Source organism: Streptomyces sp. YIM 121038, assembly GCF_006088715.1.
Classification (GTDB): domain Bacteria; phylum Actinomycetota; class Actinomycetes; order Streptomycetales; family Streptomycetaceae; genus Streptomyces.
The window spans coordinates 516,503-572,365 of record NZ_CP030771.1; the positions used below are offsets into that span (position 1 = coordinate 516,503).

A 55,863-nucleotide genomic window follows, 5' to 3' on the forward strand; every position below is an offset into this window, starting at 1 on the left:
CGGACGACGGCGCCTGGCGTCCCGGCGCCGGGCCGACGTTCGCCCAGTGGTGGCAGCGCGTGGACGCCCGCTTCCCCGGGCCCGACGCGTACGCGCCCCGCAGCCTCTACGGCCGCTATCTGCGCTTCGTCCTCGACGTCGTGGAGACGAACCTGCCGCCCGACGTGCGCCTGGTCCGCGTTCCCGGCCTGGTCAGCGGCATCGACGAGCGCGACGGACGGTTCGAACTGCGCGTCGGGGACCGGAGGATCGCCTGCGACCAGGTCGCCGTCTGCAGCGGCCATCCGCGCGAGCAGCCGGAGCGCCCGGCCCGCGCGGGGCGGGCCGCCGCGGAACGGCCGCAGCGCCGGGCGCCCGCGCGCTCCTTCGACGGCACCGGGCGCCTGGGGGTGCTGCCCGGCAGCGTGATCGGCATCCGCGGGCTCGGCCTCACCTTCCACGACGTCGTCGCCATGCTGACGGTCGGCCGCGGCGGCCGCTTCGCCGGGCAGGGCCGTGACTGCGTGTACGTACCGAGCGGGGACGAGCCCGACCTCATCGTGGCCGGTTCGCGCAGCGCGCTGCCCATCCCGACGCGCGGTGCCGCGCAGCGGCCGTTCGACTTCCGGTACGCGCCCCGCCTCTTCACGCCCGAGCTGATCGCCCGCCTCCGGGCGGCGGGACCGCTCGACTTCCGCACGGACGTGTCGCCCTGGCTCCTGGCCGAGGTGAACCTCGCCTTCTGGCAGCGGCGCCTCGCCCCGGACTCGTTCGCGGTCCTGGAGCGGCAGCTCGCGAGCCTTCCGTCCGCCGGTGTCGAGGTGATGCACAGGCTCCGGCGGACGGCGGCCGACCTCGGCTGCGCCGAGGTGCTGTCCCTGGAGGACCTCGCCCATCCGTTCCGGGGACGTGCCTTCGCCGACCAGGACGCGTTCCGCGGCGAGCTCGGACGGCTCCTCGCACGCGACGTGGACGAGGCGATGCGCGGCGAGGTCGACGGTGCCCTCAAGGCCGCCATGGAGGTGCTCCGGGACGTACGGCCGACGGTGCGGGCCGCCGTGGACTTCGGAGGTCTCACGGCCGCGTCCCACAAGGACTTCGTGGAGCGCGTCGGCCCGATGCTCGCCTTCCTGTCGACCGGTCCTTCCGCCGTACGGACCTGCCAGCTGATCGCACTGATGCGCAGCGGGCTGCTCGAAGTCCTCGGGCCCCAGGCCCGGTTCACGGCGCACGACGACGGCTTCGTCGGCCATTCGCCGCTGGTCGAGGGCTACAGCGTCTTCTGCTCGGACGTCATCGACGCCCGCATCCCGCAGCCCGACATCGAGAGGGACCCGGGGCCGCTGGCCGAGAAGCAGCGGGACGCGGGGGCCTGGCGCCCGCACGTGTGCGCCGGCGACCCGGCGTTCCGCACGGGCGGCGTCGACGTCACCACCGCGCCCTACCACCCCATCGCGGCCGACGGCTCGGTGGAGCGCCGGATGTACGTGCTCGGCATCCCGACGGAGTCCACGCGCTGGTTCATGCAGGTCGGCATCGGCCGGCCAGGGCCCTGGGGCGAGTTCTTCCGCGACGCGGACACGATCGCCCGCGCGGCCCTGGACACGGTCGAGCTGACCGGCCTGCCCGCCGAGGACGGCACGCCCCTCGGGCCGCGCGACATGGACTACTGCTTCGGCCCGCAACACCCGGACGGGGCCTCTCCTTCTGCCCGCTGAAACCCATGGAGGTGTGTCGTGGAAAGCAAGGTCCTCAACGACAAGGTGGCGGTGGTCACCGGCGCGGCCCGAGGCATCGGCCGGGCGATCGCGCGGCGGTACGTCGAGGAAGGCGCGCTCGTCGCCATCGCCGACGTCGACGCCGTGGCGGCCGAGAAGACCGCGGCGGACCTGGGCGAGCGGGCCTCGGCCTTCGCCTGGGACGTCGCGGACACGTCCGCCGCGCAGGCCATGGTGGAACGGGTGGCCACCCGCTTCGGCAGGATCGACATCCTCGTCAACAACGCGGGCGTCTTCGACATGCAGCCGCTCCTGGAGATCACCGAGGCCGAGTACGACCGGGTCTTCGACATCAATGTGAAGGGCCTGCTCTTCACCCTCCAGGCGGTCGCCAAGGACATGGTCGACCGCGGCGTACACGGCAAGATCATCAACATCGCGTCCCAGGCCGGGCGCAGGGGCGAGCCGCTCGTCGCGGTGTACTGCGCGAGCAAGGCCGCGGTCATCAGCCTCACGCAGTCCGCGGGCCTCGCCCTGATCCGGCACGGCATCAACGTCAACGGCATCTCGCCGGGCGTCGTCGACACCTCCTGGGACAACGTCGACGCGCTGTTCGCCAAGTACGAGAACAGGCCGCTCGGCGAGAAGAAGCGCCTGGTCGGCGAGGCCGTGCCGTTCGGGCGCATCGGCCAGGCCGACGACCTCGTGGGCGCCGGGGTGTTCCTGGCCTCGCACCACGCGGACTACGTCGTCGCCCAGACCCTCAACGTCGACGGCGGCAACTGGATGAGCTGACGGGCGGGAACGCCCGCAGGAGACGGAGGCGGTTATGGCGGTACCGGGGCACGACAGGAGCGGAGCGATCGGGGCACCGGCCGGAGGCGGCCCGGGGCACGGCGGCGCGGGGGAGGTGCCGGACGCCGCGCTCGTCGTCGTCTCCATCGACGGCCTGTCCTCGCTCAAGTGCGGCATCGGCTGTGTCGTCCACTGGTTCTTCGAGGCGATCGACGAGATCGTGGCGTCGACCCCGGAGCTGCGGCACGACAACTGGTCGCTGCACGCGCTGAGCCCGCGCCTCGACCCGGCGTCCGACGACTACGCGAGCGACATCGTGGCCGACGTCGCCACCGCCTGCGGCAGGTACCGCGGCGACTTCCGGTGGTTCGACGTGGCGGACAACTCCTCCCTCAAGAGCGTCTGGTCGCTCGACGACGTCGACCGCTGGCGCTCGATGTGCCACAACGCGGCCGCGGAGATCCGCCGGCTCGCCGAGGGCCGCAAGCAGGTGACCGTCCTCGCGCACGGCACGATGTTCGCCACGCTCAGGTCCCATCTGGCGGCCTGGCCCAACGTGCAGCTGATCTACATGACGCACACGCTCGGCCGGGTCTTCCTCGACGCCAACTCGCGCAACAGGACGTCGTACGAGGACGAGGGCTTCGCCCTGATGCGGACCGCGACCCGGGACAGGATCGGCTTCGTCGGCACCTACTACCGCGACGTGCTGCTCACCGAGTACGACCGGCGCGACAAGGACCTGGTCCCGTTCCAGAACGCGGTCTACGTCCGCTCGCGCCGGTTCGGCGAACTCACGGACCCCGCGACGGCGGCCGACCTGGGTCCGGTGCCGGGCGGCAAGCGGCTCGTCTTCTCCTGGGGCCGGTGCGTGCCGCAGAAGGGCTTCGACGTGGTCATCCCCGCGTTCGGCGCCTTCCTGAGCGAGCGCGACGACGCCGAGGACTGGCATCTGGTGCTGCTCGCGCCCCAGGAGGTCGCGGCCTCGGAGTACGTGGCGTCGCTGCACGAGCAGCTGCGCGAACTGCCGCCGGACAGCTACACCTTCGTCGAGCACTTCGAGCCGCTGCTGCCCTTCCGGATCCTGGCCAGCCCGGCCCTGGAGATCTGCGTGTTCGCCTCCCGCTTCGAGGCGGGGCCGCTCACGCTCATCGAGGCCCTCGCGTTCGGCCACGAGGACGTGAGCATCGCGTGGCACGACATCCCGCCGATGCGCCACCTCCTCAGGGACCAGCCCAAGACGTTCGGCTTCGCTCCGCTGCGGGCGCGGGAGATGGCGGGGGCCATGCTGCGGGCGGCGGACGACGGCGGCGGGATCGTCAAGGGCAGCGTCATCGACTTCGCGACGAGCATGTCGACCGGCCTCTCGGCCTCCTTGGGCTGGTGGGACACCTCCGAAGCGTGAAGGAGATCAGCATGATCCGCCTGTGCGCGGCCCTGTTCTGCGTGTTCGGCTTCACGCTCGGCAGCTGGCAGGCGTCGCTCCCCGACCTCGTGCGCGATCTGGACATGTCTCCCCTGGAACTGGGCCTGTGTCTGACCGTCGGGTTCGCCGGAGCGCTTCCCGCGATGTTCATGGGCGGCCGTCTCATCGCCAGGTTCGGCGCCAAGGGGCTGCTCATGGCGGGGGCGACCGGCATGGCGGCCGCGCTCGTGGGCGTGGGGTTCACGGGCTCGTACGTCGTGCTCGTCCCGCTGGTGCTCGTGCTGCTCGGCTGCCAGGGCTCCTTCGACGTCGCGATCAACGCGGTGGCGATCGCCATCGAGCAGCGCTCGGGCCGGCAGATCCTCGCCTTCGTGCACGGGGCGTTCAGCCTGTCCGCCGCGGCGGGGGCGCTGAGCTTCGGCGCCTACCGGTCGCTCGGCTTCCGCGTCGGCTACTTCGGGGTCGCGGTCGTCCTCGCCCTCTTCGTGTGGTGCATGACGCGCTGGCACGCCCTGCCCGAGGCCAGGTCGGCGCCCGCGCCCGCGTCCGCACCGCGGGAGCGCCGCGTCCTGCTGGGGGCCGACGTCCTCCTGGTCGCCGGGATCGTCGGCGTCTCCTTCCTCGGCTCGGGGGTCCTGGAGAACTGGTCCGCGATCTACGTCCGGGACACGGTCAGCGACCTGGCCGTCATCAGCTCCGTCGGCCTCGCGAGCTTCCACGGCGCGATGGGGCTCGGCCGTGTCCTGACGTCCGCGGTGCTGCGCCGCGTCGACCGGCTGACGACCATCGCCGCGTGCGGGCTCCTGATGGCGGTCGCCATGGTGTGGTCGCTGTGCGCGCCGGGCCCGGTGCAGGCGGTGGCGGCGCTCTTCCTCGTCGGGATCCTGCTGTCCGGCATCGCGCCGATCGGCTTCTCGGTCGCCGGGGACCTGCGGCCCGACCGGGTCGGCGAGGTGAGCTCCACCGTGGCGATCGCCGGGTACGCGAGCTTCCTCGTGGGGCCGGTCCTCGTCGGCGTCCTGGCGGACCTGCTCGGGCTGCGCGCCGCGCTGGGGTCGGTGGTCGTCGTCGGCGTGGTGATCAGCCTGCTGGCGCTGTTGCTCAAGGGCCAGTCGCAGCAGGCGGGCCCGGTGCACGATCCGGTCGCCGGTCCACTTGAGGGGGCGGAGCGATGAAGTTCGATCCCGGCCACACGTATCGCATGCCGGTGGCGTTCGGGCCGTTGCCCGGCCCGCGTCAGACGCTGCCGGGCTCGCCGTCCCGGGGCGGCGAGGCGTCCATCACCTCGTACGTGCTCCGCTTCCCGACCACGGCCGAGGCCCTCACCGAGCTGCTTCCGCCCGGCTTCGCGCCGCACGGCGAGCCCGTCGTCACCGTCGAGTACACCGAACTGACCGACGTGCCCTGGCTGGCCGGGCGCGGCTACGACACCTTCGCGGTCAAGCTCCCGGTCCGCTTCGAGGGCCGCGAGGACAGGGTGACGGGTTCCTTCGTCGCCGTCGTCTGGGAGAACATGGCCGACCCGATCATCACAGGCCGCGAAGAGCTCGGCTACGCCAAGCTCTTCGCCGATCTGACGTCCCGGCCCGAGGGGCGGGACGCGCACCGCTGTGCGGCGTCCTGGGACGGCCACACCTTCGCGGAGCTGGAGTTCGAGCGCATCACCGAGGTGCGGCCCGAGCCCGCCGCGTCAGCCTCCCAGGGGGGCGTGCTCAACTTCGCCTACGTCCCCGGTGTGGACGCCGGATCGCGGCCCGACCGCGCGGGCGCGGTGCTCACGCCCGCCGTCGACGGCGTGGCGGTCGACCGGCAGGCGACGGCGGTGGGCCGCGTGCGCTTCGTCAGGTCGTCGTGGGAGCAGCTGCCGACCTTCTACAACGTGGTCAACGCGCTGGAGCGGCTGCCGGTCCTCGGCCCCGGCGACTGCGTCGTGCGCCGGCTCCGGCGCAACATCGAGAACCGCGGCCAGAGGCGCCTCGTATGACGGCGCGGGGCAGGAAGGTCCTCGCCGTCGACCTCGACGAGGTGTCGGCCGACACGGTCGCCAAGCGGCTGCGGCGGTACGAGGCCGACCACGGCGAGGCGTTGTCCCGCGCGGCCATCCACGGCAGGCAGATCCGCGACGCCGTGCCTCCCGGGCGCAGGGTCCAGGTCGAGGCGTGCCTCGACGAGCCCGGGTTCTCGCGGGACGTTCCCGTGATGGCGGACGCCCGCCGGGTGCTCCGGGACCTGGCCGAACGCTTCGAGATCGTCTTCGCCACGTCGGCGATGGACCACCCCGTGTCCCTGCACGACCGGTATCTGTGGCTCCAGGAGTCCTTCCCCTTCGTACCGGACCGCGGCTATGTCTTCTGCGGCTCCAAGCAATTCGTCCACGCGGACTACCTGATCGACGACAACCCCCGCAACCTGGAGGTCTTCCCGGGGCGCGGCCTCCTCTTCGACGCGCACCACAACGTGGCCGAGGACCGCTTCCCCCGGCTCTCGTCGTGGCGGGACGTCCACCGGTACTTCGCCTGAAGAAGTCGCGCACGGTGTGGCTGACTCACCCCCTTCCGGGCAACTACGCTCCTGGGAGGGTTCGGCAGTGAGCCCGCCTACCGCTCCCCGCCCCGCGGGTCGGGGAGCGGGACACCTCGGTCGGCTGCCGCGGCCGACGCGACCGGGGCGGTCGGCCGGGGCACGTGCTCCTGGTGCCGCAGGCTCAACTGGCGTGCCAGTTCGCCGCGCAGGGCCGAGGGGAGTTCGGCGGTGTGCGCCCACGCCACGAGCTGTTCGGCCACCGCGCGGAGCTTCGTGTGGGTCCGCATGGAGACTTCCCGCAGCACGTCCCACGCCTCCTGCGGGCTCAGCCCTCCCACCGCGATGACGACGCCGATGGCCTGGTCGACCGGGGCGTGCGCGTGCGCCGCGTGCCGCAGCCGCTCCGCTTCCTCCTCCAGGGCCCGCACCTCGTCCGCACCCGAGGAGGGCGGCGGCTCGGACCCGCCACGGGACACGGCGAACGGCATGGGGGCCTCCGATCCGGGCAGGGCGTGCGTCCGCCTCCAGGCTCCTTGCCCCGGCACGGCTGTGCAACCCCCGTCCGACGTCGAGTGATCCTTGAGCGGCCGGTCAGCCCGCCTCGGGCTCGCGGATCCGCGTGTAGAGGGCGGCGAGGGCCTCCACCTGCGCGCACAGGGCCCAGGGGCTGATCGGTTTGATCAGGAATCCTGCCGCTCCCAGGTGGAAGGCGCGCTCGGCCAGCTCGTCGCTGCGCCCCACCCCGGTGATCAGGATCACGGGCAGCTGCCGGGTCTGGTCGAGGCGGCGCAGATAGCCGAGCACGTCCAGGCCGTCGAGGCCGGGCATCAGCAGGTCCAGGAGCACGACGGCGACGTTCTCGCGCAGCACCGTGCGCAGCGCCTGCTCCCCGCTGGTGGCGCGCAGGACGGGGCGTCCCAGGGGAACGAGCACCTGCTCCATGGCGAAGAGGTTGTCCGCGTGGTCGTCGACGACCAGCACGGCGTACGAGTCCCGCGGTGTGCTCCCCCTGTCGGAGGGCGAGCAACGATGCGGAGCAACGGGTTCCGTAACCGGGGTGCGGGGCACGGGCGGCAGCCTCATGAGCGATGTTCTCCAGATGGCGCGCGAGAGCACGAAGTGGCCGCTGCCTGACCATCTTCCAGGCCGACACCTTAGCGTCGCCCACCGCCCCCGCGCCTCGTTCCAGGGGTTCGTCTCACGATCGGAGGATGTGCCCGGACCGGCCCGTGACCGGCGCGGCCCTTCGCCACCGCAGCCACGTGGTGGCGAAGGGCCCCAGGGCTGTTGCCCCAACCCTGTCCTCCACGAGTCGCCAGCGGGCGTCCTCTCACACGGGTCTTTCGCGGGAATCCCGCGGCAGCGGATTCACGCGTCGAGCAGCGAGTCGTCCTCGGGCCGGGCGCCGGGCAGCCGGTGGCGGGCCGCGATGAGGGCGGCGTCGACGTCACGGGTGCCCGTGGACACGCACAGCGTGTAGGAGACGTCGTCCATGCGCCGGCGGACCTGCGGGCTGCCGTCCTCGGCGTGCAGGATCCGCAGCGTCTCGTACTGTTCCACGAGGTCACGCAGGATCGCGGGGTGGGCCATGAGCATGAGAACCTCCCTAGTCACCGGACTTCCCCGGGTCGCACAGCGACCCGTATGCCCAGGCTCGCGACCGCCATGCGCGAGCCGCCCCGCCGCGAAGGCGGGGCGGCCGTTCAGCGCGTGGTCAGCGGTCGTCGCGGTCCCGGAGGGAGTCGCGGACGCCCTGGGCCTTCTCGCGCGCCTCCTCGGCGGCCTCCCGCATCTTGGCCTTGGCCTGGTCGGTCTTGCCCTCGGCCTCCAGGCGGTCGTTTCCGGTGGCCTTGCCGACCATCTCCTTGGCCTTGCCCTTGGCCTTGTCCACGCCCACGGTCACTCCTCTGGTGGGGTTGGGGACGTCTGTCACGCTAGGGGCGATCCGGGAGGTGTGCATCCGGAGGCGGACCTCCGCCGCGCCCGCCCGCTCCGCGGCCAGGCCCGTCCTTCCTGGCCACGCGGGTCGTCGAGCAGGGTCCACTCCGTGTCGATGCGCATCGTGGCCCTGCGCTCGTCGTCGTACGGGTCCCAGCCCGGGTCGCCGGCCTCGGCGAAGCGGATCCACGTCGCGTGCACGCGGGAGGCGAGAGCCGCGGGGGCCCGGCCCGGACCGAGCAGGGCCGTGGGTCCGTGCAGTTGAGGGAGGTGGGCCAGGTCGAAGACGAAGGGCAGCTCGACCGCGTGGGCGGCGGTGGCGGCGGCCAGGGCCCGGCTGCCCGCGCCGAACAGCGCGTCGCCCATGAGGGCGGAGCGCAGCTCGCCGAAGGACGCCCCCGGGCGGGACGTGCGGTACGTCTCGACGAGACGCTCGGGGTGCGGGTGGGAGCGCGCCGCCACGTCCTCGACGTCCTTGGGCGTCGAGGGGGCGTACTGGTCCACGGGGACCAGGCGGTCGTCGGGGACCGCCGCGAAGGCGTCGGCGCGGGGTTCGATGCCCAGGGCCCCGGCCGCCGCCCGGGTGACGCGGGCGGCCTGCTCAGGGGTGAACGCCCCCAGGCCGCTGCCGCTTTGGGCGATCGCCCGGCCGAAGAGGCCCGCGGCCTCGGGGGCGGCGAGGACGCCCCCGACGAGGGTGGCCCCGGCCGACTGGCCGAAGAGGGTGACGCGCCGCGGGTCGCCGCCGAAGGCGGTGATGTTCTCCCGTACCCAGCGCAGCGCCGCGACGACGTCGAGGAGGCCGCGGTTGGCGGGCGCGCCCGGCACGTCGAGGAACCCGGCGATGCCGAGCCGGTAGTTGAGGGTGACGAGCACGACGCCGTCGCGGGCGAAGGCCGAGCCGTCGTACAGCGCGGACCGCGTCGATCCGGCGACGAAGCCGCGGCCGTGGACGAAGACCATGACGGGCAGGTCTCCGCCCTCGGCGGGCGCCCAGACGTTGACGGTGAGGTAGTCGTCCCCGCGGCTCCAACCGGTGCCGAAGTAGGGGGACATGTCCAGGCCGCCGAGCCCGCGCGCGGACTGCGGGGCGGTGGGCCCCGGCGCGGTGGCGTCGCGCACGCCGTGCCACGGCGCGTGCGGCCGCGGCGGCGCGAAGCGGGCGGCGCCGCGCGGCGGGGCCGCGTAGGGGATGGCGAGGAAGGCGGTGGTGCCGCCCCTGCGCAGGCCGCGCACGAGTCCCTGGGCGGTGGTCACGACGGGGTCGGGGTGTGGGTGGTGCACAGTGGCGCCTCTCCGTGGGGTTCAGGCCCGGTCGGTGTACGGGGCGAAGGGGGCCCAGCCCTTGATGGCGAACGCCTCTCCCTCGCGCGCCACTTCCGCGGCGCCGTGGCCGCCCAGGTGCGCGGGGATCACGAGGGCGTTGTGGTCGGCCGCCCAACCGAGGACCTTGCGGCGGGTGGCGCGGGCGCCCGCGGGGTCCTCGCAGAAGCAGCTGTTGGCGTCGGGTTCGAGGATCTGCACCGGGCTGTGCAGCAGGTCGCCGACGAACACCGCGCGGTCCGTACCGGAGGTGAGGGTCAGGACACAGGAGCCGGGCGTGTGTCCGGGAGCCGCGTCCAGGCGCAGGTCCGCGTCGATCCGGTGGCCGTGTTCCCACAGCAGCGTCTGACCCGCCCGGTGCACCGGGGCCACGCTGTCCTCGAAGACGTTCTGGTTGCCGCGGCCGAGCAGCGGCTGGTGCCCGTTCTCGGGGTTCCAGAAGTCGAAGTCGTCCTTCGGCATCAGATAGGTGGCGTTGGGGAAGGTCGGCACCCAGTCCCGACCTTCCAGGTAGGTGTTCCAGCCGACGTGGTCGACGTGGAGGTGCGTGTTGATGACGAGGTCCACGTCCGCCGGCGCGACACCCGCCCGCGCGAGACGGTCCAGGAAGTCGGTTTCCAGACGGCTCCAGACCGGGGCGCAGGGGCGCTCCTTGTGATTTCCCACGCCGGTGTCGACCAGGGTGGTCCTGCCTCCGCTGCGCAGCAGCCAGGTCTGGATCGCGGACTTCACGGTGCTGGTCCCGGCGTCCAGGAAGTGCGGGCTCAGCCAGGACGCCCCGCCGTCCCACACCTCCTTCGTGGTGCCGGGGAAGAAGGTGTGTGGAGGCCACCGTGCTGGCCTTCCAGGGGGACACGGCGGCGGCCCGTGCCCGCGCCGAGGAGGCGCTCTCTCTGGTCGACCCCCTGGAGAGCCGCTCGGTCCACGTCTACGCCCGTCGCGCGCTCGGTGCCGCGTCGGCGGTGGAAGGAGCGTACGAGGCCGCGTACGACCAACTCCGCAGGTGCTTCACGGCAGATGGCGCGCCGGTGCACTACCACGCCTCGTACCCGGCGCTCGCCGACCTGGCCGCCGCGGCGGTGCGCTGCGGCCGCCGCGAGGACGCCGGGGAGATCGTCGAGCGTGCCGCGCGCGTGCTCGCGGACGACGCGTCCCCTCGCCTGCGGGCGCTGATCGGCCGGGCGCGCGGCTTGCTGGCGGGGGCGGGCCCCGACACCGGAGATGCCGAGAGCGCCGGGGACGCCGGGGACGCCGAGGCGCACTTCCGGGCGGCCCTGGCGGACCCGGTCCTGGAGTACTGGCCCTTCGAGCGCGCGCAGACCTTGCTGGACCTGGCCGAACGGCTGCGGCGCCGCCGCCGCGTCGCGGAGGCGCGGGGTCCCCTCGCCGAAGCCCTGGAGACCTTCCGCCGTCTGGGCGCGCGCCCTTGGGTCGAGCGGGCCGGGTCCGAGTCGCGCGCCGCCGGGCTCGACGTCACGGACCCGGCCCCCGACGCGCTCGCCGAACTCTCCCCGCAGCAGCGGCAGATCATCGGGCTCGCCGCCCGCGGCCTGACCAACCGCGAGATCGGCGAGCGGCTCTTCCTGTCCCCGCGCACGGTCGGCTCGCACCTCTACCGCAGCTTCCCCAAGCTGGGCGTCACCGCCCGGTCGCAGTTGCGCGACCTGCTGGAGGGCAGGCCCTAGGCACACGGCGGGCGCTGCCGCAGTCCAGCGCCGTCACGGCCGCGCGGATCAGTTCTCGCGATCCGATTCCGAGCCGTATCCGGCCAGGACGTCGCCGTCCTTGGTGAGGGTCACATACGTCTGCTGGACGTGCTCGTCGATGAGGGCGAAGACGGCCGCCGCCCGCGCGGCGGGAAGGACGTCGACGCTGTCCTGGTACGCACTCACCGTCTTGTTGGCGAAGTGTTCGGAGTAGAACGCGCCGGGGCGCACCAGGTCCTGTCCGTCGGCGCCCTTGGGCGAGCCGTCCGGGTAGAGCTTGCTGAAGCAGGTGGCGCACGGCCGCTTCGTGCCGCCGAGGTGCTCGGGGGTGACGCCGCCGTTGTGCGCGAGGATGCGCAGCTCCGCGTGCAGCCCTTCGCCGCCTCCCCGCGCGACGACCACTGCGCCGCTGCCGGCCCCGCCGCCGCTGCCCTGTCCCGCGGTCTCCTCCTCGTGCAGGTGCTCCGCCGCCTCGAAGTGCGCGTTGACCCGCTCGCCCCTGTCCTTCTCGTCCTTCGGCGCGTCCGGCTTCGGCGCGGGGCGCTTCGCCGCGGCGATCATGTGGCCCAGCAGGTCCCGGACCCCGTTCTGCTGCAACCAGGCCAAGTGGGCGTTCGAGGAGATGTCGTTGGCCGCGATGACGAGCTTGCCCTCGCCGTCGATCGCCGCCTGCACCTCCACGGGGTTGAAGAAGGTGCGCGAGCCCGGGCTGCGCTCCTTCGTCACCAGGTACTGCTTGGTGACGGTGGCGATCCAGCGCAGCCGCCGGACCTCCGGCTGGTCCTCGAAGTCCCGCGGCGACGACTCTCCCTGTACGGCGGTCCGCGCCTGGAACTCGCCTCCTGACGCGGAGCGGACGACCCACTTGCCCGAGGCGAGGAACTGGGCGCGCAGCGCGGCCTTGAACTCCGCTCCCCGTTCTTGAGGCGTCATTCTCCTGATGCGTTCCAGCGGTGCGGTGTCCGTGAGGTGGGCCAGCTCCTCCAGGTCCGAACTGCCGAACTCCTCCGCGCTGTCGAGATCCATGGGGTCGCCCTGCGCGGCGCGCTGCACCGGGGCGGACGGGCCGGGGCCCGGCGCGTGCGGGTCCGCGCGGTCCGCTCCGTCCCGCACCGCCCGCTGGACGGTGACGGACGGGGCGGTCTCCAGGCCCGCGGCGAAGGCGTCGCCCTCGACGTCCGCCGTCCGCTCCGAGGACTGGTCGGGGTCGGTGACGGGGATCCCGGCGCCGTTGGCGCTGCCCGTCTCGGGCACACCCCTGAAGTTGTTGTTGAGGTGGCTGAACTCGTGCCCGATCAGCGACAGGTCCTGGGTCGCCCCCGGGGGCAGGAACACGTGGGGGCCGATCGTCATGGCCCGGGCGCCCATCGCCTCGATGGCGCGCTGTGCCACGGGGCCGTCGTGGAACCGGGCGCCGGAGAAGTCGTTCTGGTAGAACGTCTCGGCCCGGTCCATCAGCGGGCCGGGAATCGTGGTGGTCGGGGAGTCGATGGCCTCGGCGATCAGCGCCTGGTGATCGGCGGGGCCGCCCTCCTTCGCCCCGCCGTGACCGCATCCGGGCCCGTGGGCGTGCCGGTCCTCCGTCAGCAGGCGCGCGACCGCCTGGTTGCCCGCCAGGCGCTGGATCGTCATGACCTCCGAGGGGTCCATCGTCCCGCGCACCGGGCCCGAGGGGGCGGGCGCCGCCGAGTGGCGCGCCCGTCCCGCGCTCCCGGTCTTCGCCCCGGGGAGCTCTTCGTGTGCCCGCACGGGTCTCCTTCCTCCACGGCGTACTCCTCCGACCGTTGTAGCCACCGGGCGTCCGCACGGGCAGGGCCGTCGGGGCACCCCGTAGGGCAGACCGGGGGCCCCTCAGGTCACGGCGGCGCCCCGGCGGTCGCGGTGGCGCACGCGCCCACGGATCGGGCGTCCGATGGTCACCAGAACTTCACATACGTCGGCCGGTGCCCGGCGCCGCGACGGGCACCCGAAGGAGAGTCGCCTGCTGGGAGGGATCCACGTGGTGATCGCCGTCGCACTTCTGCTGCTACCGGTCCTGGCAGTGCTGCTGTACGCGATGGATCGCCTCGAGGGCCGCCTGTTCGACGACACGCCGAGGGCGCGCCACGCGCGGGGGCGGCACCTGCGCCTGGTGCACAGCTCCGGCGAACCTTCGGGGCGCCGTCGGCGCGCCGAGCGGCGCGCGCGCAGGGACGCCGCCTGAGCGGCCCCTTGCGGCACTTCGCCGGATCCCGGCAGGCAGCATCCGGCCGGTTCGGGGTACTCGCGTCCACGGGTGGCCGGGCGCCGCGGCGCGCCGGGCCGGAAGGTAGCTCACGACAGGAGGTGAACGCCGTGTCGCATACGCGACCCCAGGGCGGGCAGGCCCCGCACCCGTCGGCCGCGGAGCCGGTGGGCGAGCTGGTGCAGCGCGCGTCCCATCAGCTGACCGAGCTGGTGCGGGGCGAGATGCGTCTGGCGCAGGCGGAGATGAAGGAGAAGGGCAAGCGGTACGGCAAGGGCGGCGGCCTCTTCGGCGGCGCGGGCCTCGTCGGGTTCCTGATGCTGCAGGCCCTGGTGGCGACCGCGATCGCCGCCCTCGCGGTGCCGCTGCCGGTGTGGGCGGCGGCCCTCGTGGTGACCGCCGTGCTCGGCCTGGTCGCCGCGCTGATGGCGGTGACGGGGAAGAAGGAGGTCTCCCGGGCCGCGCCGCCCGTGCCGGAGGAGACGATCGAGAACGTGAAGGCCGACGTGGCCGAGATCAAGGAGAGTGCGCACCGATGACCCAACTGCCGCACGAGGACGAGTCCGCCGAGTCCCCGCGGGAACTGCGCGACCAGGTCGAGCGGACCCGCCACGAGCTCGCCGGGACGGTGGAGGCCCTCGCGGCCAAGGCCGATGTCAGGGCCCGGGCCCAGGAGAAGGCCACCGAGGTCAAGGACCAGACCGTCGCCAAGGCGGGCGAGCTCAAGGAGCAGGCCGTGGTCAAGGCGAGGGAACTCAAGGACAAGGCCGCCGACGCCGCAACGCGGGCGCAGGACAAGCTGCCCGACCTCCCGGCCCCCGTCAAGGACAAGGCCGTCCAGGCCCGCGCCCAGGCGGCCCGTACCGGACGCGTGTGGGAGGAGAAGGCGCCCGAGCCCCTGCGGGCCAGGACCGCCCAGGGCGCGCGGGCGGCCCGGAACAACCGCGCCGTGCTCCTTGCGGCGGGTGGCGCGGCCGCCCTGGTGTGGCTGGCGTACCGGCGGCGGAACGGATGAGCGGATGAAGGCCTCGAAGATCGCGTACAAGCCGGTCGGTCTCGCGCTCGGTGCGGTCAGCGGCATGGTCGCCGGGGCGCTCTTCCAGCAGGCCTGGAAGGTGATCGGCCGTGAGGAGGACGCCCCGGACGCCACCGACGAGGAGCGCGCCTGGAGCCAGGTGCTGCTCGCCGCCACCTTGCAGGGGGCGATCTTCGCCGCGTCCAAGGCGGCCGTGGACCGCGCGGGAGCCACCGCCGTGCGCCGTCTGACCGGTACCTGGCCCGGCTGACACGGGCGCCGGCGGCGGCAGGGCGGGCGGTCCGGCTAGCGCAGGGTGCGGGCCCGGGCGAGGACCTCGGCCGGGGCCTTGGCCACCGAGCCGCTGTCGAAGGGCGGCTGCGGGTCGTACTCGGTGTAGAGCTGGATCGCCTGCGCGGTCACCTCGTCGGTGAGCAGGGCGGCCAGCTGGACGGCCATGTCGATGCCGGAGGAGACCCCCGCCGAGGTGATCACCCGGTCGTGCCGGACGACCCGCTCGGGGGTGTACGTGGCGCCGTACGACTCCAGTTGGGCGGCCGCGTCCCAGTGGGTGGTGGCGGTCAGGCCGGTCAGGAGGCCCGCCGCGCCGAGCACCAGGGAGCCGGTGCAGACCGAGGTGGTGAAGCGCGTGTCCGTGTGGATCCGGCGCACCCAGTCGAGGAACTCGGGGCTCCGCGTCATGGCCCCGGCGCTGCCTCCGCCCGGGATCAGCAGGACGTCACAGTGTTCCACCTCGGTGTACCGGGTCGCGACGTGCACCGGCAGGGAGCCCAGGGTGTCCTGCACCGGGCCGGGTTCGGCGGCGACGAACCGCACGGTGGTGCCGGGCAGGTACGCGAGGATCTCGTACGGGCCGATCGCGTCGAGCGGCTCGAAGTCGTCGAAGAGCGGGATCACTATGTCCATGGGCCGCAGCATAACCAGCGGCCCCGCGGGTCCCGTCGGGGCCGGTCAGCTCGTCGCCCGTACCGCGTCGCCGATCAGCTCGGCGACCTGCCGGGGTGCGGACAGGGCGACGGCGTGCGAGGCGTCCGGGAGTTCGACGACGACGGCCCCGGCCCGCCGCGCGCAGAAGCGCTGCACCTCGGGGTGGATCGCCCGGTCGGCCCCCGCCACCAGGGCCCAGGACGGCTTCGTCAGCCAGGCCGCCGCGGAGGCCGTCTCGGCGAAGGCCGTGGCGGCGAGGGGGCGTTGGGCCGCCGCGAGCACCCTGGTGATCTCCTCGGCGACGTCCGCGGCGAAGACGGAGGGGAAGGCCGCCTCGTCGATGGTGACTTCGACGGCGCTGTCCCCGTCGAGGAGGGGGTAGGTCCACTCCTTCAGGCTGCCCGGCAGCAGCGAGTCGGGGAAGCGCCCCTGCAACTCCCCCAGGGTCTCGTCCTCGTGCGGCACGAACGCGGCCACGTACACGAGCCCGACGACGTTGTCCGCGGCACCGGCCACGGTGATCAGCGCCCCGCCGTAGGAGTGTCCGACCAGGACGACGGGCCCGTCGATCTGGGCGACGACGGAAGCGACGTAGGAGGCGTCGGACGCGAGGCCGCGCAGCGGGTTCGGTGGGGCGAGGACCGGGATGCCGTGGCTCCGCAGTTCCGAGATGACGCCGATCCAGGTCGCCGCGTCGGCGAAGGCACCGTGCACGAGGACGACGGTGGGCAGGGGGGTGGTCATGGGCAGCTCTCTTCTCGGTGTCGGGCCACGTGCGGGGCGTCACGCCGTGGTCCACGAAGGAGGTCCGTGCAGCTGGTCGCCCACGGTAGGGCGGGTGCGGCGGCGCCGCTGGCACGGCGGCGCACCGCCGCTGCCACGACAGCGCACGCCGGGCTCAGGCCGCCTTCGGGGCGAAGGCGGAGGTGGCGAGTGACTGCCATTCGCTGGGGGACATCCCGTACGCGCCCCGGAACGCGCGGCTGAAGTGCGAGGGGCTGCTGAAGCCCCAGCGGTGGGCCACCGCGGCCATGGTGAACCTCCGGTGGGACCGGCCCAACTCGATCCGGCAGGACTCCAGTCTGCGGCGGCGCACCCACTGGCTCACCGTGGTGCCGTCGTTCTGGAAGAGCTTGTGCAGATAGCGGACGGAGATGTGGTGGGCGCGCGCGATCGACTCCGGGGAGAGGTCGGGGTCCATCAGATGCTCCTCGATGAAGGCCCGGATCCGGGCCAGCGTCTCCTGTCCGCCCCGCGCACCGCGGGCGGCCCCCGCGGCCGTGTCCGTCTCCAGGAGCTCCACGACCAGGACGGAGAGCAGGTGCACGGCCGTGCGCGAGAGCCGGTCCCCGACGGTGGTCCGGCGCAGCTCCGCCTCGGCGGCGAGCGCCGACAGGAAGCCCGACACCAGTGCCCCCAGCCCTTCGCCGCCGCGCACGGGGACTCCCACCACCTGGTGGAGCTCGGCCTCCGAGACGCCCAGATAGCACTGGGGGATCCGGAAGAAGAGCATCTGGCAGTCGTCGCCGAACCGCAGCAGGTGGCGCCGGGCCGGGTCGCAGAAGACCAGGTCGTTCGGCTCCAAGAACGTCCTGGCTCCCGCGCGGACACTGCTCACCGGTCCGCGGACGTGCATGCCGAGGTAGAGGAACTTGCCCTCCTGCTCGCCGGGCATGTCGGAGAGCATCCGCACGAGCCACTCGGCGCCGGCGGCCGCGGGCCGCGTCGTCGCTTCGGGCACGGGTGACATCACTGGCTGTGTCATGGGGGACTCCAAGCCGTACGGTTCTTCGTGGTGGGGCGGGGCGCTCGCGCGGGCACCCGCGGATCGCGGCGGGCGGGTCAGGGCCGCGGCCCTGCCTCCTCGGCCAGGAACTCCTCCACCACGGCGTTGAAGGCCGCCGGGTTCTCCAGGAAGGGGAAGTGCGAGTTCGCCACGTCGGCGGCGAAGACGTGCAGCCGCGCGAAGGGAATCCGCTCGGCGACGAACCGCTGCGAGTCGGGGTGGACGTGGCTTCCCTCGCAGCCGATCACCAGGGTCGGCACGTCGACCCTGGGGAGCACGTCCCGCCAGTCCTGGGCGCAGTGGTCGAACAGCAGCGGCACACCGGCGTACGCGGGGGTCGCGGTGAGCTGCCCGGCGACGAAGGCGAGCAGCTCCGGGTCGGGCTCGCCGGAGAACATGCCGCGGACGAAGTCGGCCCGCACCTGGTCGCCTCCCGGCGCCGCGAGCGCGGCCCCCAGGTCGAGGAGTGCCGGTACGTCGAAGAGGGCGCCGCAGTCGCGCTGTTCCCGCTCGGTCATCCAGGGCACGGCGGCGACCGCCGCGGGCTGGTCGACGGCGACGAAGCGCCGCATCCGGCCGGTCCCGTACTGGTCGACGAAGCTCCACCAGACCGAGACGCCCATGGACCAGCCCAGCGCGTCGAAGCGCGGCAGCCGCAGGTGGTCGACGAGTTCGAGCACGTCACGGGCCAGGCGGGCGATGCGGTAGCCGTGCCGCGGCTTGCCGGAGAGGCCGTGGCCGCGCAGATCGACGGTGACGACGCGACGGCCGGGCGCCAGCTCCGCGAGCTGGTGGCGGAACATGGCCTGTGTCTGGCCCCAGCCGTGCAGCATGATCAGGGGGACTCCCCCGCCGCCGCTGTCCCGGTACGCGAGCCGTGCCCCGTCCGTCGTGATCAGTTCCTTCATGGCCTCTTCCCTGGTCACAGGCGGTTTACCGCTTGCCCGCCCCGTCCCGCTCATCTTCGGACGCGGCGCTCCGCCGCCACCACCGCGTGCTGTAGGAATCCGGCGGGCGATCATCCTCGTTTTGTCGAAGCACCGCTTCTCGGCCCTGCGGAGGCCGGGATCACGCCGGGGCACGCGGCCGTGTCGTCCCCCGTGGCGAGGAGTTCCTCGATCCGCAGCCCCAGGTGCAGGGTGAGGCGGTGGGCGCCGTCGTCCAGATCGAGCCCGGTGATCTCCTGGATCTGGCGCAGCCGGTAGTAGAGCGAGGTGCGGTGCAGGCGCAGCGCGTCCGCGGTCCGGGGGATGGACCCGGCGTGTTCGAGGAAGCTCCGCAGGGTGTCCCGCAGCCGCTCGCCGCCGTGGGCGTCGGTCAGGCTGCGCAGCGGCTTCGGCACGAGGGAGTCGTTCAGGGCGTGTTCGGGAAGCTGGAGGAGCACGGCGAACTCCCCCAGCCGGTCCCAGTCGCCCACGCCCTTGAGCGAGGGCAGCCGCCGCGCCGCGCGGGCCGCCACGAGCGCCTGCTCGTACGACGTCCAGGCGCCGTGCAGGCCCGGGTGTCTGCCGCCGACACCGATCACGGGTGTCGTGGACGGGTCGAGGAAGGTGGCGAGTTCCTCCAGGATGCGGGCGGACTGTGCGGCGATCTCGGTCGGCCGGGGCGGCCGGTCACACAGCTGGAGCAGGATCGCCCGCTCCTGGTCGATCGCGGTGATGCCCTGCGCCGAACGCGTCTGCCGGAAGCCCTCCAACGCCGCCCACAGGGCCGCTTCGGACTGCCGTACGGGCTCCGTGCCGCGGCTCAGCCGGACGACGGTGACGAGGACGTGCTCCGCCTCCCCGAGCAGGCCGCGCTCCAGCGCGCGCCGGCGGGCGGCGGTGCGCGTGGCGAGGTGGGAGTCGACCAGGTCCAGGACCAGGGTCCGCTCGTCGGTCTTCCAGGTGTCGGCGGCGAGGTGTTCCAGGTACATCTGGGCGGCCATCAGGTCGGCGGCCCAGGCGATGGCCTCGGTGTCGTGCTCGCCGAGCGTCCGGTCCGGCACGACCACCATCAGCAGGCCGAGGAGGTGCCCGCGCTCGCGCAGCGGCACGACGTAGCGCGGCAGCATGCCGAGGTCGTCGCGGCCGTCGATGAATCCGGGCCTCGACCACCGGGCGACGCCCTGGGCGAGCACGTGGCGGACGGCCGCGTTGTCGGCGCGGCCCTGGAGGAGCGTGCCGATCCGCACCGGGTCCTCGTCGCCGAAGTGGCGGCTCGTGCACACCATGCGGACCAGCGGATCGTCGACCGCGACGGACCGTCCCAGCTTCTCCGCGAGTTCGTCGACGAGTGCCTGGAGCTCCGCACTGCCAGGACGGGCTCGCTGGGGCCCTGGGGTCATGCGCTGTTCCTCTCTCGACCATCGGTTCCCCGCGGAGGGTGTCTCCCTTTCCGCAGCTCTTGATCATTCTGAGGAAGCGATGCTCTCGGCACATCGCACGAACCGTCCATGGACACGGCGCCGGTAGGGGATACGAAGGGGTTACTCTCCGCTGTCGCGGGTCCGCACGAGGCGGGTGAGCTCCGCGCGCGAGGTGAGGTCGAGCTTGGTGAAGGCGCGGCGCAGATGCGAACTCACCGTGTGCGGCGAGACGGAGAGCCGCTCGGCCACCTGTCGGTTCGTCAGTCCCTGGGCCACGAGCCGGGCCACGCCGAGCTCGGACGCGGTCAGTTCGGGCCACCGCGCGAGGTGTCCGGCCGGTGCGGGACGGCGGCGGACGCCCGCGGCCCGCAGGCGGCGGCGCACCCGGGCCACGTCCCGTTCGGCGCCCGCTCGCACGTAGAGGCCGAGTGCCTCGTCCAGATACGGCACCGCCTCCGCCCTGCGGGTGGCCGCCAGCTTGCGCCCGGTGTCCTCCAGGGCGGAGGCGCGGGCCAGCGGCCGGGAGGTGTCCTCGTACAGACGGACCGCGCGCACCAGGTGGTCGAGGTCGTTGTCGAGCAGCCCCCGCGCGTGTGCGGCGGTGGCGGCGAGGAGCGTGACGCCGGGGTTGAGCGCGGCGCGGCGTTCGGCCGCGCCGACCGCCCGCAAGGCCGCGTCGTGCGCACCCGCCCGCAGCGCGACGCGGACGAGGCCGGGGGCGTCGGCGGGGTCGAGCGGACCGCCCTGGGACGGCCGCTCCTCGTCGAGTGCGCTCACCACGTCGGCGAGTACGGCTGCGGCAGCGTCGGCGCGGCCTTCGAAGTCGGCCAGCGAGGCCAGTGTCCAGGCGCCGGCTCGGCGGACGAGGGGCGCGCCGTCGGCGCGCATCCGCAGCGCGGCGGCCGTGTATCGCCGTGCGGCCCGCTGGTCGTTCGTGTGGACGGCGACGCGGGTCAGCACGTAGAGGCGCGTGACGTCGGCGAGGTGGTCGGGGCCGGGGTCGTCGGGCGTCGCCGATGCGGCTTCCGCCTCGGCCCGGGCGTCCGTCAGCCGCCCGGTGTCCAGGAGGATCCGCGCGCGGTGCGTCCGCCACATGCGCGTGGCGGCCGTCCGGCCCTGTTCCCGTGCCTGCCGCAGCGCGGCGTCGGTGACGGCGAGCGCCTGGTCGGAGCGGCCTGCCGCGTTCAGTACGAAGCTCTGCCACAGCCCTTCCGGAACCCACAGGGAGTCGGCCGCGCCCAGGGCAGTGGCCGGCTCCGCCAGGCGGAGGGCCTCGCTCCAGTCCATCCGGCGGAACCGGACGGCCGAGGCGACGACCGTCAACGTGGCCCGGGCGGCGCGGTCCCCGGCCGCTTCGGCGGTCTCCCGCGCCTCGGGCAGGGCCTGTTCGGCCGCCTCGTTGTCGCCCGTCAGCGCGTGGCCGAGGCACAGCAGCGCGAGGAGCCGGGCCCGCAGGTCCGTCGGCAGACCGGGCAGCGCCGCTCCCGCGCGGGCCTGCCGGACAGCTTCGGAGAAGTCGTACTGGGTGGACAGGCGTGCCAGGCCGAGGCGTATCCGTGCCTCGTCCCGCGGCCCGAGGCCCCCCGTCGACAGGGCCGACGTCCCCAGCTCGCGTGCCCGGGCCGCCTGCCCGGTCTGCCAGAGCAGCGGGATCGCCTCGGCGATCACCCGTGGGCGTTCCGGGGCGTCGGCCGCGGTGAGTTCCAGTGCTCTGAGGGCGAGTTCGGCGGCGGGTCCGGGTGCGGTGGCCGCGATGTCGGCCGCGGCGGTGCGCAGCCGGTCGACGTCCGTCCTTTCGGCCTCGGTCCGGTCGTCGTCCGTCCTGTCGGCGCTGGCCCGGCCGTTGTCCCTGCTGTCGGCGCTGGCCCGGTCGTCGTCCGTCCTGTCGGCCTCGGTCCGGTAGTCGTCCGTCCGGTCTGCGCCGGTCCGGTCGTCGGCCCTGCTGTCGGCGCCGGTCCGGTCGTCGGCCCTGCTGTCGGCGCCGGTCCGGTCGTCGGGCCTGCTGTCGGCGCCGGTCCGGTCGTCGGGCTCCGGGGCGGCGGCCGGTGGCCCGGGGTGTGTGCTCACCGCTGCCTCGCTGTCCGGCAGCGCCCGCGCCGCCCTGCCGCGCAGGGACCGGCGTACGGGAAGGGGAAGTCCGGCCGCCACCGACGCGCGGACCAGGTCGTTGCGGAACTCCAGGCGGTCGCCGCTTTCGGCGAGCCACTCGGTGTCGAGGGCTTCGCGCAGCGGGGTGATCAGCGCCGCCGGTGTGCTGCCGAGCAGTTCGGCCAGCAGGCTCACGGTCACCGGACGGCCCACGGCGGCCGCGGTCTCCACGAGTTCGCGGGCCGCGTCGGACAGCAGGCCGATGCGGCGCCCGACCGAGGGCAGCGGCCGGGCGGGCAGGGGTGCGGCCGTGAGCCGGGCCGTGCCGTTCTCGATGGTCACCACCTCCTCGTCCCGCAGCACGTCGAGCAGTTCCCTCAGGAGCAGCGGCACGCCCTCGGCGCGGCGGGCGACGCGCAGCACGTCAGGGCCGGGGGCCGCGCCCAGGACGTCCTCCACGATCCGCGCGACCGCCCGCTCGTCCAGCGGCTCCAGGACCACTGCGCGGGCCCCGCCCCGGTGGATCCGGTCGAGGGTGGTGCGCACGCGCGGCGGCACGCTGTCGCCGCACACGGCCACCAGCCACAGGATCGGGTCCGGCGCGAGCCGGGCCGAGAGGGTGTGCAGGGTGAGGAGCGTCAGTTCGTCGCACCACTGGAGGTCGTCGAGGACGATCAGGAGCGGGCCCGTCCGAGCGGCCTCTCGCAGGCGGTCCCCCAGTTCCTGGAGCAGCCAGAACCGCTGTCCCGGCACCGTGGCGAGGTCGCGGAGCCGGGCGGCGTCCGAGAGCGGTGCCGCCCCGGTGAGCAGCCCGTCGAGGAGCGGGCCGAGCGGCACGAACTGCTCCTCGGGGTCCGCTCCCCCCTGGAACACCCGCGTCCCGCGCCGCCGCGCCGAGGCCGACGCCTCCCCGAGGACCCTGGACTTGCCGCTGCCCGCGGGGCCTTCGACGAGGACGACCCCGCCTTCCCCGCGGGCCAGCGCGTCGAGCCGCGCCTCGATGAACGCCAGCTCCGCCGCCCTGCCGCGGAGCGGGGGACCGCCGTCGTCGGCGTCCTCGGGAAAGGGCCATGTGGTCAATCCGGTTCACGCTCGTTCCGCGGGCAGGGCCGCACGGGATGAGGCTGTGATCCGCGTACGGTACGGCGGATCAGTATGAACGACGTCCGGCCTCAGTCGAAGCGCAGGTCGGCCACTTGCTGTTCGAGGGCGGTGACGTCGTCGTCGGCCCCGGCCGTGGCCGGGCGGGCGGCCATGAGCGCGGCGAGGTCGCCGCCCGCCCTGCGGATGCGGGCGGGCAGCCCTTCGGTGTAGGCGTCGCCGCCCGACCCCCAGTCCTCGGACGCCGCGTACACGGCGGTGGGGACGACGGTGGCCCGCAGATAGGCGAAGAGCGGGCGCATCGCGTGGTCGAGGACCAGGGAGTGGCGGGCGGTGCCGCCCGTCGCCGCGATCAGGACCGGTTTGTCCGCGAGGGCGGCCGGGTCGATCACGTCGAAGAAGGACTTGAAGAGGCCGCTGTAGGACGCCGTGAACACGGGTGTGACGGCGATCAGTCCGTCGGCTCCCGTGACCGCGTCGATCGCGGCGGCGAGGCGCGCCGGGGGAAAGCCCGTCACGAGGTGGTCGGCGATCGCACCGGCCAGCTCCCGCAACTCCACGACCTCGATGGATACGGTCTGGCCCCGGGCGGTGAGCTCCTCGCGGGCCGACTCGGTGAGCCGGTCCGCGAGCAGCCGGGTGGAGGAGGGCGTGCTCAGGCCCGCGGAAACGGCGGTCAGCTTCACGAGGCGGTCACTCCCCGAGCGGCATCGCCCTGCGCACCCACGTTCTTCACTCCATCGGCCTGCCCGGCATCGGCCCGAGCCGCTTCGACCCGCGCGGCGTGCGTCGGCGCGTCCGGCACGTCGGCCGGGCGGCCGTTCGCGAACTCCTTGCGCAGGACGGGCACGACCTCCTCGCCGAGGAGGTCGAGCTGTTCCAGGACGGTCTTCAGGGGCAGCCCCGCGTGGTCCATCAGGAAGAGCTGGCGCTGGTAGTCGCCGACCGTCTCGCGGAAGGACAGGGTGCGGTCGATGACCTGCTGGGGCGAGCCCACCGTCAGCGGGGTCTGCTCCGTGAAGTCCTCCAGGGACGGGCCGTGCCCGTACACGGGCGCGTTGTCGAAGTAGGGGCGGAACTCCCGCACGGCGTCCTGGGAGTTCTTGCGCATGAAGACCTGCCCGCCGAGGCCCACGATCGCGTCCTCGGGGCGGCCGTGCCCGTGGTGGGCGTAGCGGCGTCGGTACAGCTGGACCATGCGCCGGGTGTGGTCGGCGGGCCAGAAGATGTTGTTGTGGAAGAAGCCGTCGCCGTAGAAGGCGGCCTGCTCCGCGATCTCCGGGGACCTGATGGAGCCGTGCCAGACGAACGGCGCGACGCCGTCCAGGGGCCGGGGCGTCGCGGTGAAGGCCTGCAAGGGCGTGCGGAAGGTGCCCTCCCAGTCCACGACGTCCTCGCGCCACAGCCGGCGAAGGAGCGCGTAGTTCTCCTTGGCCAGGTTGATGCCCTGGCGGATGTCCTGCCCGAACCACGGGTAGACCGGCCCGGTGTTGCCGCGCCCCAGCATGAGGTCGACCCGGCCGTCGGCCAGGTGCTGGAGCATCGCGTAGTCCTCCGCGATCTTCACCGGGTCGTTGGTGGTGATCAGCGTCGTGGCCGTGGACAGGATCAGCTTCTCGGTGCGGGCGGCCACGTAGCCGAGCAGGGTGGTCGGGGACGACGGGACGAACGGCGGGTTGTGGTGCTCGCCGGTCGCGAAGACGTCGAGGCCGACCTCCTCGGCCTTGAGCGCGATGGCGATCATCGCCTTGATGCGCTCGTGCTCCGAGGGAGTACGGCCGTCGGTGGGGTCGGGGGTCACGTCCCCGACGGTGAAGATGCCGAACTGCATGGGGGTCTCTGCTCTCCTGAACCTGTCTGGATCGTGCGGTCGTGCACTGGGGGAAGCGGCGGGGGGCCGCCGGACATTCCCGGCGGCCCCCCCTGCGCGTCACTTCGCCAGGAAGGCGAGGAGCGCGGTGTTGACCTCCTCCGCGTGGGTCCACAGCAGGCCGTGCGGGGCACCCTCGATCTCGACGTAGTCGGCGGCGGGCAGCGCCCGGTGGAAGGGGCGCGCGGTGTTCTCCGCGGGCAGGATGCGGTCGGCCGTGCCGTGCAGGATCAGGGCGGGCACGTCGACGGCCGGGAGGTCGGCGCGGAAGTCGGTGTACCAGGTCGCCGGGGCGGCGGACGCGGCGAAGGCGCCGCCGCCCGCCGCGGTGTTCCAGCTGTTGCGGACCGCTTCCTCGCTGATGCGGCTGCCCAGGTTCTCGTCGAGGTTGTAGAAGTCGTTGAAGAAGGCCGTGTAGTAGGCGTAGCGGTCGGCCTTGACGGCGGCGACCACGCCGTCGAAGAACTCCTTGGGCGCGGCCCCCTCCGGGTTGTCGTCGCTCTTGAGGAGCCAGGGCTCCAGGGAGGCCAGGAAGGCGACCTTGGCGACGCGTCCTGAGCCGTACGCGGAGACGTAGCGGGCGACCTCGCCGGTGCCCATGGAGAAGCCGACCAGGACGGCGTCCCGCAGGTCGAGGGTCTCCATCACGGTGTTCAGGTCGGCGGCGAAGGTGTCGTAGTCGTAGCCGGTCGTCGGCTGGGACGACCGGCCGAAGCCGCGGCGGTCGTACGTGATCACACGGTGTCCGGCGGCGAGCAGGGCCGCGCTCTGGCGCTCCCAGGAGTGGCCGTCGAGCGGGAAGCCGTGGATGAGGACGACGGGCTGTCCGGTCCCGTGGTCCTCGTAGTACAGGTCGATGGCGGTGGAGTTCTCCTGGCCCACGGTGATGAACGGCATGGGTGGCTTCCTCAATTCGTGTCGGCGGGTCCGCGCTGTCGCGCGGCACTGAATGCCGTCACGCTATGGCCGGAGCCGGGCCGCCCGTTGTCCCCGGACGCACCGTGCCTTGCCCGTGGGCGCAGAGTTGGCCGGGATCAGCCGTCGGCGGTCGGGGCGTCGGCCTCCACCGGTACGCGCCGGGTCAGCTGGACCCGCGAGGTGACGGAGAGCTTGCGGAAGACCGCGGCCAGATGGGTGTTGACCGTGTGCGGGGACACGAAGAGGGCGGCGGCGGCCGACCGGTTGGTGTGCCCGGCGGCGATCAGACGGGCGACCTTGCGCTCCGACGCGGTGAGCGCCTCCCAGCCCTGGCTGGGCCGCGGCCGGGCCGCGGCGCGCCTGCCGGAGCGGGTCACGGCCCGGTCCAGATCGGCCCGGACCCGGTCGGCCTCGAACCCCGCCCCCGTCTCTACGAACGTCTCGTACGCCCTGGTCAGTGCGGGGACCGCGGCGGTGGTGCCGGTGGGCAGGAGGGCGCGCCCCAGGTCGGCGGAGGCCGCCGCGAGGTGCAGGGGGCGGGGCCCGGTCAGGAGGACGCGGACGGCTCGCTCCAGGAGCGCGGTGTCGCCGCCGGCCAGTCCGGCCGTGTGGGCGGCGATGCCCTGGGCGGTGGGCACGGCGGGGTTGCGCGCGGCGTGCGCGGCCGCCTGGGCCGCCAGGTCGTCGGCCAGGGCCCGGTCCCCGGCGCGCAGGGCGATCCGCACGGCGTCGACGCAGCGCGTGCGCAGGATCCGCCACCGGACGAAGGGGTGGTCGCGCTGGGCGGACCGGATGTGTTCGGCCGCGGCCGCGTGGTGTCCCGCGGCGTCGGCGAGGACGGCCTCCAGGTACTGGTGGGCCGCGTGGTTGCCCGTGTTCGGCCGCTCGGCCATGGCGGCCCTGACCGCTTCGAGGTGGTGCCGCGCGGCGTCGCGGTCACCGCGCAGCAGCGCGAGGCGGCCCCGGTTGACCCGGATGTTGACCAGGTTGCCGGGCACGCCGAGGTCCGCCTCGAGGCGTTCGGCGGTGACGAAGTCGGCCTCGGCGTCGTCGAGGCGGCCGAGGCCCAGGTGCAGGGTTCCCTGGGCCCACATCAGCATCGCGGGGCGCAGGGGCGCGTCGCCCGCCGTGCCGAGGAGCCGCCGGGCCATGACGAAGTCGTCCAGGTGGACGCGCGCGACGACCTCCTCGGGCAGGAAGGCCGCGTCGAACGCGCTCAGGGCGGTGTGGTGCGCGACGGCGGCGGCGCACTCGCCCGCGTTGAGGGCGATCTCGCCGAGGCCCCACAGCGCGGCGACGCGGGCCTCCCGGTCGTCCGCCCGCTCGGCCTCGGCCAGGGCCCGCTCGCCCGTGCTCCGCGCGGCGTCGAGGTCGCGCCCGCGGGACCGCGCGAGTGCCTGGCGCGCGGTCAGCCGGGCGGAGATCGCCGGGTCGGTGACGACGGCGAGGCCCGCCGTCGTGCGGCGGGTCAGCTCGTGGACGTCGTCGAGGTGCCACAGGGTGTCGCCGAGGACGGACTGCAGCCGGGCGAAGACGTCCAGGGGCGGCCTGCGGGCCAGCAGCGCGTCGCCGGTCTCCCGGGCGCGGGTGTACCGGCCCGCGCGGGTGAGCGCGGTGACGGCCCGCTCTCCCGCGACGAACGCCATGGGCTCGTGGGGCGGGATCAGTTCCAGGGCGCGCAGCGCCAGGTCGGCGGCGAGGTCCGGCATGACGGAGAGGACGTCCGTGGCGGCCCTGCCGAGCAGCCGGGCCGCCTCGTGGTCGCCGGGTTCGGCGCTCTTCAGCAGGTGCGGGACCGCGTCGACGGGGGTGCGGCCGACCGCGACGAGCCGCCGTGCCGCCTCCCGGTGCAGGGCCCGGCGGGCCGAGGGGGCGAGATCGGCGTACACGGCCTGGCGGAGCAGGTCGTGGCGGAAGACGAGGCGTTCGCCGTCGTCGTCGACGAGCCCCGCGGCGATCGCCTCGTCCAGCTCCGCGATGAGCGCGGTCGCGGGCCGCCCGCACAGGGCCGCGGCGTCGCCGAGGCGGAAGGCGCGCCCGAGGACCGAGCCGATCCGCAGGAGGTCCAGGGTGCCCGGGCGCAGCGCGGCCAGTCTGCCGCGGACGCCGAGCACGAGGCGCTCCGGCGGCTCGTGCCCCTGCGTCCCCGACGCCGCGATGCCCGTCAGGAGTTCGGTGGCGAGGAAGGGGTTGCCGCCCGATCCGTCGAGCAGCTCGGTGACCTTCCGCGGTACGTCGTCGCCGAGCGCGTCGCGGGCCAGCTCGGCGAGGGCCGCGTCGGTCAGCGGCCGCAGCGGCACGGTCGTCAGGCACGGCCCGTCGCGGCGCAGGTCCGGGTCCTCGCGGCCCGCGAGCAGCCACAGGACCGGGGAGGTGAACAGCCGGGCCGGCAGGACGTTGAGGGCGAACCGGCTCAGCGGGTCGGCCCACTGGACGTCGTCGATCGTGATGAGCGTGGGCGTGCCCGCCGAGCGCTCCTCGATCAGCTGGGCCAGTCTTTCGACGAGCCAGATGCGCTGGTCGTGGTGGCCCGCGAGGTGTGCGAAGTCCTCGGCTGACAGCAGCGGCGGGTCGCCGTGCAGCAGGCCCGAGGCCAGGGAGGCGAGCGGGGCCAGCTCGTGCAGCTCCTCGGCGTGGCCCTGGCTGACGACGAACCCCTGGGCCCGTGCGAACGCGACGGTCTCCTCCAGGAGGACGGTCTTGCCGATGCCCGGCTCCCCCAGGAGCAGCGCCATCGCCCCGCCCTCGCCGTCCCGCACGGCCTCGACCAGGGTGCGCAGCCGCGCCAGCTCGGCTTCCCTGCCGCGCAGCCCGGGCCTGCTCAGGCCCGGGCTCCCGGGCTCCGCCGCGGTCATCCCTTGACCGATCCCGCGAGCAGGCCCCGGGCGACGTACCGCTGGAGGACGAGGAACACCAGCAGCGGGACGGACGCCGAGACGAAGGCTCCCGCCGTGAGGCGCTGCCACTCGTCGCCCCGCGTCCCGGCCAGCGTCGCGAGGCGGACCGTCACCGGCGCGGTCTCGGCCGTGCCGCCCGCCAGGGTGAGCGCCACCAGGAGGTCGTTCCACACCCAGATGAACTGGATGATCGCGTAGGTGAGCAGGGCGGGCCGGGCCAGCGGCAGGACGACGCGGAGCAGCAGCGTCGCGTGCGAGGCGCCGTCGACCCGCGCGGCCTCGATCAGCTCGCGCGGCAGCCCGGCCAGGAAGTTGTGCAGCAGGAACACCGCGAAGGGCAGCGCGAAGGCGGTGTGGGCGAACCAGACGTGGCTGAACCCGGCCGGTCCCGTGGCGTCCCAGGCGGGCAGGAACAGCCATCCCTGGGAGAACAGCTTCAGCAGGGGGACCAGCGCCATCTGGAGCGGTACGACCTGGAGCGCGAAGACGCCGACGACGAGCGCGTCCCGCCCCCTGAAGTCGGTCCACGCCAGCGCGTACGCGGCGAAGAACGCCAGGACCAGTGGGAAGAGGACCGAGGGCAGGGCGATGACGAAGGAGTTGACCAGGTGGTCGGCGAGCCGTCCCGAGGCGTTGCCGCTGCCGAGCAGCACCTCGCGGTAGTTGTCGAGGGTGACGTGCGGCGCGCCGAACAGGGTCCACCAGCCCGTCGTCTTGATCTCGTCCTCGGGGCGCACGGAGGAGAGGAACAGGCCGAGGGTCGGTGTCGTCCACAGGACCGCGAGCACCAGGGCGGCCAGCGAGAAGGCACGGGAGGAGAGCCGCTCCCGTACGCCGTTCACCGCGCGCCCCGCTGGGCCCGCACCTTGTAGGCGACGACCGGGGTGACCAGGGCGAAGAGGAGCACGGCGAGGGCCGCGCCGCGGCCTGTCCGGCCGTAGCGGAAGGACTGGGCGTACATCTCGTGGGCGATGACACCGGTGTCGAACTGGCCGCCGGTCATGGTTCTGACGATGTCGAAGGCCTTGAAGGTGCCGATCGCCTCGGCGAGGGCCACGACGAGCAGTGTGGGTCTGATCAGCGGCACGGTGACGCGCCAGAAGACCTGCCGGGGCGACGCGCCGTCGAGGCGGGCGGCTTCGACCACGTCGTCGGGGACCGCCCTGATCGCGCCCGCGAGCAGCACGGCCGCGAAGCCGGTCTGGGCCCACACCATCGCCACGACGAGGAACAGCACGTTCCAGGGGGATTCCACGAGCCACTGCCGCGGCTCGCCGCCGAACGCCACGACGAGCTGGTTGAGCAGCCCGATCTGGTCCGCCTCCGCGGGCCGGTAGGCGTAGACGAACTTCCAGACGAGGCCCGCGCCGACGAACGAGAGCGCCATCGGCAGCAGCACGAGGGTCAGGGCGAGCGCCCGGTACCGCGACCGTACGACGGCCGCCGCGTACAGCAGGCCGGTGGTGGTCACCAGGAGGGGCACGAGCACCACCCAGGTCAGGGTGTTGCGCAGCACGGTCAGCGCCCCGGGGTCGGTGACCAGCCACACGTAGTTGTCGAGTCCGACCCACTGTTCCCCCGCGTCGTCCTTGAACGAGAGCAGCAAGGTGCGCAGGCCGGGCACGAGGAGGCCGACGGTGAGCAGCAGCAGGGCGGGAGCCAGCAGCAGGAAGGCCGCGCCGCGCCTCCGTACGGGCCCCCGGTGCAGCAGCACGAGGAGGAGGGCGACCACCGCCGCGAACGCGACGAGGCCTTGCAGGAGGTACAGGAGCTTGGGCTGCTGAGCGAGGAGATCGAACGTCATCAGGGGCTCGGCCAGGACCGTTCGACGGCGTCGGCGAAGGGCTCGGTGTCCTTGCCGCCGATCCAGTCGACGGCTTCCTTCCAGAACGTCCCCGCGCCCACCGAGGCGGGCATCAGGTCCGAACCGTCGAACCGGAACTGCGTCCTGGGGTTCTGGAGGAGCTGGATCGAGAGCCTGTCGACCGGGTTGGCGGCGTTGGCGAGGTCCACGCCCTTGTTGGCCGAGACGAACGGGCCCCTCTTCATCCGCGCGTTCGCGAAGTCCGCCGTCGCCAGGTACTCCTGGAAGGCCCGGACCTCGGGCCGGTCGGAGAAGGCGGCGGCGAACATGCCGCCGCCCAGGACCGGCCGGCTCGCCCGGTCCCGGGCCGGCAGGAGGAAGGCGAACACGTCCTTGTCCGGGCCGATCTCGGTGCCCTTCGGCCAGTGCTCGGCGTAGAACGAGGCCTGGCGGTGCATCGCGCAGTCGCCGGAGACGATCGGCGTGCCGCCCTCCTGGTAGGCGATCGAGGCCATCGAGCGGGCCGGGCCGTAGCCGCCGTTGGCGTACCGGTCGTTCTTGAGGAGGGATCCCACGGTGTCCATGGCCTTGATCACGCGCGGGTCGTTGAACGGGATCCTGTGGGTGACCCAGCGGTCGAAGACGTCGGGCCCGCTCTGGCGCAGCAGGACGTCCTCGATCCAGTCCGTCAGGGGCCAGCCGGTCGACTCGCCGGACTCGACGCCCGCGCACCAGGGTTTGACGCCCGTCGCCGCGACCTTCTCGGTCACGTCCATCAGCTCTTTCCAGGTGCGCGGCACGCTCAGTCCCCGGTCCCGGAAGAACCGCGGCGAGTACCAGACGTACGACTTCACGTTCGCGACCAACGGCGTGCCGTAGAGGGTGCCGTTCACGGTCGCGTAGCCGTTCCAGTCCTTCGACCAGCCCTGCTTCGCCAGGGAGGCGACCTCGGGGCTCGCGGGCTTGAGGTCCCCGGCGCGGGCGAAGCGCTCCAGCAGGCCGGGCTGCGGGAAGAACGCCACGTCGGGGGCGTTCCCGCCGTCGACCCTGACCTGGATCTGGGCCTCGAACTCGCCGTCGCCCTCGAACTGGACGTCGATGCCCGTGCAGGCCGCGAAGTCCGCCCAGGCCGCTTCGAACAGGTCCGCTTCCCGGTCCTGGTTCGACGCGTAGACGGAGACCTCGGTGCCGGGGTGGGTGCCGTACCGCGCGTAGGACGCACAGTCCCCGGCCCCGCGAGGCCGGGAACCGCCCTGCGGGGCACCGCAGGCGGTGACCGTGGCTACGAGGACGATGACGGCGAGCGCGAGCCTCGCGCCGAACCTCATGGGTGTGCTTCCTCCGATCGCACCCCGAGCGTTCCTGGGGGCGAGCAGAAGTTATCAGCGCACGGACGTCATCGACCAATCGTTCGACCCGCGGGGTCCACGCGGAGGTGCCGACCCCATACGGAGGTGGGGTCGGCACGCGGGTCCACGGCAGAGGCGCAGGTCAGCGGGCGGTGGACCGGATGGCTTCCTCCTCGGTGCGTGGGTGGGCTGCGTGGGGCGCGGTGGGCGCGTTCAGAGGGTGCGCCGCACGCCCGCGTGGCGTTCGAGGTTGCGGAGCTGGACGGTGAGGTCGCCGGTCACGGCGGCGCGGGCGGGGCCGCTGCGGCCGATGGGCAGGACCTCCTCGCCGCGCATGTCCTCCAGCATCAGGGCGAAGGCCGCGTACATCGCGACGAGCGCCACCAGGAGGCCGAGGGCGCCGGAGGTGCGCGTGAGCCACTCGGCGCCGGTCAGGCCCGACAGGCCGGTGGCCGCCCAGCGGGGCAGGGACGCCACCAGGACCAGCCACATCGCGCGCTTGGGCGGCGTCACGGCGGTCATCAGCGCCCCGAAGCAGAGGAACGCCAGGTTGAACACGCCGAGGACCCGCAGGCCCTCGGCCGCGCCGCTGAACATGACCAGGGCGTACGCCAGCCAGCTGCCCGCGAACGTGCCCATCAGCGTCGCCGCGATCACGTCACGGGCCCCGAAGGACAGCACGCTCACCAGGAACTGCAGCGCGAAGGCGGGCAGGACGCACAGGGCGACGGCGCCCCGGGCCTCGGGCGTGAACACGCCGAGCTGGAGGCATCCGGTCATCACCGAGGCGATCGCCACCGTGAAGAAGCCCAGCGGCATGGGTGAGGCGATGGGGCGCAGATTGATCCGGGTCATCGGCCGGAGGTCCGGCTCGAAGCGGCGCCCCGGCGGAGCGTTCGGCGGGCGTTCCGGCCCGTCGGCGGTCCCGTCGGCGGTCTCGTCGGCGGTCTCGTCGGCGGGGGTGGAGGAAGCGGTACTCATGGTGGCGATCTCTCGTTCAGTGCTCGAAGCAGGGGTCGAGGAACGACGGCGGCGCGTCGGGGGCGGAGCCGCGGGCCACCCGCCACCGGCGGTGCTCCTCGGAGTCGGCGGCGGCCTCGGCGACGAGCGCCGCCTGCCGGGCACCGGCCTGGTAGCCGCCGAAGCGGGCCACGGGGCTCCACTCGGGGCTGACCGGCGGGACGGCCTCGTCGAGTCCGTCGTACTCCGCGGTCGCGTAGACCACGCGGCCGCCGACGACGGTGAGCACGGCCTCGATGTCGGGGATGACGGCGTCGGGCACGGTGAGGTAGTCGTCGGACAGGATCGCCAGGTCGCCGTAGTAGCCCTCTCGCAGGATCCCCTTGACGTCCTGCTCACCGGTGAGGCGCGCGCCACCGCGGGTGTAGAGGCCGAGCGCGGTCTCCCGGTCGACCAGGTTCCCGGCCGGGTAGAGGGCGGTGCCGCCGACGGTGCGCCCGGTCACCAGCCAGTGGAGCGCCACCCACGGGTTGTACGAGGAGACGCGGGTGGCGTCCGTGCCCGCGGCGACGGTCAGGCCCCGGTCGAGCATGGCCCGGACGGGCGGGGTGTGGGCCGCGGCCGCGGCGCCGTAGCGCTCGCGGAAGGCGGTGCCCTGGAAGGACATGCGGTTCTGCACGGACAGGGCGCCGCCGAGGGCCGCGATCCGGTCCAGGCTGTCGGCCGAGACGGTCTCCGCGTGGTCGAAGAGCCAGCGGTTGTCGCCGGGGAAGAGGCCCTCGGCGGCGAGCTTCTCGAAGACCGCGAGGTCACGGCGGATCGTCTCGTCGTACGTGGCGTGCAGCCTGAAGCCCCAGCCGTTCTCCATCAGGAGCCGGACCGCGTGCTCGAACTCGGCCTCGTATCCCTCGGCGAGTGCGGGACGGGGTTCGGTGAAGTTCTCGAAGTCGGCGGCGGCCCAGGTCAGGTTCTCGCCCGCGCCGTTGAGGCGCAGCCACTCGTCCCCGTCGCCGGGCTTGACCGTCTCGGTCCAGCGCTTGAGGTCGGCGAGTTCCTGGCCGGCCGTCTGCGGGAACAGGTGGTAGGCGATCCGCAGGGACAGCTCACCCGACGCGGCGAGGTCCATGACCGTGGCGTAGTTGTCGGGGAAGTTCTGGAAGCCGCCCGCGGCGTCGACCGCGGAGGTGAGTCCGAAGCGGTTCAGCTCGCGCAGGAAGTGCCGCGTCGAGGTCTTCCGGTCGGCCTCGTCGAGGGCGGGCGCCTTGGCCAGGGTCGAGTAGAGGATGAGGGCGCTCGGCGCGGCGAGGAGGACGCCGTTGGGCTCGCCGTCGCGGCCCCTGACGATCTGTCCGCCCTGCGGGTCGGGGGTCGTGCGGGTGAATCCGGCGGCCTGTACGGCGGCCCGGTTCAGCAGCGCCGACTGGTAGAGGTGCAGGACGAACACCGGTGTGTCGGGAGCGGCGGCGTTCAGCTCGGCGACGGTCGGCATCCTGCGCTCGGCGAACTGTTCGGCGGTCCAGCCGCCGACGACCCGGATCCACTGCCCCTTGGGAGTGCGGCCGGCCTGCTCGCGCAGCATGGCGAGGGCGTGGCGGAGGCTGCGCACGCCGTCCCAGCGCAGTTCCAGGACGTAGTTCAGGCCGCCCCTGATGACGTGCAGGTGCGAGTCGTTCAGGCCGGGGATCACCCTGCGGCCGAGGGCGTCGACGACCTTGGTGCCCGGCCCGACGAGGGGGGCGAGGTCGTGGTCGTCGCCGAGGGCCGCGATCCGTCCGTCGCGGATCGCGACCGCGCGGGCCTCGGGGCGTCCGGGGTCGCCGGTGTACACCTTCGCGTTGCGCACGAGGAGGTCGGCCCGCGCGTGTTCCTGGTGCGGGGCGGCGGGTTCGGGGGTCGGCAGGTTCGGCATCGGGGGTTCTCCTTTGCGGATGTGCGGGGTGGGGTGCGGCCGCGCGGCGCGCTCCCGGGGGGGGCGCCTCAGAGGCCGTACGTCTCAAGCAGTCGCAGCCAGACCTCGCTCACGGTCGGGAAGGCGGGGACGGCGTGGCGCAGCCGCTCCAGGGGGACTTCCGCGACGACGGCGACGGTGGCGGTGTGGATGAGTTCGGTCGCCAGCGGCCCGGTGAGGGTGCAGCCGACGACGACTCCCCGGCCCTCGTCGACGACGAGCTTGGCGCGGCCGCGGTGGTCGTCGGCGTACAGCGCGGCGCCCGCGACGTCGCCGACGCGGTACTCCACCGCGCGGATCGCCAGGCCCGCGGCGCGGGCCGCGCGTTCCGTGAGGCCGACGCTCGCGACCTCGGGGCGGGTGAAGACGGCCTGCGGGACGGCGGCGTGGCCCGCCCGCGCGTCCCAGGCCTGCCAGGCCCCGGTGTCGGCGGGGCGGCCCGCGGCCCGTTCGGCGATCGCCGCGGCGCAGACGCGGGCCTGGTACTTGGCCATGTGGGTCAGCGGCGCACGGTGGTTGACGTCGCCGACGGCGTAGAGCCAGTCCCCGTCGACGGCGGTGACCCGGCAGGTGTCGTCGACCGGGAGCCAGTCACCGGCCGTGAGGCCGACGGTGTGCAGGCCGAGGTCCTCGGTGCGCGGGCGTCGGCCGACGGCAACCAGGACCTCGTCGCAGACCAGGGCGGCGCCGTCGTCGGTCTCGACCGTCACGGCGCGGGTGGCCGCGTCGCGGGTGACCCGGGTGGCCACGGCCTCGAAGCGCAGCGTCACACCCAGGGCGGTCAGGCCCCGGGCGACCTCTTCGCCCGCGCACGGCTCCCAGTCGCCCAGCAGGGACCGGCCACGGACGAGCAGGGTCACGGCGGAGCCGAGGGAGCGCCAGGCGGTGGCCAGTTCGCAGGCCACCACTCCGCCGCCGATGACGACGAGCCGCTCGGGGACCGCGTCGGACGTCGTGGCCTGCCGGTTGGTCCACACGCCGATCCGGTCGAGGCCTTCGACGGGCGGCAGGGCGGGATCCGTGCCGGGGCTGAGCACGACCGCGCGCCGGGCCCGCAGGGTGCGGACCGCGCCGTCGGCGCCGGTCACCTCCACCCGGCGCTCCCCGGCGAGCCGTCCGTGCCCGCGGACGAGGGGGATGCCCGCGCCGGCCAGCCAGTCGGCCTGGCCCGAGTCGTCGCCGCGGGCGGTGAAACGGTCCCGGCGGGCCAGGACGCGTGCCGGGTCGAGCGCCCCGGTGACCGCCTGCCGGGCCCCGTCGACCGACCGCGCGGCCGCCCGGGCGGCGCCGGGCCGCAGCAGGGCCTTGCTCGGCACGCACGCGCGGTAGGAGCACTCACCGCCGACCGCCCCGGACTCGACGACGGCGGCGCTCAGTCCCGCCCGGACCGCCCGGTCGGCGACGACCTCGCCGCCGGGGCCGCCGCCGACCACGACGACGTCGTACGTGTCCTCCACGGCGTACGCGTCCTCCATCAGCCGCGCACCAGCGGCGTGTCGACGAGGTGTTCGGCCAGGAACCACACCTGGGCCTCGCCGGTGCGGATGACGCCGGAGACGAGCAGGTCCGCGCCGCCCTCGTCGCCCTCGGCGGAGAGCCGGGCGGCGGCGTCCCGCGCGTCGATGAGGATCCGCTCGTGCGCGTCGAGGAGCCGCGACAGCATGACGGGGACCTTCTCCACGCCGTTCGGCGGCCGGGGGATCGTGGTCAGCTCCGCGACGTGGCGCGGGTCCCCGACCGCGACGCCGCCGAGGCTCTGGATCCGCTCGGCCAGCTCGTCCACGAGGGCCAGTTGGGCCGCGGCGTGCCGGTCGAGCATGAGGTGCAGCGAGTAGAAGGTCGCGCCGCGCATCAGCCAATGGTGCTTCTTGTAGAGGGAGTAGAGGATCTGGGTGTCGGCGAGTACGCGGTTCAGGCGCTGGCAGGCGTACCCGCGGGTGTCGTGGCCGAGGCCGATCGGCAGCTGCTTGAGCGTGCCGAAGGCCTGGGTCTCGGCGCCCTTCTGGTGCAGCAGCGGCTGGCCGCCGCCGTGCGGGGACGGGGTGGTCGCGGTGTCCATCGAGTGCTCCTGGTCGGGAAGGATCGAGTGCTCCTGGTCGGGGAGGAGGAAGGGCCCGGCCGTCCGGTCGGGGGTCGCGGAGCGGCCGGGCCCGGTCTGCGGGGTGTGCTCAGCCCTCGGCGCGGGCGGCGGCCTTCGGCGTCGCCGGGGCCGGGGCCGGGCGGTGCAGGACGAGCCGGGTGAGCAGCCCGCTGCCGAGACCGGCCGCGAGCGCGAGGGCCGCCCACCACAGCGGGTACGGCGTGAGGCCGAAGGCCGCGTCGAGGGAGTAGTCGCCGGGCCCGGTGGCGGCGAGCGCGGCGGCGGTGCCGATGAGGACGAGCGGGTACTCGTATCCGTCGTTCTGCACCCAGAGGCCGTTGTGCCACTTCACGGTGAGGGCGACCGTCATGACCCCGATGGCGCCGGTCGCGGCGAGCGGGGTCAGCAGGCCCGCGGCGAGCAGCAGACCCGATCCGATCTGGCCGCCGCCCGCCGCGAGGGCGGTGAGGACGCCGCCGCGGAAGCCGTCGGCACGGAACTCCTCCGTGCCGCCCTCAAGGCCCTTGCCGCCGAGGTGGGAGCTGATCTTCTGCACCCCGTGGCCCGCGACGAGCAGGCCCGCCAGGAGGCGCAGGAGCAGAATGCCCGTGTCCAAGGCGGTCAGCCCGCGGCGTGCGCGCCGAGGATGCTCTGCGCGTACACGACGCCCAGGCCGTAGGCGCCCGCGTGGGCCTTGACGATGTCCATGACCGCGCCGTAGGTGTCCTGGCGCGCCCAGTCGCGCTGGAGCTCCAGGAGGACCTGGACCCAGGTGACCGGGACCGCTCCGGCGGCCACCATCCGCTGCAGCGCGTGCTCGTGGGCGGCGGGGCTGACGCCGCCGGAGGCGTCGGAGACGACGTACACCTCGTAGCCCTGCTCCAGGGCGGAGAGCGCGGGCAGCACCAGGCAGACCTCGGTCCACAGGCCGGACAGGACGATCTTCTTGCGGCCGGTCGCCTTGACCGCGGCCACGAGCGCCTCGTCCTCCCAGGCGTTCATGGAGGTGCGGTCGACGACGTCGTGCCCGGGGAACACCTCGGCGAGCTGCGGCAGCAGGGGCCCGGAGAAGGACTCGGCGGCGACCGTGGTCAGAACGACCGGCACGTCGAACGCACGGGCCGCCTTGGCCAGGCCCACGGTGCTGTTGATGATCGAGGAGCGGTCGCCGCTCCCGGTGCCGAAGAACATCTGCGGCTGGTGGTCCACGAAGAGCATGACCGCGTTGTCGGGCGTGAGGAGGTCGGAGCTCGGGGCGGCCTGCACCTTGGTGACGTCGAACATGCGGGGTCCTTTCACAGGCGGTTCGGTAGGGCGCCGACCGCGTCCGCGGCTCGGCACACCAGGAAGCTACGACCGGCCGGGACGCCCGGCTTTTCGTCCCGCGCCCAGGAGTTGGCACGGCAGCGCACAACCCGCACGGCCCCGGGGCGTCGCAGGTCAGGGCGGCGGATCGACCGCGCGTGCGATGCTGTGGCCATGAACCTGGAGGACCTGGCGCGGCTGCGCCGCGCCAAGGACGTGATGGACCGCGACTACGCGCGGCCGCTGGACGTCCCGGCGCTCGCGAAGGTCGCCCTCATGTCGTCCGGCCACTTCTCGCGCAGCTTCCGTGCCGCCTATGGGGAGACGCCGTACAACTACCTGATGACCCGCCGCGTCGAGCGGGCGAAGGCGCTGCTGCGGCGCGGCGACATGAGCGTCACCGAGGTGTGCTTCGCGGTCGGCTGTACGTCGCTCGGGTCGTTCAGCTCGCGCTTCACCGAGCTGGTCGGCGAGTCCCCGAGTGCGTACCGGGCGCGGGACCACGGGGCGGGCGCCGGGATCCCGGCGTGCGTCGCCAAGATCCACACGCGGCCGGTCAGGAAGGGAGAACCGGCCCTGGCGCCGGAGCGGTCCGGGGAGCGGACCGACGGCCGGGGAGCGGACGGGAACGGCTCCTCGCGGGCCGCCGGGAAACCGGTCACGATCGGAGAAGCGGATTCGGCCGGCGCCTCGTAGCGTCGAGGCATGGACATCAAGCTCTCGCAGTGCTTCATCGCCGTCGACGACCACGACCGGGCGCTCGCCTTCTACCGCGACGTCCTCGGTCTGGAGGTCCGCAACGACGTCGCCTTCGAGGGGATGCGCTGGGTGACCGTCGGGTCGCCCGCGCAGGACGTGGAGATCGTCCTGGAGCCGCCGCTCGCCGACCCCAACGCCGCTCCGGCCGACCGGCGGGCGATGGCGGAACTGCTCGCCAAGGGCCTGCTGCGCGGCGTGATCTTCACGGCGGACGACGTCGACGCTGCCTTCGAGCGCGTGCGGGCATCGGGCGCCGAGGTGCTCCAGGAACCCATGGACCAGCCCTACGGCGTGCGCGACTGCGCCTTCCGCGACCCGGCGGGCAACATGGTCCGCTTCAACCAACCCCGCAAGCAGTAAGCAGGACCTCGTCGAAGCCCCCTGCGATAGGGTCCCGGCCCAGTGCCGCGGAGGGCTCCGCCGATCGGATCAGGCCGGGCGACACCGGCGGAGGCCGCGCGGGCGGCCCGCACACACAGGGAGACACGATGAGCAAGGCCACCGGGACGCACGCGCAGTCGCCCGCACCGCACGTCGCCGACAGCCACGACCTGATCCGCGTGCACGGGGCGCGCGAGAACAACCTCAAGGACGTCAGCGTCGAGCTGCCGAAGCGGCGGCTCACGGTGTTCACCGGGGTCTCCGGCTCCGGCAAGAGCTCGCTGGTGTTCGACACGATCGCCGCCGAGTCGCAGCGGATGATCAACGAGACCTACAGCGCCTTCGTGCAGGGCTTCATGCCGGCCCTGGCCCGGCCCGAGGTCGACGTGCTCGACGGCCTGACCACCGCGATCATCGTCGACCAGCAGCGGATGGGCTCCGACCCGCGCTCCACGGTCGGCACGGTCACCGACGCCCACGCGATGCTGCGGATCCTCTTCAGCAGACTGGGTGAGCCCCACATCGGCCCGCCCAGCGCGTACTCCTTCAACACCGCGTCGATCCGCAGCAGCGGCGCGATCGCCATCGGCAACAAGAAGGCGGTCAAGGCGACCTACAACCGCACCGGCGGCATGTGCACGCGCTGCGAGGGCCGCGGCTCCGTCTCCGACATCGACCTCACCCAGCTCTACGACGACTCCAAGTCGATCGCCGAGGGCGCGTTCACCATCCCCGGCTGGAAGTCGGACAACGTGTGGACCGTGGGGCTCTACGCCCAGTCGGGCTTCCTGGACCCGGACAAGCCGATCCGCAGGTTCACCAAGAAGGAGATGCGGGACTTCCTCTACGGCGAGCCGACGAAGGTCAAGGTCAACGGCGTCAACCTCACGTACGAGGGGCTGATCCCGAAGATCCAGAAGTCGTTCCTGGCCAAGGACAAGGAGTCGATGCAGCCCCACATCCGCGCCTTCGTGGAGCGGGCGGTCGCCTTCACCACCTGCCCGGAGTGCGCGGGCACCCGGCTGAGCGAGGGCGCGAGGTCGTCGAAGATCAAGGAGATCTCCATCGCCGACGCGTGTGCGATGGAGATCCGCGACCTGGCCACCTGGGTCCGCGGCCTCGACGAGCCGTCCGTGGCGCCGCTGCTGACGGCGCTCCGGCAGTCCCTGGACTCGTTCGTGGAGATCGGTCTCGGCTACTTGGCGCTCGACCGGCCCTCGGGCACGCTCTCGGGCGGCGAGGCGCAGCGCGTCAAGATGATCCGCCACCTCGGCTCCTCGCTCACCGACACCACGTACGTCTTCGACGAGCCCACCATCGGTCTGCACCCGCACGACATCGAGCGGATGAACCAGCTGCTCCTGCGGCTGCGGGACAAGGGCAACACGGTGCTCGTCGTCGAGCACAAGCCGGAGACCATCGCGATCGCCGACCACGTCGTCGACCTCGGCCCGGGCGCCGGCGCGGAGGGCGGCACCGTCTGCTTCGAGGGCACCGTCGACGGCCTGCGCGCCGGCGGCACCGTCACCGGGCGCCATCTCGACGACCGGGCCGCCGTCAAGAAGACGGTGCGCGAGGCCACCGGGGCGCTGGAGATCCGCGGCGCGAACGCGCACAACCTCCAGGACGTCGACGTCGACATCCCGCTCGGAGTGCTCACCGTCGTCACGGGCGTCGCCGGGTCCGGCAAGAGCTCGCTGGTGCACGGATCGATCCCCGCGGGTGCGGGCGTGGTGTCGGTCGACCAGAGCCCGATCCGGGGCTCGCGGCGCAGCAACCCGGCGACGTACACCGGCCTTCTCGACCCGATCCGCAAGGCGTTCGCCAAGGCCAACGGCGTGAAGCCGGCGCTCTTCAGCGCCAACTCCGAGGGCGCCTGCCCGCACTGCAACGGCGCCGGAGTGATCTACACCGACCTGGCGATGATGGCCGGTGTCTCCACGACCTGCGAGGAGTGCGAGGGCAGGCGGTTCGACGCCTCGGTCCTGGAGTACCGCTTCGGCGGCCGCGACATCAGCGAGGTGCTCGCGATGTCGGTGACCGAGGCCGAGGAGTTCTTCGGCGCCGGTGAGGCCCGTACTCCGGCCGCGCACAAGGTCCTTCAGCGGCTCCTCGACGTCGGGCTCGGCTACATCAGCCTCGGCCAGCCGCTGACCACGCTCTCGGGCGGCGAGCGGCAGCGGCTCAAGCTGGCCGCGCACCTGGCCGACAAGGGCGGCGACGGCGTGATCTGCGTGCTCGACGAGCCGACCGCTGGCCTGCACCTCGCCGACGTCCAGCAGTTGCTCGGCCTCCTCGACCGGCTCGTCGACTCCGGCAGGACCGTCATCGTCGTCGAGCACCACCAGGCGGTCATGGCGCACGCCGACTGGATCATCGACCTGGGCCCCGGCGCCGGGCACGACGGCGGCCGGGTCGTCTTCGAGGGCACGCCCGCCGATCTCGTCGCCGCCCGCTCCACGCTCACCGGTGAGCACCTGGCGGCGTACGTCGGTGCCTGACCTCGGTCAACCGCGCGCGGACGGCGGGGACTCGGGCGGGGCGTAGGGCGGCACGCGCGCCTCGCCCGCCGCTGTCCGCAGGACGTCGCGGAGCATGTCCGGGGTCAGCCGACCGGTGAACGTGTTGCGCTGGCTGACGTGGAAGCAGCCGTACAGGGTGACCGGGCCGGGGCCGTCCGCGAGCGGTGCGGCGCGCTCCAGGGTGACGCGGGCGCCGTGCGCGAAGCGCGGGCGCGGCCTCGGCAGCTGCCAGCCCGCCGCCGCGAACGCGGGCAGGGCCGCCTGCCAGCCGAACGCCCCGAGGACCACCGCCGCCCGCAGCCGGGGCGCGAGCAGCTCCAGCTCCCGCACGAGCCAGGGCCGGCAGGTGTCCCGCTCCCCCGGCGTCGGCTTGTTGTCCGGCGGCGCGCAGTGCACCGGTGAGGTCACCCGTACGCCGCGCAGCGTCAGCCCGTCGTCCAGGGACACCGCCAGTGGGCTGGACGCGAGGCCCAGGTCGTACAGCGCCCGGTACAGGACGTCGCCGGAGCGGTCGCCGGTGAACATCCGGCCCGTCCGGTTGCCGCCGTGCGCGGCGGGCGCGAGCCCGATGACGAGCAGCGAGGCGTCCGGCGGCCCGAAGCCGGGCACCGGCCGGGCCCAGTACGTCCAGTCCTGGAACGCGGCGCGCTTCACCCGCCCGACCTCCTCGCGCCACGCGACGAGGCGCGGGCAGGCCGCGCACTCCGTGACGCGGGCGTCCAGCTCAGCCAGAGGGTCCATGCCGTGCACCGATCGAGGGAGGGCGGGGCTTCCACGGTAGCCCCGCCCCGGGCGGCTCCGGGCGGCTCCCCCGTCAGGCGAGCCCCTCCAGGAACGGGACGACCGCATCGATGAAGTGATCGTTCCGGTCGCCCACCACCATGTGCCCCGCGCCCGCCACGTCGACGCTCCGCGCGAGCGGGACCCCGGCGCGGAACTCCTCGGCGATGTCCTCGCGCACCACGTCGCTGACGCCGCCGCGTACGAGCAGGATCGGCACCTCGGCACGGCGCGCGGCGGCGAGGACCCGCTCCGCCCTGCCGGGCGGGTCCGTGCGGCCCTCGAAGCTGTCGAGGATCCGGGGATCCCAGTGCCAGACCCAGCGGTCGCCGTGGCGCCGCAGGTTCTTGAGCAGCCCGTCGGGGTCGTCGGGGCGGGGGCGGTGCGGCAGATGGGCGGACACCGCATCGGCCGCCTCCCGGACGCTGGCGAACCCGTCCGGTCGGGCGCGCACGAACTCCATGATCCGGCGTACTCCTCGGTGATCGGGCCGGTGGGCGACGTCGACGAGCACCAGCGCGCGCACCGCGGCCACGGGCGCCTCTCCGGCGGCGAGCAGCGCGCTCAGGCCGCCGAGCGAGGCGCCGACGACCACCGGCCGCTCGTCGGGCCCGGCGAGCTCGGCGACGAGCGCCCGTACGTCGTCGGCGAACAGGTCGAGGTCGTAGTCACCGTCGGGCGACCACCCGCTGGTGCCGTGCCCGCGCAGGTCGGGTGCGACGACCCGCCAGCCCAGCGCGGCGAGGCGGGGTCCCGTCCGGTCCCAGGCGTGCCGTGTCTGGCCGCCGCCGTGCAGCAGCAGGAGGGGCGGCGCGGACGCCTCGCCCCACACGTCGGCGGCGAGCCGGATCCCGTCACGGCCCACGAACCGCCGGGGCAGGGCACCGGCCGTCATCGCGCGCCCCCGGCCCGCAGCGGCGACAGGAGTGCGTCGCGGTGGGGGTCAGCGGCCGCCGCGGCGAGCACGACGTCCAGAGCGAACAGGGCCCGTGCGAGGAACCGGTCGTCGTCGATCAGGGCGGCGACCCACTGGTGGAGCGCGCCCACGCACGAGGTGCCGACGGCGGCGGCCAGCGCGTCCGTGTCCACGTCGGCGCGCAGCACGCCCCGCGCCCGGGCGTCCGCCAGCGCCCGGCGGAGCTGGACGAGCGGGCTGCGGGCGAACACGAGGCCGCTCGCCTCCCAGGCGCGCACCATGCGCCGCGACACCACCGGGTCGTCCACGAACAGCTCGACGGTCGACCGGACGACCTCCCTCGGACCGCCGTCCTCCGCCGCCGCCAGGCGGTGCTCCAGTTCGTCCATGAAGCCCTCGGCGAGCGCCTCCCAGATCCTCTCGCGCGGGCCGATCAGGTTGTACACGGTGGCCGGGGCGACCTCCGCCCGCTCGGCGATCCGCTCGGTACTGATGACGGACTCCTGGCCTTCCCGGAGGAGTTCGCGCGTCGCTTCGAGGATCCGGCTCCGCCGCCGGGCCTTGTGCCGCTCACGCAGTCCCCCTTCGACCGGCAGCATCCGCGCACGCCCCTTCCAGAGAGTTGGAGAATGGCCTAAATTTAGAGACCTCTCTAAGAGGGGTCAAGCATCACGCGGGATCATGGTGCTGACCAGGTATGGAGTCCCGGCCGGAGCGACCGGTTCCGGCAAACATGGCGTCGCGAAAAGGGGAACGCGCCCTCCCCTTCCACCGTCCTCTCAGCCATGACCACTGCAACCCGTCGGGCGGCGCACCTCACGGCCGCCTCCGCCGCCTTCGCCCTGACGCTCACCTGCGGCACCGCCGCCGCCCGGGCAGCGGCCCCCGGCGACCCCGCGTCCGCGCGGCCGACCGCCACCGCCGGGAGCACCGGCAACGCGGCGAGCCTGACCAGCTACCGCCTCGCCCCCGGGCTCCTCAAGATCACCGGCGGCAGGACGGCGGGCAATCCGTCCCAGGTCCACGGCGTGCTCGGGATGCCCAAGGGCAAGGGACCCCACCCGGTCGTCGTCGTCCTGCACGGCACGCACCACAACTGCGTGACCACGAAGGACGCGTCCGACGTCGTCGCCCGCAACCCCGTCAAGGCCCACTGGCCGCTGGTCTGCGCCAAGCCCGGCAAGCCGGAGCGCGGCCTCGGACCGGACTACTTGCGCCAGAACGCGGGCCTGTCGCACGTCGTGCAGGCGCTCACGCGCAAGGGCTTCGTCGCCGTGTCCATCGACGTCGTGTCCCCCGAGATCTGGTGGGGCGGCGAGACCGACCCCACCAAGGGCTACACCGATCTGATCAGCGCCCATCTGCGGCTCCTCTCCGACCTCAACAAGGGCGTCGACCACGGCCTGAAGCTCCCCGGGGTCAAGGGGCGCGTCGACACCTCCCGCGTCGGCCTCGTCGGGCACAGCCGGGGCGGCGGTTACGTCCTGTCCCCCAAGGCGGCCCAGCGCGCCGGGCTCTTCGGCGCCGTGGCCATCGAGCCCGCCGAGAACGCCGAACCCGCGCCGCACAAGGTCCCCGTCCTCAACATCCGGGGCGCCTGCGACGAGGACGTCGACCCGCAGGCGGGGCGCTCGACGATGAAGGCGCTCGCGAAGTCGCGCTCGACGAAGGTCGCGGCGGACGTGCTGCTCGCGGGGACCGGCCACCGGATGATCAACACCAATCTCGCCGCCACCGACAAGGGCGGCGGGATCGGCCCCTGCAAGGCCTCCAAGGTCGCCTCCCCGGCCGCCGCCCGCGCCCAGGCCGCGCAGCTCACCGCCGCGTTCCTGGAGCAGGCCCTGCGCAAGGCCCCCTCCTACCGCCTCCCCGCCCTCGACGGGCCCGCGCCCCAGGGCGGCAACCTGCGCAAGAACGGTCCGGCCCTCACCTTCCGCCCCGCGCGCCAGGAGACGTTCACCGATCCCCGCACCCTCCGCGAGGTGGCGTCGAAGCAGCGGCTGCTGCCCGCCATCCCCAAGAGCTTGAAGATCAACAAGCGCCCTGACGACGGGATCTGACGCACACGGGGCCGCGGCGCCCGCTCCCGGGAGACCCCGAGCGGCGCCGCGGCACGCGCGGCACCACCCGCGGCACACCGTCGCTCACCCATCGAACGACCGTAAGGCCGTTCGAAGGCAGTTCAGTCACGCGTCCGCTCGCCCCCTTCACTTGCGCCTTTCCGGTACGTCTGCGCCAAGGAAATGCTCGGGCCCGGTGGGTATCACTACCGTATGCATGGTCTTTGACCGGCACCGCCGTGTATCTCCGGAAGGCACCACCATGGCCGCCGCCTCTCCCTCGTCCCTGCGCGTGGACATCGTTTCGGGGTTCGACCCCGCTTTGGTACGCGTACACGGAGATCTGGACATCGCCAGCGCGCCCTCCCTGCGGGCGGCCCTGGCACCCCTGCTGCACCGCCGCGTGGAGCTGGACCTGACCGACGTCGCCTTCATCGACTCGTCGGGGATCAACGCCCTGGCCGCGCACCACCGGCACTGCCGCGACGCGGGCGGCCGCATCACCGTGATCGAGGCTTCGAAGCCGGTCCGCCGGGTGCTCCACATCACGGGGGTCGACGAGGTCCTGGTCCACCGCCGCGACCCGGAGGGCCCGGGCGGGGGCCGGCGCGAGGACCCGCCGAACACGCCCTGAGGCACGAGCGGAGCACGTACGGGCCGCCGCCGCCCGGGCCATGACCGCCCGCGCCGCCGCCGTGCGGACCATCGCCGCCCAGGCCGTCGCCGTGCAGCGTCCGCCGGGGCGGCGTCCCGTCAACTCGCCGGGCCCCAAAAGGATCTGACGGTACGGCATACAACCATTACCACACCCCTTCCAACACACTCGAACACGCCCTACCGTAATCCCACACTGCCGCCAGGCAGCTGACGTCACTCCACGTTCGCCGGGCCAGAGACTTCTCCTCACCCCCTGGAGCGCCCCATGGATCGACGCGACTTCCTGATCATCAGCGCCCTCACCCCGCTCGCCGCCACCTGGGGCACCGAGGGCCACGCGGCCGCCAGGAGCCCCCTGGCCGCCGCGGACCACACGTTCGGATTCTCCGCGGACGGCAGCCAGTTCCTGCTCGACAAGGAGCCCTTCCAGATCCGCAGCGGAGAACTGCATCCGTGCCGCATCCCCGTGCGGTACTGGCGCCACCGCATCCAGATGGCCAAGGCGATGGGCCTGAACACCATCGGCGTGTACCTCATGTGGAACTACCTGGAGGAGCGCCCCGGCGTCTTCGACCTGACCACGGACCGGCGCGACTTCGCCGCGTTCGTCCGGCTGTGCCAGGCCGAGGGCATGTGGGTGCTGCTGCGCCCCGGGCCCTATGTGTGCGCCGAGTGGGACCTCGGCGGTGTGCCCGCCTGGCTGCTCAGGGACCCGGCGGCCAAGATCCGCGTACGGGCGGCGGCCGACCCGCACTACATGGCGGCCGTCCGCCGCTACATCGGCAAGATCGCGCCGGTGGTCGAGCCCCTCCTCGTCGCCAACGGCGGCCCCGTCCTCATGGTGCAGATCGAGAACGAGTACGGCTCGTTCGGCGACGACGCCACGTACGTCGACGAGATCCGCCGGGCGTGGCTGGACGCGGGCGTGCCCGGCCCGTTCTACACCCAGGACGGCCTGGCCCAGGTCAAGGCCAACCGCACCAACGTGCCCGGCGGGGCGATTGGCCTGTCCGACGGGGACGCCGCCGCCATCGCCGACTGCCGCCGCGCCTTCCCCGCGGTGCCCGCGTTCATCGGCGAGTCCTGGGCCGGATGGTTCACGGCGTGGGGCGACAGCGGATTCGGCGGCATCGGCAAGGACAAGTCCCCGGTCCTGCACGGCCTCATGCGGTCCAAGCTGTCGTTCAACATCTACATGATTCACGGGGGCACGAGCTTCGGCTACTGGGCCGGAGCCAACTCCGCGGACGACGGCAGTGGTTACACACCCGACATCACCAGCTACGACTACAGCGCGGCGATCACCGAGCAGGGCCGCCCGACCGCGAGCTACACCGCGTACCGCTCCCTCATCGACAGCTATGTGGACGAACCGCTGCCCCCGCTTCCCGCGGCCATCCCCACCATCACCCCGAGCCCGGTGACACCCGAGGCGTACGCCTCGCTGTGGGACAACCTCCCCCCGGCGCTGCCCGCGTCCCGGACGGTCACCGCCCAGCCCATGGAGACCTACGGCCAGAACTCGGGCTTCGTCCTCTACCGCCGCCCCCTGTCCGGCTACGGCGGCGCGACCCTGCACGTCACCGGCGTGCACGACTACGCCACGGTGTTCCTCGACGGCGCCTACCAGGGCGGCTTCAGCCGGGTCGCGATCTGGCCCTCGTACGCCGGACCGCTGAAGGTCACCACCGGCAGCAGCCTCGCCCTCGGCGACGCGGACGCGAGCCCGACGCTCGACATCCTGGTGGAGGGTCTGGGCCGGGTGAACTTCGGGCACTACGTCGACCGCAAGGGCATCACCGGGCAGGTGTCACTGTCCGACGCCGGCGCGCTCGACGGCCCGCTCACCCGGTGGCAGACCCATGCGCTGCCCGTCGACGAGAAGTTCGTGGCCTCACTGCGCCCGGCCATCAGCGACCGCGACAGAGGCGGCCTCTTCTTCCGCGCCGCCCTCAGCCTCGACAGGACCGGCGACACCTACCTGGACATGTCCGCCTGGACCAAGGGCGTGGTCTTCGTCAACGGCCACCACCTCGGGCGCTACTGGTCCGTCGGCCCGCAGCAGCGCCTGTACTGCCCCGCGCCCTGGCTGCGGACCGGGCGCAACGAGATCGTCGTCTTCGACCTGCACCAGACGACGCCGAAGCCCATCGGCTTCGCCGCCGCCCTGCAGAGCACCTACGTCCTCACCAACCGGCGCAGCGGCAAGGCCCTCGACGTACCCGACGAGTCGACCGCCCAGGGCGTGCAGCTCATCCAGTGGCCCCGCCACGGCAAGGCCAATCAGCAGTGGCGCCGCACCACCCTGTCCCACGGGCTCACCACGTTCGCCAACTCCCTTTCGGGGCACCACATCGACGTCCACAGCGAGTCCACGACCTCCGGCGCCCCCGTCATCCAGTGGCCCGCCACCCGTGGCGCGAACCAGCAGTGGCGCCTGACCGACACCGGTGGCGGCTACGTGAAACTCGTCAACGTCCACAGCGGCAAGGTCCTCGGCGTCGCGGCCGGCTCCACCGCGGACGGCGCGAAGATCGTCCAACAGGACGACACCGGCGACACCAGCCAGCACTGGCGCCTCGACGAGCTGTAGTCGCCGGGTCAGCGGGCGGGGATACCGGTCGCGGCGAGGATCTCCGTGGCCGACGCGCTGTTGCCGTCCTGTACGGCCAGGGTCATGGCGGCGTGGGCGGCCCGCTCGTCGGCGTACCACGGGAGCATCAGGAAGGAGAAGATGTCCTGGTGGCCGCGGGTGACGAGCATGGTGTGGTCGTCGACCTCGGACCAGTCGATACGGACCAGGTGGCCATCGACGGCCACCGAGTGGAGGTGCGCGTCCCACGCCCCCGCGTCCAGGCCGATCCGGGCGACCGCACCGAGCTTGTCGGTCAACGCGCGGATCAGGCCGGGCAGTTGCGCGCCGAGGTTCCGCGACCTGGGCCACCACGCTCCGTCGAAGGTGCCGTCACGCCGCGACGTCGTCGCCATCCTGAGCAGGGTCGCGCCGGGAAACGCCTGATGGGCTCCGGATGCCGTCGGAAGAACGACAGGACCGGCCGGATCGTCACTCATGGCACACCTCCCAGGTGCAGTGACCACCACGGTCGAGCACGTACGCGTGGGGCCGCTGAGTGGCGAGGACACCTCAGTTCTTCCAGCCTACTCTTGGCCGCCGCGCGTACGGAGCGTGACCCGTACGGCCGGTCCGTACACGCAATCGTGGTGGGGCGGGCCACAGGAGTAGGCTCATAGCCACTGGGAGCGTTTCTCGACCGCCTTCCCTGCCGGTCGCCCTCTCGGTCCGAAGCACCGGGCTCAGCACCTACGGGTTCGGGGACAGGTCGACACCATGCCGGTGATCACCGCACGAACTCCGTATCCCGCACCGGGCACCGGCGGTGACGCACGCCCCATGGCCGACGGCAGCGTCCAGGTCCGCATCGTCGCGGACGACCCCGAAGCGGCCTGGCAGGTGACACAGGTCCTGCGCGAGCGCCTTCTCTGTGACGAGCCCCGCAGCTACCCCACCGGCAGCGAGGGCGACGGCGTCCGGCTGCACCTGACGGTCAACACCCTGCGGACCCGCCCGACGACACCGGCCCCGCACACCTGGCTGATCGACAGCGGGTCGCAGGCGCGCCGCACCCATGCCGACGAGACAGCACACCCCTGACCCTGCCGCCCCACCGCGCCCGGCCCGGCCCGAAGCACGTCACCGCCGCCTGCCGCAGCCCGCCGCGCATGCCCGCACAGCACCCCGCCTCGCCGTACTCCCAGGGAGATCAACATGACCGCACCCCTCGTCGCCCCCCACCCCCTCACCCGGCTGCGCCTGGCACCCGCCGGAGGCGGTCCCCGCAGCATCGACGGCGTCTGGTGGCCCCGCACCGACGACCTCGTCACCGAGCTTCCGCGCCTGCTGCGCGAGCTGCCGCACACCTGGACGCAGATCGTCCACGTCACCGTGCGCACCGCCACCTGGTCCGCCTTCCCCGGCCGGATGCTCTGCGCGGGCCAGGTGCTCCACCTGCACGGAAACTCCGCCGTGCACGCCCCCACCACGGTCTGTCTGCTCGCGCCCGGCGCCGGGCGCTGGGACCTGCTGGTCGTACCGCACCTGACCGACGACAGGGAGGGACCGCGTCTGATGACCGCCGCTCTCACGGAAGAGTGACGGCCCCGACGGCGCCGCCCCGTGTCCCAGTACGCTCACCACACGGTCGCCCCAGACCCGGCCCTCTCCGTGGATCCCGCCCAGCGCAACAGAGGCTCTGCGCAACGCGAAGCAGCAACCTTCCTGAGGAGATGGGACGGATGAGCCCTCATCCCGACCCCTCGAAGTCGTCCGACCGGCCCGCTCTTCCCCTACTGTTCGACGACTGCCGTCTCGTCCGCGCCCGGGGCGAGCTGGATCTGACCACCGTGGCGCCGCTGGAGCACGACCTGCGCCTCGCCCGTGCCGGTGCCGGACGACTCTGTCTCATCGTGGATCTCACCGAGGTGACCTTCATGGACGGAAGCGTCCTCAGGCCGCTGAACGAGACCTGGGCCGACTGCCGGGCCCGGCACGGCTGGGTCCGGCTCGTCTACACGCGCCCTGCGACCCGGCTGGTCTTCCGGGCCGGCGGTCTCATCGACCGGTTCCCCGGATACCCGAGTGCCCAGGACGCCTGGCAAGGCACGGCCGCCCTCCCCGGGCCGAGTCGGCGGGCCGCTCACAACGGTGACGCGTGATGTACGGTCAGTGTCGGCAGGAGTTCCGCACGGGGAGGCCCCGGCCTCGGTGGAACGGAAACCGGTGACCAGCGACGGCATGGCCGAGGCGCTGCGATCGTTGCGCCCCGGAAGCAACGGCGATCCCGCCGAGACCAGTGTGCGCGCGCTCGGGGTCGCGGGCGTCACTGTGTCCGTCTTCCCCAAGTCCTCGGCAACCCTCAACGGCACCCGCACGCCGGAGCCGCTCTGGTCCTTCCCCGAGCTGAGCCTCCAGTTCGAGGAACTGCAGTTCACGCTCGGCGAGGGACCGGGCCCTGACGCCGCACACGCCGGAGCGCCCGTACTGGAACCGGTCCTGAGCCAGGTGCGCCCCGACCGCTGGCCCGCGCTGCTGCCCGCGGCACAGCGGCTCGGAGTACGTGGAGTGTGCTGCTTCCCCCTCGGCCTGGGCGCCGCACGGCTCGGGATACTGACCCTGCTGTGCGACGGGGAGCACGGCCTCAGCAACCAGCAACTCCTGGACGCGAACACGCTGTCCGCGGCCCTGACGGCAGCCCTGATGAACGGGAACGGTCCCACGCATGGCGGTAATACGGGTGACGACGGGCAGTTGTGGCCGATCGACGGTCTGCACCGAGCCGTCGTCCACCAGGCGACCGGAATGATCAGCGTCCAACTCGGTGTCTCGATGGTGGAAGCCCTGGTGCGGCTGCGCGCCTTCGCCTTCGGCAGTGAGCGCCCTGTCGGTGACGTAGCAGACGATGTCGTGGCCCGACGGCTGCGATTCGACGACGATAGGAACGGGCCTCATTCGCCCGACGGTGGAGAGGGATGATCGGCATGGCCCGGGAACAGCGGCTCGCGAGGGTGTTCGTCGAGATCGCGGACTCACTCATCGACGACTTCGACGTCCTCGACCTGCTGCAGCGGCTTTCGACACGCTGTGTGGAACTCCTGGACGTAGCCGCCGCGGGGATCCTGCTCGCCGACGCCCGCGGTGAACTTCAGGTCATCGCCGCCTCGGACGAGCACACCCGCCTCCTCGAACTGTTCGCCCGGCAGCACGACCAGGGCCCCTGCGTGGAGTCCTTCCGCGCGGGCGAGCCCCGCACGAACATCGACCTCAGGCGTCCCGAGGCGGCCATCGCCTGGCCCCACTTCACGCCACGGGCCCGCGAGATCGGGTTCGTGGCCACACACGCCATCCCCCTGCGGCTGCGTGACCGGGTGGTGGGCGCCCTCAATCTGTTCCACACCTCCGTGCACCCACTCGGTGACGACGACATCGCTCTGGCCCAGGCGCTCGCCGACGTGGCCACCATCACGATCCTGCAGCAGCGCACGCTGGAGCAGTCGCACGTGGAGAACGCCCAGCTGAACTCCGCGCTCACCAGCCGAATCCTGGTGGAGCAGGTCAAGGGGGTGCTCGCCGAGCGCTGGGACACCTCGGTCGACGAGGCCTTCATCGCGTTCCGGTCGTACGCCCGCTCGCACCACCTACACCTGACGGACTTCGCCCGGCGCATCGTCGACGGCACGTTCGACACCTCCGTCATCCCGGCTCCCGAGGCCCGCGTGTGACGGCAGGGCGTGGCGGAGCACGCGGCCCCACATCGACGCGTACTGGCGCCACAACGGCCCGGTGACGTACGGCAGTCCGTAGCGGCCGCAGATCTCGCGCACGCGCGGGGCGAGCCGGGCGTAGCGGTTGCTGGGCAGGTCGGGGTAGAGGTGGTGTTCGATCTGGTGGCTGAGGTTGCCGGTGAGGACGTGCAGGAGCGGGCCGCCCTCGATGTTCGCCGAGCCCTGGATCTGCCGCACGTACCACTCGCCGCGGGTCTCGTCGGCGAGCCGCTCCTCGGTGAAGGTCTGCACCTCGCCGGGGAAGTGGCCGCAGAAGATGACCGTGTGCGCCCAGATGTTGCGGGCGGTGTTGGCGGTGAGGGCGCCCACGAGGCAGGGCAGCGCGGAAGGGCCCGCGAGGAGCGGGAACAGGACGTAGTCCTTGGCCGCCTGGCGCACGGCCTTGCGCGCCAGGCCCGACGCGTCGCGGAGGAAGGCTCGCACGCTCTTGCGTCCCTGCGTCACGGCGTCGGCCTCCAGGTCGTACAGGGCGATCCCCCACTCGAAGACGGGCGCGAGCAGCGCGGCGTAGACGGGCTGGAGCGCGTGGTACGGCCGCCAGGGCTGGTGCGGGCTCATGCGCAGGATCGTGTAGCCGAGATCGCGGTCGCGGCCGACGACGTTGGTGTACGTGTGGTGCAGGTGGTTGTGGGTGCGCTTCCAGGCGTCGGCGGGGCTGGCGAAGTCCCACTCCCAGGTGGTGGAGTGGATCGCCGGGTCGGCCAGCCAGTCCCACTGACCGTGCAGGACGTTGTGGCCCAGCTCCATGTTCTCCAGTGTCTTCGCGATGGCGAGCAGGGCGGTGCCCGCCATCCAGGCGGGTGGGAAGAGGGACACGGCGAGGGCGGCCCGGCCGCCCGCCTCACAGCCGCGCTGCACGGCGATCACCGTACGGATGTACCGGGCGTCGTCCGCGCCGCGCGCCGCGACGACCTCGGCGCGGAGCCGGTCGAGTTCGCGGCCCAGCTGTTCGGTGCGGTCGGCGTCCGGCGCCGCCGGTGCGGGATCGCTGAGGGGGGCGACGGTCGTGGGCATGGTGTCTCCATGGGGTGTGGTGCGGTCCGGCGGGACCGCTCGTCGGCCGGATCCCCTCGGGGAACCGGTCGTGTCACAGATCGAGGGCGAGGGGGCCTGCGGCCGCGTTGACGCAGGTCTGGATCAACTCACCTGGTTCAGCGTGCACTTCACCGGTCCGCAGATCCCGCACCCGCCCCGCGGCGAGCGGCGCGAGACAGCCGAAACAGATGCCGCGACGGCACCCGTACGGCATCGTCACGCCCGCCGCCTCGCCGACCTCCAACAGGGGCACGGCAGGCCCCGCGTCCGTTTCCACACCGCTGCGAGCGAACCGGACCGGCGCGCTGACGGCGTCGCCTCCCCGGGGCGGCAGGGGCGCGAGCCGGAAGCGCTCCACGCGCAGCCGCTTCCGTACGCCCTGGGCCGTCCAGCTCCTCTCGGCCGCGTCGAGCAGCCCGGAGGGACCGCACACCCAGGCATCCCGTCGGCGCCAGTCCGGGCAGAGCTCCGCGATGCGGTCCGGGGTGAGCCGACCGTCCGTACGCGTGTACGTCAGATGGACGGTCAGCCAGGACACCTGCGTCTCCAGGAGCGCGAGTCCGGCCCGGAAGAGGCACTCCTCCGGCCACGGCGCGCTGTGCAGGAGCACGGTGTGGGGTACGGGGCCGGGACGGCCGGCCAGGGTGCGCAGCATCCCCATGACAGGGGTGATGCCACTGCCCGCCGTCACGAACAGCAGCCGCTCCGGCAGCGGCTGCGGCAGCACGAACTCGCCCTGTGCCGGGCCGAGTCGGAGCACGGTGCCCGACCCGGTCCGGTGGACCAGGTGCGGGGAGACCCGGCCGCCCCGCTGCGCCTTCACGGTGATGGCGACCGCTTCGGCGGGCGGTGAGGTGATCGAGTACGTGCGCCAGTGCCGTACGCCGTCGATCTCGACGCCGACCGGCAGGTACTGCCCGGCCAGGTGCCCGCGCCACCCCCGGCCCGGCCGGATCACCAGGGTGGCCGCCGCCGGTCCTTCCGGGAGCACGGCGGTGACCCGGCCCGCGGGGTGCCGCGCCGACCACAGCGGATCGAGCAGGCCGAGGTAGTCGTCCGGCGAGAGTGGGCTGGTCAGCCAGGACGCGGCTGCCAGGACGCGGCGCCCGGACCGTCCGTCGGCCCACGCGGTCAGCCGGGAGGCGACGACGGGCGGCAGGGACAACGGCGACGAGCGGGGGTCCACGGACACGGCGGTACCCCTCCCCTGGGGGTCTGCGATCCGGTCGGGCCCGCACCTCGACAGCCGGACCCGTACCTCGACGACCCGCCGTCGTCGCCGGGCCGCCGGAGCCGAGCGAAGCACACCCCGCGGCGACCCACACCGCCGCCGGGGAGTTTTGCGCCATCCGTCGCACCGCCCCTGCCAGCGGGGACGCACCGGCGTCCAGGGTGCCGCGCGGCGGGCCGGCCGGAGGATGGCCAGATGGTGACGCCGCTCAAGACCGGCCACGGCCCGACCACGGACCAACCACGCGCCGGCCACGGCCCCTCACGGGTCGAGAAGCAGTATGCGGCACGGGCCGAACAGGGGTCCGCCGTAGGGAGCGGCCGCGACGTCCCGCCAGCCCCAGGACCGCAGCGCGTCCAGGGTCCGCAGGTCGGACCGGGAGGCCACGGTGATGCCGGTGACGCCTCCATGGTCACCGAGCAGGCGGCGTTGCAGCCGCCGGGCCAGGTTCCAGTCGCGCTCCGGGGACAGTTCGCGCACCCGTGGCCGTACGACGATCTCCCGTATCGCGAAGAGCCCCGCGCTGAGGGGGAACCCGTAGGCACACGCCGTCGTAGCCGAATTCTCCGCGATCAGCAGGGAGAATCCGGGACGCCGCATGTCGAGGCGCAGACGCCATAGGAAGGCCCGGCGCAGCTGGTCCCATTCCCAGGGGGCGGTGCCGGAGTTGGCGGCGTACAGGACGCCGAGCTCCGGAAGGTGGTCGGTGACCTGGCACCGGGTCAACGGGCGGACCCGCTCCGCCTCCCAGGGAGAGGGGCCTTGCTGCCGTCTCAGTGGATGGGGCCGCTCACAGACCAGCCTGAGCGCATGCTTCGTCATCGGGCGCACCCTGTCCCAGGCGCCGTAGCGGCGGACCCGGCGTCGTTGATCGCCGAGAACGGCAGGGGCACCGAAGCCGATGCCTGGGAACCCTCGGTTCCTTCACCATACTCCTGGCCGGGACGGCATCGCCGGGGCAGGACCGGTCCATGATCCCGGCACGAACGCAGGCCTCGGCCCTGGGGCGCGGACCGCAATTCAGGGGATGCGGGCCCGCGCGGAGTACCGTGGAGGAGCCGGGAGTTCACCGCGTGCCGCCCCGCCGACACCACTCCCGCGGTACGAAGATGCC

General features: G+C 73.2%; 53 protein-coding genes and 2 pseudogenes (1 of these 55 running past the window's edge). 22 read left to right on the forward strand and 33 right to left on the reverse strand.

What is annotated here, in order from left to right; genetic code table 11:
* The 6 genes in view from C9F11_RS02165 to C9F11_RS02190 are tightly spaced (at most 34 nt apart) and all read left to right on the forward strand, a layout consistent with a single transcriptional unit that may run on beyond the window.
* A protein-coding gene (locus C9F11_RS02165) for an FAD/NAD(P)-binding protein (RefSeq protein WP_138957629.1) crosses the window boundary here: on the forward strand, positions 1–1,697 show its 3' portion. It extends 319 nt beyond the left edge of the window; only the last 1,697 of its 2,016 coding nucleotides appear in the window; its start codon lies off the left edge, out of view; the stop codon is at positions 1,695–1,697.
* A gap of 18 nt (positions 1,698–1,715) precedes the next feature.
* Entirely contained in the window at positions 1,716–2,492 is a 777-nt protein-coding gene (locus tag C9F11_RS02170) for an L-iditol 2-dehydrogenase (RefSeq protein WP_138957630.1), read from the forward strand.
* A 34-nt stretch (positions 2,493–2,526) separates the two neighbouring features.
* On the forward strand, positions 2,527–3,897 hold the full coding sequence (locus C9F11_RS02175; protein ID WP_138957631.1) for a glycosyltransferase family 4 protein: 1,371 nt from the start codon (positions 2,527–2,529) through the stop codon (positions 3,895–3,897).
* Between the two features lie 11 nt (positions 3,898–3,908).
* Positions 3,909–5,093: an MFS transporter gene (locus C9F11_RS02180; protein WP_138957632.1), complete on the forward strand. Its 1,185-nt coding sequence runs from the start codon at positions 3,909–3,911 to the stop codon at positions 5,091–5,093.
* Positions 5,090–5,902, forward strand: coding sequence for an acetoacetate decarboxylase family protein (locus tag C9F11_RS02185; protein ID WP_138957633.1), 813 nt, complete (start codon positions 5,090–5,092; stop codon positions 5,900–5,902). The genes C9F11_RS02180 and C9F11_RS02185 overlap by 4 nt, the downstream gene beginning before the upstream one ends.
* Positions 5,899–6,438, forward strand: coding sequence for a 5'(3')-deoxyribonucleotidase (locus C9F11_RS02190; RefSeq protein WP_138957634.1), 540 nt, complete (start codon positions 5,899–5,901; stop codon positions 6,436–6,438). The genes C9F11_RS02185 and C9F11_RS02190 overlap by 4 nt, the downstream gene beginning before the upstream one ends.
* 77 nt (positions 6,439–6,515) lie before the next feature.
* On the opposite strand, the gene C9F11_RS02195 is transcribed toward C9F11_RS02190, so the two are convergent.
* From C9F11_RS02195 to C9F11_RS02220, 6 genes and pseudogenes are all read right to left on the reverse strand, one after another.
* Positions 6,516–6,929: an ANTAR domain-containing protein gene (locus tag C9F11_RS02195; protein WP_138957635.1), complete on the reverse strand. Its 414-nt coding sequence runs from the start codon at positions 6,927–6,929 to the stop codon at positions 6,516–6,518.
* A gap of 103 nt (positions 6,930–7,032) precedes the next feature.
* Positions 7,033–7,422: a response regulator gene (locus C9F11_RS02200; protein WP_171075612.1), complete on the reverse strand. Its 390-nt coding sequence runs from the start codon at positions 7,420–7,422 to the stop codon at positions 7,033–7,035.
* Positions 7,423–7,809: 387 nt separating this feature from the next.
* Positions 7,810–8,037, reverse strand: a complete 228-nt coding sequence (locus tag C9F11_RS02205; protein WP_138957637.1) for a DUF5133 domain-containing protein — start codon at positions 8,035–8,037, stop codon at positions 7,810–7,812.
* Between the two features lie 118 nt (positions 8,038–8,155).
* The gene (locus tag C9F11_RS48455) at positions 8,156–8,332 is read right to left on the reverse strand and encodes a CsbD family protein (RefSeq protein WP_269078124.1); all 177 of its coding nucleotides are present in this window, start codon (positions 8,330–8,332) and stop codon (positions 8,156–8,158) included.
* A gap of 38 nt (positions 8,333–8,370) precedes the next feature.
* On the reverse strand, positions 8,371–9,663 hold the full coding sequence (locus tag C9F11_RS02215; RefSeq protein ID WP_138957639.1) for a carboxylesterase family protein: 1,293 nt from the start codon (positions 9,661–9,663) through the stop codon (positions 8,371–8,373).
* Positions 9,664–9,684: 21 nt separating this feature from the next.
* Positions 9,685–10,500: pseudogene (locus C9F11_RS02220) on the reverse strand (MBL fold metallo-hydrolase); the annotation flags it as partial.
* 23 nt (positions 10,501–10,523) lie between these two features.
* Here C9F11_RS02220 and C9F11_RS02225 point away from each other — a divergent pair.
* A pseudogene (locus C9F11_RS02225) lies at positions 10,524–11,387 on the forward strand (helix-turn-helix transcriptional regulator); the annotation flags it as partial.
* Positions 11,388–11,435: 48 nt separating this feature from the next.
* Here C9F11_RS02225 and C9F11_RS48060 read toward each other — a convergent pair.
* Positions 11,436–13,157 (reverse strand): DUF4157 domain-containing protein, encoded by a 1,722-nt coding sequence (locus tag C9F11_RS48060; protein WP_249401555.1) that lies wholly within the window; start codon positions 13,155–13,157, stop codon positions 11,436–11,438.
* 253 nt (positions 13,158–13,410) lie between these two features.
* Between C9F11_RS48060 and C9F11_RS02235 the strand changes: the two genes are divergently transcribed.
* The 4 genes from C9F11_RS02235 (at position 13,411) to C9F11_RS02250 (ending at position 14,918) form a co-directional block, all read left to right on the forward strand.
* A complete protein-coding gene (locus tag C9F11_RS02235; protein ID WP_138957641.1) occupies positions 13,411–13,611 on the forward strand; it encodes a hypothetical protein in 201 nt (66 codons plus the stop codon).
* A 131-nt stretch (positions 13,612–13,742) separates the two neighbouring features.
* On the forward strand, positions 13,743–14,171 hold the full coding sequence (locus C9F11_RS02240; protein WP_249401556.1) for a phage holin family protein: 429 nt from the start codon (positions 13,743–13,745) through the stop codon (positions 14,169–14,171).
* On the forward strand, positions 14,168–14,647 hold the full coding sequence (locus C9F11_RS02245; protein ID WP_138957642.1) for a DUF3618 domain-containing protein: 480 nt from the start codon (positions 14,168–14,170) through the stop codon (positions 14,645–14,647). Before C9F11_RS02240 ends, C9F11_RS02245 begins: the two co-directional genes overlap by 4 nt.
* Positions 14,648–14,651: 4 nt before the next feature.
* Entirely contained in the window at positions 14,652–14,918 is a 267-nt protein-coding gene (locus C9F11_RS02250; protein WP_138957643.1) for a DUF4235 domain-containing protein, read from the forward strand.
* A 35-nt stretch (positions 14,919–14,953) separates the two neighbouring features.
* Here the strand turns inward: C9F11_RS02250 and C9F11_RS02255 are convergent, their stop codons facing one another.
* The 19 genes from C9F11_RS02255 to C9F11_RS02345 form a co-directional block, all read right to left on the reverse strand.
* Positions 14,954–15,574 (reverse strand): DJ-1/PfpI family protein, encoded by a 621-nt coding sequence (locus C9F11_RS02255; protein WP_138957644.1) that lies wholly within the window; start codon positions 15,572–15,574, stop codon positions 14,954–14,956.
* 45 nt (positions 15,575–15,619) lie between these two features.
* Complete coding sequence (locus C9F11_RS02260) at positions 15,620–16,339, reverse strand: alpha/beta hydrolase (protein WP_138957645.1); 720 nt, start codon at positions 16,337–16,339, stop codon at positions 15,620–15,622.
* A gap of 154 nt (positions 16,340–16,493) precedes the next feature.
* Positions 16,494–17,360, reverse strand: a complete 867-nt coding sequence (locus C9F11_RS02265) for a helix-turn-helix domain-containing protein (protein ID WP_138957646.1) — start codon at positions 17,358–17,360, stop codon at positions 16,494–16,496.
* Between the two features lie 77 nt (positions 17,361–17,437).
* The gene (locus C9F11_RS02270; protein ID WP_138957647.1) at positions 17,438–18,289 is read right to left on the reverse strand and encodes an alpha/beta hydrolase; all 852 of its coding nucleotides are present in this window, start codon (positions 18,287–18,289) and stop codon (positions 17,438–17,440) included.
* Positions 18,290–18,399: 110 nt separating this feature from the next.
* Complete coding sequence (locus tag C9F11_RS02275; RefSeq protein ID WP_138957648.1) at positions 18,400–19,707, reverse strand: helix-turn-helix domain-containing protein; 1,308 nt, start codon at positions 19,705–19,707, stop codon at positions 18,400–18,402.
* Positions 19,708–19,848: 141 nt separating this feature from the next.
* Positions 19,849–22,896, reverse strand: coding sequence for a LuxR family transcriptional regulator (locus C9F11_RS02280; protein WP_138957649.1), 3,048 nt, complete (start codon positions 22,894–22,896; stop codon positions 19,849–19,851).
* Positions 22,897–22,988: 92 nt separating this feature from the next.
* On the reverse strand, positions 22,989–23,603 hold the full coding sequence (locus C9F11_RS02285; protein WP_138957650.1) for an FMN reductase: 615 nt from the start codon (positions 23,601–23,603) through the stop codon (positions 22,989–22,991).
* On the reverse strand, positions 23,600–24,748 hold the full coding sequence (locus C9F11_RS02290; RefSeq protein WP_138957651.1) for an LLM class flavin-dependent oxidoreductase: 1,149 nt from the start codon (positions 24,746–24,748) through the stop codon (positions 23,600–23,602). Before C9F11_RS02290 ends, C9F11_RS02285 begins: the two co-directional genes overlap by 4 nt.
* 99 nt (positions 24,749–24,847) lie before the next feature.
* Positions 24,848–25,684 carry an alpha/beta hydrolase gene (locus C9F11_RS02295; RefSeq protein WP_138957652.1) on the reverse strand — a complete coding sequence of 279 codons (837 nt, stop codon included), beginning with the start codon at positions 25,682–25,684 and terminating at the stop codon, positions 24,848–24,850.
* Between the two features lie 137 nt (positions 25,685–25,821).
* The gene (locus C9F11_RS02300; RefSeq protein WP_138957653.1) at positions 25,822–28,560 is read right to left on the reverse strand and encodes a LuxR family transcriptional regulator; all 2,739 of its coding nucleotides are present in this window, start codon (positions 28,558–28,560) and stop codon (positions 25,822–25,824) included.
* Complete coding sequence (locus C9F11_RS02305; RefSeq protein WP_138957654.1) at positions 28,557–29,444, reverse strand: carbohydrate ABC transporter permease; 888 nt, start codon at positions 29,442–29,444, stop codon at positions 28,557–28,559. Before C9F11_RS02305 ends, C9F11_RS02300 begins: the two co-directional genes overlap by 4 nt.
* A complete protein-coding gene (locus C9F11_RS02310; protein WP_138957655.1) occupies positions 29,441–30,406 on the reverse strand; it encodes a sugar ABC transporter permease in 966 nt (321 codons plus the stop codon). The genes C9F11_RS02305 and C9F11_RS02310 overlap by 4 nt, the downstream gene beginning before the upstream one ends.
* Entirely contained in the window at positions 30,406–31,734 is a 1,329-nt protein-coding gene (locus tag C9F11_RS02315; RefSeq protein WP_138957656.1) for an ABC transporter substrate-binding protein, read from the reverse strand. Before C9F11_RS02315 ends, C9F11_RS02310 begins: the two co-directional genes overlap by 1 nt.
* Before the next feature lie 234 nt (positions 31,735–31,968).
* Entirely contained in the window at positions 31,969–32,610 is a 642-nt protein-coding gene (locus C9F11_RS02320) for a GPR1/FUN34/YaaH family transporter (RefSeq protein WP_249402128.1), read from the reverse strand.
* A 142-nt stretch (positions 32,611–32,752) separates the two neighbouring features.
* Positions 32,753–34,624, reverse strand: coding sequence for an amidohydrolase (locus C9F11_RS02325; RefSeq protein WP_138957658.1), 1,872 nt, complete (start codon positions 34,622–34,624; stop codon positions 32,753–32,755).
* 68 nt (positions 34,625–34,692) lie between these two features.
* Positions 34,693–36,138, reverse strand: a complete 1,446-nt coding sequence (locus C9F11_RS02330) for an NAD(P)/FAD-dependent oxidoreductase (RefSeq protein ID WP_138957659.1) — start codon at positions 36,136–36,138, stop codon at positions 34,693–34,695.
* A complete protein-coding gene (locus C9F11_RS02335; protein WP_138957660.1) occupies positions 36,138–36,722 on the reverse strand; it encodes a DNA starvation/stationary phase protection protein in 585 nt (194 codons plus the stop codon). Before C9F11_RS02335 ends, C9F11_RS02330 begins: the two co-directional genes overlap by 1 nt.
* A 109-nt stretch (positions 36,723–36,831) precedes the next feature.
* Positions 36,832–37,359: a DoxX family membrane protein gene (locus C9F11_RS02340; protein WP_138957661.1), complete on the reverse strand. Its 528-nt coding sequence runs from the start codon at positions 37,357–37,359 to the stop codon at positions 36,832–36,834.
* Positions 37,360–37,364: 5 nt separating this feature from the next.
* Positions 37,365–38,027, reverse strand: coding sequence for a hydrolase (locus tag C9F11_RS02345; RefSeq protein WP_138957662.1), 663 nt, complete (start codon positions 38,025–38,027; stop codon positions 37,365–37,367).
* Between the two features lie 195 nt (positions 38,028–38,222).
* Here C9F11_RS02345 and C9F11_RS02350 point away from each other — a divergent pair, with 195 nt between their 5' ends.
* The 3 genes from C9F11_RS02350 to C9F11_RS02360 all read left to right on the forward strand — a co-directional run bounded on the left by C9F11_RS02350 (position 38,223) and on the right by C9F11_RS02360 (position 41,689).
* Positions 38,223–38,744: a helix-turn-helix transcriptional regulator gene (locus C9F11_RS02350; protein ID WP_249401557.1), complete on the forward strand. Its 522-nt coding sequence runs from the start codon at positions 38,223–38,225 to the stop codon at positions 38,742–38,744.
* Positions 38,745–38,753: 9 nt separating this feature from the next.
* Positions 38,754–39,167 carry a VOC family protein gene (locus tag C9F11_RS02355; protein WP_138957663.1) on the forward strand — a complete coding sequence of 138 codons (414 nt, stop codon included), beginning with the start codon at positions 38,754–38,756 and terminating at the stop codon, positions 39,165–39,167.
* A 128-nt stretch (positions 39,168–39,295) separates the two neighbouring features.
* Positions 39,296–41,689, forward strand: a complete 2,394-nt coding sequence (locus tag C9F11_RS02360) for an excinuclease ABC subunit UvrA (protein WP_138957664.1) — start codon at positions 39,296–39,298, stop codon at positions 41,687–41,689.
* Between the two features lie 6 nt (positions 41,690–41,695).
* On the opposite strand, the gene C9F11_RS02365 is transcribed toward C9F11_RS02360, so the two are convergent.
* The 3 genes from C9F11_RS02365 to C9F11_RS02375 form a co-directional block, all read right to left on the reverse strand.
* Complete coding sequence (locus C9F11_RS02365; RefSeq protein WP_138957665.1) at positions 41,696–42,451, reverse strand: uracil-DNA glycosylase; 756 nt, start codon at positions 42,449–42,451, stop codon at positions 41,696–41,698.
* Positions 42,452–42,524: 73 nt separating this feature from the next.
* Positions 42,525–43,385 carry an alpha/beta hydrolase gene (locus C9F11_RS02370; RefSeq protein ID WP_171075613.1) on the reverse strand — a complete coding sequence of 287 codons (861 nt, stop codon included), beginning with the start codon at positions 43,383–43,385 and terminating at the stop codon, positions 42,525–42,527.
* The gene (locus C9F11_RS02375; protein WP_138957666.1) at positions 43,382–44,005 is read right to left on the reverse strand and encodes a TetR/AcrR family transcriptional regulator; all 624 of its coding nucleotides are present in this window, start codon (positions 44,003–44,005) and stop codon (positions 43,382–43,384) included. Before C9F11_RS02375 ends, C9F11_RS02370 begins: the two co-directional genes overlap by 4 nt.
* A gap of 186 nt (positions 44,006–44,191) precedes the next feature.
* On the opposite strand from C9F11_RS02375, the gene C9F11_RS02380 reads away from it, so the two are divergent.
* From C9F11_RS02380 to C9F11_RS02390, 3 genes are all read left to right on the forward strand, one after another.
* Positions 44,192–45,466, forward strand: coding sequence for an alpha/beta hydrolase (locus C9F11_RS02380; RefSeq protein ID WP_138957667.1), 1,275 nt, complete (start codon positions 44,192–44,194; stop codon positions 45,464–45,466).
* A gap of 262 nt (positions 45,467–45,728) precedes the next feature.
* Positions 45,729–46,100, forward strand: a complete 372-nt coding sequence (locus tag C9F11_RS02385) for an STAS domain-containing protein (protein WP_171075614.1) — start codon at positions 45,729–45,731, stop codon at positions 46,098–46,100.
* Between the two features lie 288 nt (positions 46,101–46,388).
* A complete protein-coding gene (locus C9F11_RS02390; protein ID WP_171075615.1) occupies positions 46,389–48,716 on the forward strand; it encodes a beta-galactosidase in 2,328 nt (775 codons plus the stop codon).
* Positions 48,717–48,724: 8 nt separating this feature from the next.
* Here the strand turns inward: C9F11_RS02390 and C9F11_RS02395 are convergent, their stop codons facing one another.
* Positions 48,725–49,111: a DUF5994 family protein gene (locus C9F11_RS02395; protein WP_249401558.1), complete on the reverse strand. Its 387-nt coding sequence runs from the start codon at positions 49,109–49,111 to the stop codon at positions 48,725–48,727.
* A 424-nt stretch (positions 49,112–49,535) separates the two neighbouring features.
* Between C9F11_RS02395 and C9F11_RS02400 the strand changes: the two genes are divergently transcribed.
* The 5 genes from C9F11_RS02400 (at position 49,536) to C9F11_RS02420 (ending at position 52,420) form a co-directional block, all read left to right on the forward strand.
* Positions 49,536–49,796, forward strand: a complete 261-nt coding sequence (locus C9F11_RS02400; RefSeq protein WP_138957670.1) for a hypothetical protein — start codon at positions 49,536–49,538, stop codon at positions 49,794–49,796.
* 114 nt (positions 49,797–49,910) lie between these two features.
* Positions 49,911–50,297, forward strand: a complete 387-nt coding sequence (locus C9F11_RS02405) for a DUF5994 family protein (RefSeq protein ID WP_138957671.1) — start codon at positions 49,911–49,913, stop codon at positions 50,295–50,297.
* A gap of 140 nt (positions 50,298–50,437) precedes the next feature.
* Complete coding sequence (locus C9F11_RS02410) at positions 50,438–50,857, forward strand: STAS domain-containing protein (RefSeq protein WP_249401559.1); 420 nt, start codon at positions 50,438–50,440, stop codon at positions 50,855–50,857.
* Between the two features lie 64 nt (positions 50,858–50,921).
* Complete coding sequence (locus C9F11_RS02415) at positions 50,922–51,674, forward strand: ANTAR domain-containing protein (protein ID WP_138965922.1); 753 nt, start codon at positions 50,922–50,924, stop codon at positions 51,672–51,674.
* Complete coding sequence (locus C9F11_RS02420; RefSeq protein ID WP_138957673.1) at positions 51,671–52,420, forward strand: GAF and ANTAR domain-containing protein; 750 nt, start codon at positions 51,671–51,673, stop codon at positions 52,418–52,420. The genes C9F11_RS02415 and C9F11_RS02420 overlap by 4 nt, the downstream gene beginning before the upstream one ends.
* On the opposite strand, the gene C9F11_RS02425 is transcribed toward C9F11_RS02420, so the two are convergent.
* The 3 genes from C9F11_RS02425 to C9F11_RS02435 form a co-directional block, all read right to left on the reverse strand.
* The gene (locus C9F11_RS02425) at positions 52,337–53,497 is read right to left on the reverse strand and encodes an acyl-CoA desaturase (RefSeq protein WP_138957674.1); all 1,161 of its coding nucleotides are present in this window, start codon (positions 53,495–53,497) and stop codon (positions 52,337–52,339) included. The genes C9F11_RS02420 and C9F11_RS02425 overlap by 84 nt on opposite strands.
* A gap of 73 nt (positions 53,498–53,570) precedes the next feature.
* Positions 53,571–54,614: a ferredoxin reductase gene (locus tag C9F11_RS02430; RefSeq protein ID WP_138965924.1), complete on the reverse strand. Its 1,044-nt coding sequence runs from the start codon at positions 54,612–54,614 to the stop codon at positions 53,571–53,573.
* Positions 54,615–55,010: 396 nt separating this feature from the next.
* On the reverse strand, positions 55,011–55,571 hold the full coding sequence (locus C9F11_RS02435; protein ID WP_138957675.1) for a hypothetical protein: 561 nt from the start codon (positions 55,569–55,571) through the stop codon (positions 55,011–55,013).
* Between the last annotated feature and the right edge of the window lie 292 nt (positions 55,572–55,863).

Coding starts and splice junctions, on each gene's coding strand:
- C9F11_RS02175 (WP_138957631.1), top strand. CDS start 2,527: ATGGCGGTACCGGGGCACGACAGGAGCGGAGCGATCGGGGCACCGGCC.
- C9F11_RS02180 (WP_138957632.1), top strand. CDS start 3,909: ATGATCCGCCTGTGCGCGGCCCTGTTCTGCGTGTTCGGCTTCACGCTC.
- C9F11_RS02185 (WP_138957633.1), top strand. CDS start 5,090: ATGAAGTTCGATCCCGGCCACACGTATCGCATGCCGGTGGCGTTCGGG.
- C9F11_RS02190 (WP_138957634.1), top strand. CDS start 5,899: ATGACGGCGCGGGGCAGGAAGGTCCTCGCCGTCGACCTCGACGAGGTG.
- C9F11_RS02195 (WP_138957635.1), bottom strand. CDS start 6,929: ATGCCGTTCGCCGTGTCCCGTGGCGGGTCCGAGCCGCCGCCCTCCTCG.
- C9F11_RS02205 (WP_138957637.1), bottom strand. CDS start 8,037: ATGCTCATGGCCCACCCCGCGATCCTGCGTGACCTCGTGGAACAGTAC.
- C9F11_RS02245 (WP_138957642.1), top strand. CDS start 14,168: ATGACCCAACTGCCGCACGAGGACGAGTCCGCCGAGTCCCCGCGGGAA.
- C9F11_RS02250 (WP_138957643.1), top strand. CDS start 14,652: ATGAAGGCCTCGAAGATCGCGTACAAGCCGGTCGGTCTCGCGCTCGGT.
- C9F11_RS02255 (WP_138957644.1), bottom strand. CDS start 15,574: ATGGACATAGTGATCCCGCTCTTCGACGACTTCGAGCCGCTCGACGCG.
- C9F11_RS02260 (WP_138957645.1), bottom strand. CDS start 16,339: ATGACCACCCCCCTGCCCACCGTCGTCCTCGTGCACGGTGCCTTCGCC.
- C9F11_RS02265 (WP_138957646.1), bottom strand. CDS start 17,360: ATGACACAGCCAGTGATGTCACCCGTGCCCGAAGCGACGACGCGGCCC.
- C9F11_RS02270 (WP_138957647.1), bottom strand. CDS start 18,289: ATGAAGGAACTGATCACGACGGACGGGGCACGGCTCGCGTACCGGGAC.
- C9F11_RS02275 (WP_138957648.1), bottom strand. CDS start 19,707: ATGACCCCAGGGCCCCAGCGAGCCCGTCCTGGCAGTGCGGAGCTCCAG.
- C9F11_RS02290 (WP_138957651.1), bottom strand. CDS start 24,748: ATGCAGTTCGGCATCTTCACCGTCGGGGACGTGACCCCCGACCCCACC.
- C9F11_RS02295 (WP_138957652.1), bottom strand. CDS start 25,684: ATGCCGTTCATCACCGTGGGCCAGGAGAACTCCACCGCCATCGACCTG.
- C9F11_RS02300 (WP_138957653.1), bottom strand. CDS start 28,560: ATGACCGCGGCGGAGCCCGGGAGCCCGGGCCTGAGCAGGCCCGGGCTG.
- C9F11_RS02310 (WP_138957655.1), bottom strand. CDS start 30,406: ATGACGTTCGATCTCCTCGCTCAGCAGCCCAAGCTCCTGTACCTCCTG.
- C9F11_RS02315 (WP_138957656.1), bottom strand. CDS start 31,734: ATGAGGTTCGGCGCGAGGCTCGCGCTCGCCGTCATCGTCCTCGTAGCC.
- C9F11_RS02320 (WP_249402128.1), bottom strand. CDS start 32,610: ATGACCCGGATCAATCTGCGCCCCATCGCCTCACCCATGCCGCTGGGC.
- C9F11_RS02325 (WP_138957658.1), bottom strand. CDS start 34,624: ATGCCGAACCTGCCGACCCCCGAACCCGCCGCCCCGCACCAGGAACAC.
- C9F11_RS02330 (WP_138957659.1), bottom strand. CDS start 36,138: ATGGAGGACGCGTACGCCGTGGAGGACACGTACGACGTCGTCGTGGTC.
- C9F11_RS02335 (WP_138957660.1), bottom strand. CDS start 36,722: ATGGACACCGCGACCACCCCGTCCCCGCACGGCGGCGGCCAGCCGCTG.
- C9F11_RS02345 (WP_138957662.1), bottom strand. CDS start 38,027: ATGTTCGACGTCACCAAGGTGCAGGCCGCCCCGAGCTCCGACCTCCTC.
- C9F11_RS02350 (WP_249401557.1), top strand. CDS start 38,223: ATGAACCTGGAGGACCTGGCGCGGCTGCGCCGCGCCAAGGACGTGATG.
- C9F11_RS02355 (WP_138957663.1), top strand. CDS start 38,754: ATGGACATCAAGCTCTCGCAGTGCTTCATCGCCGTCGACGACCACGAC.
- C9F11_RS02360 (WP_138957664.1), top strand. CDS start 39,296: ATGAGCAAGGCCACCGGGACGCACGCGCAGTCGCCCGCACCGCACGTC.
- C9F11_RS02365 (WP_138957665.1), bottom strand. CDS start 42,451: ATGGACCCTCTGGCTGAGCTGGACGCCCGCGTCACGGAGTGCGCGGCC.
- C9F11_RS02370 (WP_171075613.1), bottom strand. CDS start 43,385: ATGACGGCCGGTGCCCTGCCCCGGCGGTTCGTGGGCCGTGACGGGATC.
- C9F11_RS02375 (WP_138957666.1), bottom strand. CDS start 44,005: ATGCTGCCGGTCGAAGGGGGACTGCGTGAGCGGCACAAGGCCCGGCGG.
- C9F11_RS02380 (WP_138957667.1), top strand. CDS start 44,192: ATGACCACTGCAACCCGTCGGGCGGCGCACCTCACGGCCGCCTCCGCC.
- C9F11_RS02385 (WP_171075614.1), top strand. CDS start 45,729: ATGGCCGCCGCCTCTCCCTCGTCCCTGCGCGTGGACATCGTTTCGGGG.
- C9F11_RS02390 (WP_171075615.1), top strand. CDS start 46,389: ATGGATCGACGCGACTTCCTGATCATCAGCGCCCTCACCCCGCTCGCC.
- C9F11_RS02395 (WP_249401558.1), bottom strand. CDS start 49,111: ATGGCGACGACGTCGCGGCGTGACGGCACCTTCGACGGAGCGTGGTGG.
- C9F11_RS02400 (WP_138957670.1), top strand. CDS start 49,536: ATGGCCGACGGCAGCGTCCAGGTCCGCATCGTCGCGGACGACCCCGAA.
- C9F11_RS02405 (WP_138957671.1), top strand. CDS start 49,911: ATGACCGCACCCCTCGTCGCCCCCCACCCCCTCACCCGGCTGCGCCTG.
- C9F11_RS02410 (WP_249401559.1), top strand. CDS start 50,438: ATGAGCCCTCATCCCGACCCCTCGAAGTCGTCCGACCGGCCCGCTCTT.
- C9F11_RS02420 (WP_138957673.1), top strand. CDS start 51,671: ATGATCGGCATGGCCCGGGAACAGCGGCTCGCGAGGGTGTTCGTCGAG.
- C9F11_RS02425 (WP_138957674.1), bottom strand. CDS start 53,497: ATGCCCACGACCGTCGCCCCCCTCAGCGATCCCGCACCGGCGGCGCCG.
- C9F11_RS02435 (WP_138957675.1), bottom strand. CDS start 55,571: ATGACGAAGCATGCGCTCAGGCTGGTCTGTGAGCGGCCCCATCCACTG.